Annotated in this window: 56 protein-coding genes, 1 tRNA gene and 1 pseudogene (2 of these 58 cut by a window edge); 28 read left to right on the top strand and 30 right to left on the bottom strand. The window is 60.9% G+C overall.

What is annotated here, in order from left to right:
• The 6 genes from Q1A06_RS05880 to Q1A06_RS05855 form a co-directional block, all read right to left on the bottom strand.
• Positions 1–369, bottom strand: partial view of a lysophospholipid acyltransferase family protein gene (locus Q1A06_RS05880; protein ID WP_299559925.1) — the 5' portion only. It extends 534 nt beyond the left edge of the window; only the first 369 of its 903 coding nucleotides appear in the window; it begins with the start codon at positions 367–369; its stop codon lies beyond the left edge, outside the window.
• Positions 370–434: 65 nt separating this feature from the next.
• Complete coding sequence (locus Q1A06_RS05875) at positions 435–1,508, bottom strand: FliG C-terminal domain-containing protein (protein ID WP_366523500.1); 1,074 nt, start codon at positions 1,506–1,508, stop codon at positions 435–437.
• Positions 1,509–1,690: 182 nt separating this feature from the next.
• The gene (locus Q1A06_RS05870) at positions 1,691–1,846 is read right to left on the bottom strand and encodes a hypothetical protein (protein WP_299559922.1); all 156 of its coding nucleotides are present in this window, start codon (positions 1,844–1,846) and stop codon (positions 1,691–1,693) included.
• 134 nt (positions 1,847–1,980) lie between these two features.
• Complete coding sequence (purB, locus tag Q1A06_RS05865; protein ID WP_299559919.1) at positions 1,981–3,285, bottom strand: adenylosuccinate lyase; 1,305 nt, start codon at positions 3,283–3,285, stop codon at positions 1,981–1,983.
• A gap of 85 nt (positions 3,286–3,370) precedes the next feature.
• On the bottom strand, positions 3,371–4,588 hold the full coding sequence (locus Q1A06_RS05860; protein ID WP_299559916.1) for a bifunctional alpha/beta hydrolase/OsmC family protein: 1,218 nt from the start codon (positions 4,586–4,588) through the stop codon (positions 3,371–3,373).
• Between the two features lie 936 nt (positions 4,589–5,524).
• A complete protein-coding gene (locus Q1A06_RS05855; RefSeq protein WP_299559913.1) occupies positions 5,525–5,743 on the bottom strand; it encodes a hypothetical protein in 219 nt (72 codons plus the stop codon).
• 339 nt (positions 5,744–6,082) lie between these two features.
• Between Q1A06_RS05855 and Q1A06_RS05850 the strand changes: the two genes are divergently transcribed.
• The 5 genes and pseudogenes from Q1A06_RS05850 (at position 6,083) to Q1A06_RS05830 (ending at position 10,853) form a co-directional block, all read left to right on the top strand.
• On the top strand, positions 6,083–8,272 hold the full coding sequence (locus Q1A06_RS05850; RefSeq protein WP_299559910.1) for an NADP-dependent isocitrate dehydrogenase: 2,190 nt from the start codon (positions 6,083–6,085) through the stop codon (positions 8,270–8,272).
• 206 nt (positions 8,273–8,478) lie between these two features.
• Entirely contained in the window at positions 8,479–8,670 is a 192-nt protein-coding gene (locus Q1A06_RS05845; RefSeq protein ID WP_299559907.1) for a GMC family oxidoreductase N-terminal domain-containing protein, read from the top strand.
• Positions 8,671–8,693: 23 nt separating this feature from the next.
• Positions 8,694–8,933 (top strand): annotated as a pseudogene (locus Q1A06_RS05840) (GMC oxidoreductase); the annotation flags it as partial.
• Between the two features lie 26 nt (positions 8,934–8,959).
• Positions 8,960–10,576 (top strand): long-chain-fatty-acid--CoA ligase, encoded by a 1,617-nt coding sequence (locus tag Q1A06_RS05835; RefSeq protein ID WP_299559904.1) that lies wholly within the window; start codon positions 8,960–8,962, stop codon positions 10,574–10,576.
• A 106-nt stretch (positions 10,577–10,682) separates the two neighbouring features.
• Positions 10,683–10,853, top strand: coding sequence for a hypothetical protein (locus tag Q1A06_RS05830; protein WP_299559901.1), 171 nt, complete (start codon positions 10,683–10,685; stop codon positions 10,851–10,853).
• Between the two features lie 114 nt (positions 10,854–10,967).
• Here the strand turns inward: Q1A06_RS05830 and Q1A06_RS05825 are convergent, their stop codons facing one another.
• A complete protein-coding gene (locus tag Q1A06_RS05825; RefSeq protein ID WP_299559898.1) occupies positions 10,968–11,894 on the bottom strand; it encodes a hydrogen peroxide-inducible genes activator in 927 nt (308 codons plus the stop codon).
• A 139-nt stretch (positions 11,895–12,033) separates the two neighbouring features.
• Between Q1A06_RS05825 and katG the strand changes: the two genes are divergently transcribed.
• The 3 genes from katG (at position 12,034) to Q1A06_RS05810 (ending at position 18,224) form a co-directional block, all read left to right on the top strand.
• On the top strand, positions 12,034–14,265 hold the full coding sequence (katG, locus tag Q1A06_RS05820) for a catalase/peroxidase HPI (RefSeq protein WP_299559895.1): 2,232 nt from the start codon (positions 12,034–12,036) through the stop codon (positions 14,263–14,265).
• A gap of 284 nt (positions 14,266–14,549) precedes the next feature.
• Positions 14,550–15,857 carry a histidinol dehydrogenase gene (hisD, locus tag Q1A06_RS05815; protein ID WP_299559892.1) on the top strand — a complete coding sequence of 436 codons (1,308 nt, stop codon included), beginning with the start codon at positions 14,550–14,552 and terminating at the stop codon, positions 15,855–15,857.
• Between the two features lie 318 nt (positions 15,858–16,175).
• On the top strand, positions 16,176–18,224 hold the full coding sequence (locus Q1A06_RS05810) for a calcium-binding protein (protein WP_299559888.1): 2,049 nt from the start codon (positions 16,176–16,178) through the stop codon (positions 18,222–18,224).
• A gap of 111 nt (positions 18,225–18,335) precedes the next feature.
• On the opposite strand, the gene Q1A06_RS05805 is transcribed toward Q1A06_RS05810, so the two are convergent.
• Positions 18,336–18,411, bottom strand: a tRNA-Thr gene (locus Q1A06_RS05805).
• 121 nt (positions 18,412–18,532) lie between these two features.
• Here Q1A06_RS05805 and Q1A06_RS05800 point away from each other — a divergent pair.
• Genes Q1A06_RS05800 through kynU form a run of 3 tightly spaced genes read left to right on the top strand, consistent with a single transcriptional unit; the run spans position 18,533 to position 21,474 of the window.
• Positions 18,533–19,408 carry a hypothetical protein gene (locus Q1A06_RS05800; RefSeq protein WP_299559885.1) on the top strand — a complete coding sequence of 292 codons (876 nt, stop codon included), beginning with the start codon at positions 18,533–18,535 and terminating at the stop codon, positions 19,406–19,408.
• Between the two features lie 47 nt (positions 19,409–19,455).
• Entirely contained in the window at positions 19,456–20,283 is an 828-nt protein-coding gene (locus Q1A06_RS05795; RefSeq protein ID WP_299559882.1) for a tryptophan 2,3-dioxygenase family protein, read from the top strand.
• Positions 20,284–21,474: a kynureninase gene (gene kynU, locus Q1A06_RS05790; RefSeq protein ID WP_299559879.1), complete on the top strand. Its 1,191-nt coding sequence runs from the start codon at positions 20,284–20,286 to the stop codon at positions 21,472–21,474.
• Positions 21,475–21,539: 65 nt separating this feature from the next.
• Here kynU and Q1A06_RS05785 read toward each other — a convergent pair whose 3' ends face one another.
• From Q1A06_RS05785 to Q1A06_RS05775, 3 genes are read right to left on the bottom strand one after another with little or no spacing between them, the layout of a single operon-like run.
• Complete coding sequence (locus tag Q1A06_RS05785) at positions 21,540–22,334, bottom strand: metal ABC transporter permease (protein ID WP_299559876.1); 795 nt, start codon at positions 22,332–22,334, stop codon at positions 21,540–21,542.
• On the bottom strand, positions 22,334–23,062 hold the full coding sequence (locus tag Q1A06_RS05780) for a metal ABC transporter ATP-binding protein (RefSeq protein ID WP_299559873.1): 729 nt from the start codon (positions 23,060–23,062) through the stop codon (positions 22,334–22,336). Before Q1A06_RS05780 ends, Q1A06_RS05785 begins: the two co-directional genes overlap by 1 nt.
• Positions 23,062–23,544, bottom strand: a complete 483-nt coding sequence (locus Q1A06_RS05775) for a transcriptional repressor (RefSeq protein WP_299559870.1) — start codon at positions 23,542–23,544, stop codon at positions 23,062–23,064. Before Q1A06_RS05775 ends, Q1A06_RS05780 begins: the two co-directional genes overlap by 1 nt.
• Before the next feature lie 90 nt (positions 23,545–23,634).
• On the opposite strand from Q1A06_RS05775, the gene Q1A06_RS05770 reads away from it, so the two are divergent.
• On the top strand, positions 23,635–24,657 hold the full coding sequence (locus Q1A06_RS05770) for a zinc ABC transporter substrate-binding protein (protein WP_299559867.1): 1,023 nt from the start codon (positions 23,635–23,637) through the stop codon (positions 24,655–24,657).
• A 75-nt stretch (positions 24,658–24,732) separates the two neighbouring features.
• On the opposite strand, the gene Q1A06_RS05765 is transcribed toward Q1A06_RS05770, so the two are convergent.
• On the bottom strand, positions 24,733–26,763 hold the full coding sequence (locus Q1A06_RS05765) for a PhoX family phosphatase (protein WP_299559864.1): 2,031 nt from the start codon (positions 26,761–26,763) through the stop codon (positions 24,733–24,735).
• Between the two features lie 56 nt (positions 26,764–26,819).
• Positions 26,820–28,043 (bottom strand): FAD-binding domain-containing protein, encoded by a 1,224-nt coding sequence (locus Q1A06_RS05760; RefSeq protein WP_299559861.1) that lies wholly within the window; start codon positions 28,041–28,043, stop codon positions 26,820–26,822.
• A gap of 170 nt (positions 28,044–28,213) precedes the next feature.
• On the opposite strand from Q1A06_RS05760, the gene Q1A06_RS05755 reads away from it, so the two are divergent.
• The 7 genes from Q1A06_RS05755 to Q1A06_RS05725 all read left to right on the top strand — a co-directional run bounded on the left by Q1A06_RS05755 (position 28,214) and on the right by Q1A06_RS05725 (position 32,226).
• Positions 28,214–28,855: an ATP-dependent Clp protease proteolytic subunit gene (locus tag Q1A06_RS05755; protein ID WP_299559858.1), complete on the top strand. Its 642-nt coding sequence runs from the start codon at positions 28,214–28,216 to the stop codon at positions 28,853–28,855.
• Between the two features lie 140 nt (positions 28,856–28,995).
• The gene (gene clpX / locus Q1A06_RS05750; RefSeq protein WP_299559855.1) at positions 28,996–30,261 is read left to right on the top strand and encodes an ATP-dependent Clp protease ATP-binding subunit ClpX; all 1,266 of its coding nucleotides are present in this window, start codon (positions 28,996–28,998) and stop codon (positions 30,259–30,261) included.
• A gap of 23 nt (positions 30,262–30,284) precedes the next feature.
• Positions 30,285–30,884 carry a class I SAM-dependent methyltransferase gene (locus Q1A06_RS05745; protein WP_299559853.1) on the top strand — a complete coding sequence of 200 codons (600 nt, stop codon included), beginning with the start codon at positions 30,285–30,287 and terminating at the stop codon, positions 30,882–30,884.
• A gap of 19 nt (positions 30,885–30,903) precedes the next feature.
• Positions 30,904–31,056: a hypothetical protein gene (locus tag Q1A06_RS05740; protein ID WP_299559851.1), complete on the top strand. Its 153-nt coding sequence runs from the start codon at positions 30,904–30,906 to the stop codon at positions 31,054–31,056.
• Positions 31,053–31,415, top strand: a complete 363-nt coding sequence (locus Q1A06_RS05735) for a Rid family hydrolase (RefSeq protein ID WP_299559848.1) — start codon at positions 31,053–31,055, stop codon at positions 31,413–31,415. The genes Q1A06_RS05740 and Q1A06_RS05735 overlap by 4 nt, the downstream gene beginning before the upstream one ends.
• 56 nt (positions 31,416–31,471) lie before the next feature.
• Positions 31,472–31,855 (top strand): NADH:ubiquinone oxidoreductase subunit NDUFA12, encoded by a 384-nt coding sequence (locus tag Q1A06_RS05730; protein ID WP_299559844.1) that lies wholly within the window; start codon positions 31,472–31,474, stop codon positions 31,853–31,855.
• Positions 31,852–32,226: a DUF2155 domain-containing protein gene (locus tag Q1A06_RS05725; protein WP_366523499.1), complete on the top strand. Its 375-nt coding sequence runs from the start codon at positions 31,852–31,854 to the stop codon at positions 32,224–32,226. The genes Q1A06_RS05730 and Q1A06_RS05725 overlap by 4 nt, the downstream gene beginning before the upstream one ends.
• Here Q1A06_RS05725 and aat read toward each other — a convergent pair.
• From aat to Q1A06_RS05685, 8 genes are all read right to left on the bottom strand, one after another.
• On the bottom strand, positions 32,190–32,825 hold the full coding sequence (gene aat, locus Q1A06_RS05720; RefSeq protein WP_299559841.1) for a leucyl/phenylalanyl-tRNA--protein transferase: 636 nt from the start codon (positions 32,823–32,825) through the stop codon (positions 32,190–32,192). The genes Q1A06_RS05725 and aat overlap by 37 nt on opposite strands.
• Before the next feature lie 5 nt (positions 32,826–32,830).
• Positions 32,831–34,183: an acetyl-CoA carboxylase biotin carboxylase subunit gene (gene accC / locus Q1A06_RS05715; protein ID WP_299559838.1), complete on the bottom strand. Its 1,353-nt coding sequence runs from the start codon at positions 34,181–34,183 to the stop codon at positions 32,831–32,833.
• Positions 34,184–34,195: 12 nt separating this feature from the next.
• Entirely contained in the window at positions 34,196–34,687 is a 492-nt protein-coding gene (gene accB / locus Q1A06_RS05710; RefSeq protein ID WP_299559835.1) for an acetyl-CoA carboxylase biotin carboxyl carrier protein, read from the bottom strand.
• 503 nt (positions 34,688–35,190) lie between these two features.
• On the bottom strand, positions 35,191–35,943 hold the full coding sequence (locus tag Q1A06_RS05705) for an ABC transporter ATP-binding protein (protein ID WP_299559832.1): 753 nt from the start codon (positions 35,941–35,943) through the stop codon (positions 35,191–35,193).
• Between the two features lie 39 nt (positions 35,944–35,982).
• On the bottom strand, positions 35,983–36,744 hold the full coding sequence (locus Q1A06_RS05700; protein ID WP_299559829.1) for an ABC transporter ATP-binding protein: 762 nt from the start codon (positions 36,742–36,744) through the stop codon (positions 35,983–35,985).
• A gap of 13 nt (positions 36,745–36,757) precedes the next feature.
• The gene (locus Q1A06_RS05695; protein ID WP_299559826.1) at positions 36,758–37,966 is read right to left on the bottom strand and encodes a branched-chain amino acid ABC transporter permease; all 1,209 of its coding nucleotides are present in this window, start codon (positions 37,964–37,966) and stop codon (positions 36,758–36,760) included.
• A 3-nt stretch (positions 37,967–37,969) separates the two neighbouring features.
• A complete protein-coding gene (locus Q1A06_RS05690; RefSeq protein ID WP_299559823.1) occupies positions 37,970–39,001 on the bottom strand; it encodes a branched-chain amino acid ABC transporter permease in 1,032 nt (343 codons plus the stop codon).
• 76 nt (positions 39,002–39,077) lie between these two features.
• Positions 39,078–40,442, bottom strand: a complete 1,365-nt coding sequence (locus tag Q1A06_RS05685) for a substrate-binding protein (protein WP_299559820.1) — start codon at positions 40,440–40,442, stop codon at positions 39,078–39,080.
• Positions 40,443–40,672: 230 nt separating this feature from the next.
• Here Q1A06_RS05685 and Q1A06_RS05680 point away from each other — a divergent pair, with 230 nt between their 5' ends.
• From Q1A06_RS05680 to Q1A06_RS05660, 5 genes are all read left to right on the top strand, one after another.
• A complete protein-coding gene (locus tag Q1A06_RS05680) occupies positions 40,673–41,965 on the top strand; it encodes a helix-turn-helix domain-containing protein (protein WP_299559816.1) in 1,293 nt (430 codons plus the stop codon).
• Positions 41,966–42,083: 118 nt separating this feature from the next.
• The gene (locus tag Q1A06_RS05675; protein WP_299559813.1) at positions 42,084–42,461 is read left to right on the top strand and encodes a response regulator; all 378 of its coding nucleotides are present in this window, start codon (positions 42,084–42,086) and stop codon (positions 42,459–42,461) included.
• On the top strand, positions 42,461–42,742 hold the full coding sequence (locus Q1A06_RS05670; protein ID WP_299559810.1) for a hypothetical protein: 282 nt from the start codon (positions 42,461–42,463) through the stop codon (positions 42,740–42,742). The genes Q1A06_RS05675 and Q1A06_RS05670 overlap by 1 nt, the downstream gene beginning before the upstream one ends.
• Positions 42,742–45,456, top strand: a complete 2,715-nt coding sequence (locus tag Q1A06_RS05665) for an ATP-binding protein (protein ID WP_299559807.1) — start codon at positions 42,742–42,744, stop codon at positions 45,454–45,456. Before Q1A06_RS05670 ends, Q1A06_RS05665 begins: the two co-directional genes overlap by 1 nt.
• 96 nt (positions 45,457–45,552) lie before the next feature.
• Positions 45,553–46,692, top strand: coding sequence for a FliM/FliN family flagellar motor C-terminal domain-containing protein (locus Q1A06_RS05660; RefSeq protein ID WP_299559804.1), 1,140 nt, complete (start codon positions 45,553–45,555; stop codon positions 46,690–46,692).
• Positions 46,693–46,729: 37 nt separating this feature from the next.
• Here the strand turns inward: Q1A06_RS05660 and Q1A06_RS05655 are convergent, their stop codons facing one another.
• From Q1A06_RS05655 to Q1A06_RS05640, 4 genes are all read right to left on the bottom strand, one after another.
• Positions 46,730–47,152: a TIGR01244 family sulfur transferase gene (locus Q1A06_RS05655; RefSeq protein WP_299559801.1), complete on the bottom strand. Its 423-nt coding sequence runs from the start codon at positions 47,150–47,152 to the stop codon at positions 46,730–46,732.
• 15 nt (positions 47,153–47,167) lie between these two features.
• A complete protein-coding gene (locus tag Q1A06_RS05650; protein ID WP_299559798.1) occupies positions 47,168–47,596 on the bottom strand; it encodes a DUF6691 family protein in 429 nt (142 codons plus the stop codon).
• Positions 47,593–48,009 carry a YeeE/YedE thiosulfate transporter family protein gene (locus Q1A06_RS05645; RefSeq protein ID WP_299559795.1) on the bottom strand — a complete coding sequence of 139 codons (417 nt, stop codon included), beginning with the start codon at positions 48,007–48,009 and terminating at the stop codon, positions 47,593–47,595. Before Q1A06_RS05645 ends, Q1A06_RS05650 begins: the two co-directional genes overlap by 4 nt.
• A 111-nt stretch (positions 48,010–48,120) precedes the next feature.
• The gene (locus Q1A06_RS05640; protein WP_299559792.1) at positions 48,121–48,360 is read right to left on the bottom strand and encodes a hypothetical protein; all 240 of its coding nucleotides are present in this window, start codon (positions 48,358–48,360) and stop codon (positions 48,121–48,123) included.
• 108 nt (positions 48,361–48,468) lie between these two features.
• Here Q1A06_RS05640 and Q1A06_RS05635 point away from each other — a divergent pair, with 108 nt between their 5' ends.
• Both Q1A06_RS05635 and tig read left to right on the top strand, forming a co-directional pair.
• The gene (locus Q1A06_RS05635) at positions 48,469–48,753 is read left to right on the top strand and encodes a DUF2312 domain-containing protein (protein WP_299559789.1); all 285 of its coding nucleotides are present in this window, start codon (positions 48,469–48,471) and stop codon (positions 48,751–48,753) included.
• Positions 48,754–48,863: 110 nt separating this feature from the next.
• Entirely contained in the window at positions 48,864–50,198 is a 1,335-nt protein-coding gene (tig, locus tag Q1A06_RS05630; protein WP_299560563.1) for a trigger factor, read from the top strand.
• 640 nt (positions 50,199–50,838) lie between these two features.
• Here tig and Q1A06_RS05625 read toward each other — a convergent pair.
• The 4 genes from Q1A06_RS05625 to rpsF all read right to left on the bottom strand — a co-directional run bounded on the left by Q1A06_RS05625 (position 50,839) and on the right by rpsF (position 52,812).
• A complete protein-coding gene (locus Q1A06_RS05625; RefSeq protein WP_299559786.1) occupies positions 50,839–51,327 on the bottom strand; it encodes a lytic transglycosylase domain-containing protein in 489 nt (162 codons plus the stop codon).
• Positions 51,328–51,535: 208 nt separating this feature from the next.
• Complete coding sequence (rplI, locus tag Q1A06_RS05620) at positions 51,536–52,189, bottom strand: 50S ribosomal protein L9 (protein ID WP_299559783.1); 654 nt, start codon at positions 52,187–52,189, stop codon at positions 51,536–51,538.
• 12 nt (positions 52,190–52,201) lie between these two features.
• Entirely contained in the window at positions 52,202–52,429 is a 228-nt protein-coding gene (gene rpsR / locus Q1A06_RS05615; RefSeq protein ID WP_025061827.1) for a 30S ribosomal protein S18, read from the bottom strand.
• Positions 52,430–52,458: 29 nt separating this feature from the next.
• Positions 52,459–52,812 (bottom strand): 30S ribosomal protein S6, encoded by a 354-nt coding sequence (gene rpsF / locus Q1A06_RS05610; RefSeq protein ID WP_267158728.1) that lies wholly within the window; start codon positions 52,810–52,812, stop codon positions 52,459–52,461.
• 380 nt (positions 52,813–53,192) lie between these two features.
• Between rpsF and Q1A06_RS05605 the strand changes: the two genes are divergently transcribed.
• Positions 53,193–53,762: a YceI family protein gene (locus Q1A06_RS05605; RefSeq protein ID WP_299559776.1), complete on the top strand. Its 570-nt coding sequence runs from the start codon at positions 53,193–53,195 to the stop codon at positions 53,760–53,762.
• Between the two features lie 86 nt (positions 53,763–53,848).
• On the opposite strand, the gene Q1A06_RS05600 is transcribed toward Q1A06_RS05605, so the two are convergent.
• The gene (locus Q1A06_RS05600) at positions 53,849–55,057 is read right to left on the bottom strand and encodes a cytochrome b/b6 domain-containing protein (protein WP_299559773.1); all 1,209 of its coding nucleotides are present in this window, start codon (positions 55,055–55,057) and stop codon (positions 53,849–53,851) included.
• A 149-nt stretch (positions 55,058–55,206) separates the two neighbouring features.
• On the opposite strand from Q1A06_RS05600, the gene fabD reads away from it, so the two are divergent.
• On the top strand, positions 55,207–55,559 hold the beginning of the coding sequence (gene fabD / locus Q1A06_RS05595; protein ID WP_299559770.1) for an ACP S-malonyltransferase. 580 nt of this gene lie beyond the right edge of the window; the window shows 353 of its 933 coding nt (coding positions 1–353); its start codon is at positions 55,207–55,209; its stop codon lies beyond the right edge, outside the window.

Here is a 55,559-nt window from a genome sequence, read left to right as displayed (position 1 = left end):
CGCCGCAGCATCCTCAAGCGCGCGCACGCCGGGACCGACGGGGGTATTTCGGGCCATTCTCTCGGGAAAGTCGTGTGCGGAATAGTTCTCGATGAAGGTGCGTCCGACGTTGTTGAGGCACCGGCGGGCGATATCCATGCGTCTTTGCGCGGGCAGGTCGGGCCAAATCAAATCGAGGTTGTCGAGCGCGCGCCTGCGGTAGCCTGCCAGTGGTCCGACCACCCGCTCCACGATCGTTCCCATGGCGCGAACACGCATCCTGTAGGGCATCAGGAGGGCAAGGCGGATGAGGCCGACAATAACGAGATTGCTGAGGTAGTGACCTATTTTACGGGCACGCCCCTGTTTCTTTGGACGGTCTGCGGACATACGGCTCCGGTCATGCAGTGGTCGGTAGTGTCATAGTCGGTGCGCGTTCGGTCAACAAGAGGGGCTTAATCTTCCTCCTCTTCCTCCTTAACGACGAGGACGAGTGTGCCGCTGTCCTCCATTCCGCGGATTGCGGCGACGATCGTCGTCATCGCGGCGTCGCAGTCGGATGCCTTGACCTTGCCGGTTTCCGCGATCTCTTCGCGCAGCTGGTCCGCCATCCGGCCCGACATATTGTCGAGAATGAAGTCGCGCGCATCGGCAAACCCGGCCGCCTCGGCACCCGTCAGCGCGGTGACGACGGTGCTCTGGTCCACTTCACGCAGCACACGCGGGATGTCGCGCGGCTCCACCCGCTCAGGGATGTTGCCGAACGTGAAAATCGCCTTGCGTACGGCATCGGCCAGCACGCTGTCGCTTTCTTCGAGGCCGGTCATCACCGTGTCGCGGGTCGGCGTCGAGGACGAATTGAGAATGGCACCGAGGCGTTGCGCCGCGGCAGTTCCGAACGCCGGGATCGGCTGCGCATCAAGCTGGGCCGCGAGCGACAGGCCGATCCGGTCGACGGCAGCGGGCGTGACATCGCCTGTCAGCGATATCGCATAGGTGATGCGGCGCGCTTCGGAGCCCGACATGCGCCCCAGAAGTGCCGCTGCTACCTGAACGTCCAGCTTTGAGAGCAAAACAGCGGCAACCTCGGTGCTTTCCTGCTCCACGATCTGTTGCAGATCTGTGGGAGACAGCGCCAGAAGTCGTTTCCACGGATCGCCTGCTGCGCGCACGCCGGCCTCTTTGCGCAACCGCGCGGCGGTGTCGCGGCTGATCCGGCCGTCAAGCGCGTCCAGGGCGCCCGCGATGCCGCCCGGAAACGACAGGCCGATCGATTCGAGCGCCTCTGTGAACTCTTCGACCACCGACGCCAGTGTCACCCTGTCGACCACCCGCATCGCGCCCATCTGATGTGTCAGCTGCGCCTGAAGCTCTGCGGGCAACTCCTCCAAAGGAATGTCCGCGCCTTCGTTGATCAACAAACGCACAACGATCGCCGCTTTCGCGCGCTTGCTCAATGTGGGGTTGGGAATTATCCGGCCGACGGCCTTCGAGGCGGTGGTCACGGGCAGCGTGGTCATGTCGTTCATGGCAATCGGGTTCCTGTCAGAGAATGCGACAGGTATCGCCTGAAATGATGAAGAAGGATTGAAAGCTGTCGCCCCGATTGCCGCTGGACCGCAGAAAAACCCAACCCTTAAAATGAAATGCGCGCGGGAACGTATCACATTCCCCCGCGCGGCAGTATTCTTGCGTGGCGCGCTGCCGACGGTCAGGTCGTGGTGGCAACGCAGCTTTGGCTTGCGGCGTCATAGACGGATCCTTCGGAACAGGACATGACCTGCTTCGAGTGACTGCATCCTGCCGCAAGGGCAAACTGGGGCGCAAGGATCAGGGCGGCGGTGGAAAATGCGATCTTCAGTTTCATTTTACTTACTCCTTTAAGACGTAAGGTAAAGTGTAACGCAGGTTCGCGACAATTCAAATGAATTGCACATCGGGTGCCATGAACACGTCGCCCGATGCGCATGATGTATGTCGCGCACGCTGACCGATCGCGTTTCAGTCACCGAAGACACGCTTGAATATCGTATCCACATGCTTGGTATGATACCCCAGATCGAATTTCTCCTCAATCTCTTCGGCGCTCAACGCGGCAAGAACATCCGCGTCGGCCAGAAGTTCGGTTTTGAAATCCTTGCCTTCTTCCCATACCTTCATCGCGTTGCGCTGCACCAGCTTATAGCTGTCCTCGCGGCTCACGCCTGCCTGTGTCAGCGCCAACAGCACCCGCTGGCTCATCACCAGGCCCCGGAATTTGTTCATGTTGGCCAGCATGTTGTCGGGGTAGATCACCAGCTTGTCGATTACGTTCGTCAGGCGCACCAGTGCGAAATTGAGCGTGATCGTCGTGTCCGGCCCGATGTTGCGCTCGACGGAGGAGTGCGAAATGTCGCGCTCGTGCCAAAGGGCTACGTTCTCCATCGCAGGGATGACTGCCATGCGCACCAGCCGTGCCAGACCGGTGAGGTTTTCGGTCAGCACGGGATTGCGTTTGTGCGGCATCGCGGAGGAGCCTTTCTGACCGGCGGAGAAGAACTCCTCGGCCTCCAGCACCTCAGTGCGCTGCATGTGACGGATTTCCGTCGCGATATTCTCGATCGAGGAGCCGACGACGCCGAGGGCCGCAAAGAAGGCGGCATGCCGGTCGCGTGGAATAACCTGCGTACTGATCGGCTCGGGGAACAGACCCAGCTTTTCGCAGACATGTTCCTCGACCGCGGGATCGATGTTGGCGAAGGTGCCGACGGCACCCGAAATGGCCCCGGTGGCAATTTCGGCGCGCGCGGTTTTCAGGCGGCGCAGGTTGCGGTCCATCTCGGCGTAGAAGCGCGCGAAGGTCAGGCCCATCGTCGTCGGCTCTGCGTGGATGCCGTGGCTGCGTCCGATCCGAACGGTGTCCTTGTGTTCCAACGCGCGACGCTTGAGCGCGGCAAGCAGCCCCTCCAGATCCGCGATCAGCAGATCGGCGGCGCGGGTCAATTGCACGTTGAAACAGGTGTCGAGCACGTCAGAGGATGTCATCCCCTGATGCACGAAGCGGGCCTCGTTGGCGCCGACATGCTCGGCCAGATGGGTCAGAAACGCGATCACGTCGTGTTTCGTCACCGCCTCGATCTCGTCGATCCGCGCCACATCGAACTTCACGTCCTTGGCCTTCCACACGGCCTCGGCGTTCTCGCGCGGGATCACGCCGATATCGGCCATCGCATCGCAGGCGTGTGCCTCGATCTCGTACCAGATGCGAAATTTCTGTTCGGGTGACCAGATGGCGACCATATCGGGACGGGAATAACGAGGGATCATCGGCAGGCCTTTTGTGCTGGGGCAAGGATAAGGCGCGCAATACCGCCTGCGCGTCCCGGAAACAAGCCGTCACAGGGCGCGCGGTTCAGTCCTCCAATTCGGTCTCGATATGCGAGGTCCGCTCCAGCGTGCGGTGCACGGGGCATTTGTCCGCGATCTCCAGCAGGCGCGCGCGCTGCTCGGGCTTCAGCGCGGGGCCGTCCAGCACGATGCGGCGAAGAAAGCGGTCGATCTTTTCGGTGCTTGCGACTGCGGCATCCTGTGCATGTACCTTCTGGTGGCTGACGTCCACACGCACATGATCGAGCGGCCATTTCTTCTTGCGCGCGTACATCCGGATCGTCATCGACGTGCAGGCCCCCAGACCGGCGGCCAGAAAACCGTAGGGCGACATGCCGCGGTCGGTACCGCCATAGGCCAGAGGCTCGTCCGCCAGAAGGTGCAGATGGCTGCCCGACGTCACGTCCTGCAAGAACCCCTCGCGGTCGGCCTCGGACACGCGCACGATGCCTTCGGGCACACCCGCAGGCGGCGCGGGAGGCCGGCGGTCGAGGTACCGTGCAGCCCATGTGGCAATGACTTCGGCGGCGTATTCCGCGTCTTCGGGGCGGCTGATCAGATGATCGGCATCGTCGAGCGAGACAAAGCTCTTGGGATGCCGCGCCGCCAGAAAGATCTGGCTGGCGCTGTCGATCCCGACGGTCTCATCGCGGGGCGCATGCAATACCAGAAGGGCGGCGTGCAGCTGCCCCAGCGCAGTCCCCAAAGCGGCGCTGCCGGTGTCCTTGACAAAGCTCTTGCCGATGGTGAAGGGGCGCCCGCCCAGACAGACCCGCGCCGTCCCCTCGGCGTCGATCTTCGGCAGCGCATCCGAGAAATGGCGGGTCACGTGCGACGGATCGAACGGTGCGCCGATGGTTGCCACAGCCTTGATCGCGTCCAGTTCCTCCGTCGCCCTTATTACTGCCGCGCCGCCAAGGCTGTGACCGATCAGGAGTGACGGCGCCATCCCCTCATCGGCAAGCCACCCCGCAGCGGCGACGATGTCTTCGACATTGCTTGAAAAGGAAGTGTTGGCAAATTCGCCCTCGGAATGGCCCAGCCCTGTAAAATCGAAGCGCAGCACAGCGATGCCCAGAGCCGCAAGGCGGCCGGCGATGCGGCGGGCGGCGGGGATGTCCTTGCCGCAGGTAAAGCAATGCGCGAACAGAGCCGTCGCCATATGCGGACCCGCCGGCATGTCCAGCCGCGCGGCTAGATCCGATCCGTCGTGGCCTTTGAAGGTGATTTCCCTGCTGGGCATGTGCTCTCTCCTTGATCAGTCCCCAAGGTGGGACAGTGGCCCGCGCTGGGCAAGGGGGCGGGTGCGTCACTCACGCCAAGGTGACGGGACGCCTATGTTCATGACGATACACACACCTGTTGCGGGCCGTATCCTCGTGCCGCGTCTTCGCGGCCCGGAACTCCGTTACTTTCAACAGACCGGTCTTACAAAATGGCAGTAGGTCGTGGATGGGTCTATTCCTTCGTCAGATACAGCGTCCGGGCCGATCCCGGCTCACTTTCCGAAAACACTCCGACCGGCGCGCTGGTCGGCGCACGTACCGCGTACGAAGACCACATCACCCGGGCGGCGAAATGCTATCACCACGGCAGAGCTTGGTCGCGATAGCTGGCCGATTGACGCGGCCACTTACAATTCCGCGTTTTCAGTCACAATCTGCTTTTTATCGCGCCAAAGATGCCAATCACCGCAGAGGTGCTGGCCGAGCAGACGACATGTCTAGGCCTGCTGGAACAACTGAAGCTGGAAGACGGGTTAACGCAACTGTCCGCGATATGGTCGAGATGATTGTGCGGACGGTAGTGGACTGTCGGCCTGTTCCGGCAGCGATACCGTCGTTGACTTCGATCTGAGTAACCTGAACAGTATCGGCGTACTGGCGGAAGTGAAACGCGGGTCGATATCCTTGACGCGATCCGCCCCGGGGCCGATTGGAGCTTCGGGCCACCGGTGGAATTCGTGGTGGACGAGATGCGCGTCGCCGGAAAGGTCGCGTTTGTCACCGTGCGCGCCCAGGGGCCCGGAGGGGCCGGGATCGACATCTGGACCGTCCCGGACGTGCTGCGCGGCCAGTCGGACCCCCAAGCGGGAAACGGCCCGTGTACTGTTCGATCTGGTCCGCCGTCCTGCCCGCGGTCTATCGCTAATCAAGCCGTGAAACCGGAGCACAGGACGTCACAACGGAACGATCTTTGCGTCCCAGTCGGACGTCTCCGTGCTGCCTGTCATATCCGTGTGTCCGACGACGAAGACACGGCTGTCGGGTGACGCTTGCAGAAAGTCGGAAATCGCTTCAAGCGTGGAAACGTAGGCAGGCATCAGCGTATCTAAATTATGTGCCAACTGTATGCCGTAGAGCGATATGCGTCCTTCCGTCTGCAGGCATGACGCCATTTCCTTGACCGAGACAAAGGCCATCCGAGGGGTCAGGGAGCACCTTCGATAATGTCCATCAGAACCACGGTTTTTTCGAACAACTTCAACTAGACATCAAGGCGTCGCATCCGTCGCGAGATGGATTACCTCACGGCGGTTCATGTTCATCATCTCGAACTGGACACGCCGTCAAAGGGGAAAAGGGGCTTCCATTTCCATCAGCGCGCAGCCATCCTGAACTGTGGTGCCAACCATTTCGATTGGTCCCGCATCCGTCTTTGTATGCGAAGGTATACTGTCGACCTTTGGGGATGGGTCGGCTATGAAGACGCAAAATGCATCCTGATGGAGTTTCTTATGTCTGATATCATCTACACCAAAGTTGACGAAGCGCCGGAACTGGCGTCTGCCTCCTTTCTGCCGATCATCCAGAAATTTGCCGCTGCCGCCGGGGTGTCCGTCGGAACGAAAGATATCAGCCTCGCCGGCCGCATCCTTGCCACGTTCCCCGACCACCTGAACGAAGCACAGCGCCAGTCCGACGATCTGGCCGAGTTGGGGCGTCTGGTGAAAACGGCGGATGCGAACGTCATCAAGCTGCCCAACATCTCGGCCTCGGTGCCACAGCTTGTCGCGGCCATCAAAGAGCTGCAGGCCCAGGGATTCGCATTGCCCGACTATCCCGATGCACCCGAAACAGACGCCGAAAAAGAGGTGCGGGCGAAATACGACGGCATCAAGGGGTCGGCTGTGAATCCGGTCCTGCGCGAAGGCAACTCCGACCGCCGCGCGGCGAAGCCCGTAAAGAGCTTTGCACAGAAAAACCCGCACCGCATGGGGGATTGGTCCGCCGACAGCAAGACCGAAGTGTCGGCGATGTCGGGGGGCGACTTCTTTTCCAACGAGGTTTCCGCCACGTTGGACAAGGACATCACCGCCAAGATCGTTCTGGAGACTGCCGATGGCGAGACTGTGTTGAAAGAAGCGGTCAGCTATCCTGCGGGAACGGTCGTGGATGCCACCTACATGAATGCCGCAGCCTTGCAGGAATTCCTGAAAGACGAGATCGAAAAGACCAAGGACGAAGGCACGCTGTTCTCACTTCACATGAAGGCCACGATGATGAAGGTCTCTGACCCGATCATCTTTGGCCACGCGGTCAAGGCGTATCTTGCGCCGGTATTCGACAAGCACGGCGACGCTATGCGCGATCTGGGCGTGAACCCGAATTCGGGCCTCGGCGATCTGCTGGCCCGTGTGAAAGGGAATGACGACATCATGGCCGACATCAAGGCCTGCATGGACGCGCGCCCGCCGATGTATATGGTCGATTCCGACAAGGGCATCACCAATCTGCACGTCTCGTCCGACGTGATCATCGACGCGTCAATGCCCGCATTGATCCGGGCAGGAGGCAAGGGCTGGGGCCCCGATGGCAAGGAGCATGACACCAACTGCGTCATTCCCGACAATTCCTATGCGCCAGTCTATGACGAAAGCATCAAATTCTTCAAGGAAAACGGCAAGCTCGATCCCGCCACGGCGGGTACCGTGCAGAACGTGGGCTTGATGGCGCAGAAGGCCGAGGAATACGGCTCTCACCCGACCACGTTCGAGATCCCGCAAGCTGGCACCGTCAAGATGATCCTCGAAGACGGGACCGTCCTGCATGAGCACAAGGTCAATGCCGGTGACATCTGGCGCTCCGCCTCCGCGCGCAAGGCGCCGATCGAGGATTGGGTGAACCTTGCCATCGACCGCCAGAAGGCCGAAGGCTGCCGGGCGATCTTCTGGCTTGACGCTGATCGCGCCCACGACGCCGAGCTCATCGCTTACGTCAAGCCGATCCTCGAAGCCAAAGGCGTGTCCGACAAATTCGAGATCATGGCCCCGCGTGCGGCGACGCGTGCATCGTTGGAGACCATCACGAAGGGCGAGAACACCATCGCGATCACGGGTAACGTGCTGCGTGACTATCTCACCGACCTTTTCCCGATCCTTGAGCTGGCGACATCGGCCAAGATGCTGTCCATCGTCAAGTTGATGAACGGCGGCGGATTATTCGAGACAGGTGCGGGCGGCTCGGCACCCAAGCACGTGCAACAGCTGGTGGAGCAAAATCACCTGCGCTGGGACAGCCTTGGCGAATTCTGCGCGCTGGGCGAAAGCCTGACCTTCCTTGCCGACAGCAAAGGCAACGAAAAGGCCCGTGTGCTGGGTGAGGCCGTGGATGCCGCCACGCAAGGTATTCTGGACCACGGTCGGTCGCCGTCGCGCAAGGTCGGCGAGCCCGACAACCGCGACAGCCACTACTGGTTCGCCCGCTACTGGGCCGAAGCACTCGCGGCGCAGACTGCCGACCCGGATCTCGCCCAGCACTTCGCGCCGATTGCCGACGCCCTGACGAAGAATGAGGACAAGATCCTGTCCGAACTGGCAGCTGCGCAGGGAAAAGCTGTCGATCTTGGCGGGTACTATCATACCGATCCTGGGAAAACCGAATCCGTGATGCGCCCGTCCGCGACGCTCAACGGCATCATCGGCTGACATACCCGGACAGACAGGGAGGCCACGCTGCGTCGCGCACGCGTGGCCTTTTTCAGTTCCGCTCTGCGGCGGGGCGTCCGTGCCGACGGTACGTCACGTGCGCGGCATATTCCACAATAGGCATGGACACTCGACGCAATCTTTGGCTTATTTTCCGCCAAGGGGGACGCGCCGGTAGACAGACCGCGCACAGCGTTGGAGGACGCATGGAGTATGATTTCGTTATTGTCGGCGACAGATCGGGTGGTGCAACGCTTGCCGCGCGGTTGAGCGAAGATTCCGCGATTTCCGTCTGTCTGCTCGAAGCAGGGGGTGCGGGGAGCCATCTGCTGAACCGCGCGCCCGCTGCCATGGTCGCGGTACTGCCCGGCCACGGCAAAATATTGAACTGGGTATGACCGACAGCGACTGGGAGGCCGTCATCCGTGCCCATGCCGACACGATCTATCACCCTGTCTGCACCTGCAAGATGGGTAGGGACGAAATGGCGGTGGTCGATTTCGAACTACCGGTCCACGGCATGCAGGGGCTGCGTGTCGTCGATGCGTCGGCCATGCCAACCGTCACCAGCGGCAATACCAGCGCGCCCACGATAATGATTGCGGAATGCGCTGCGGACCTGATCAAGAACACGGCCTTTACTGCTATGGCCGCAGAGTAAATGTAAGAATAACAGGAGATTACGAAATGCTTGGACAAATGATGCACATGCCGCTGACCATCGGCAGCCTGATGGATCACGCGGCGCGCTTCCACGCGCAAGGCGAGATCGTCTCGGTCGAAACAGCGGGCGGCGTTGAACATTCGACATGGGGCCAAGTCGGTGCCAACGCGCACCGCCTTGCCTCGGCGCTGCGCAAGCTGGGTCTGGAGGACGGCGCGCGCTGCGGGACCATCGCGTGGAACAACCGACGCCACCTGGAGATCTATTTCGGCGTCGCAGGCGGCGGTATGGTGTGCCACACGATTAATCCGCGCATGGGTCCCGAGCAGATGGTGTATGTGATCAACGACGCCAAGGATCAGGTTCTGTTCATCGACGGGACGTTCGTTGCGGCAGCGGCCAAGCTGAAGCCGGCGCTGAAAGAGACCAAGCACATTATCCTGATGGGTCCGCGGGACGAGGAAACCGCCGAGGCGCTGCCGGGCATTCTGTTCTACGATGAACTGCTTGAAACCGGTGACGCGGACCTGCCCTGGCCGGATCTGGACGAGAACGCGGCCTCCAGCCTGTGCTATACATCCGGCACCACGGGCGATCCGAAGGGGGTGCTGTATTCGCACCGCTCTACCGTCCTGCACTCGTTGGCGGGCAACCAGCCCGATGGCCTGGGCATCTCGGCGATGGACACGGTAATGCCGGTCGTGCCGATGTTCCACGTCAACGCATGGGGTGTGCCCTATATCGCCGCCGGGACGGGGTGCAAGCTGGTGCTGCCGGGGCCGAACCTTGACGGCAAGAGCCTTGTGAAACTGATCGAGGACACCGACACCACGCTGGCGCTGGGCGTGCCGACGATCTGGATGGGGCTGCTCGCGGCTCTCAAAGAAACGGGTGCGAAGATTCCGAGCTTCAAGCGTACCGTGGTGGGTGGCTCGGCGTTGCCACCGTCGATGATTCCACAGTTCGCGGAATACGGGACCGAACTGATCCATGCCTGGGGCATGACCGAAACCTCGCCGCTCGGATCGATCAACCAGCTGTTGCAGCGTCACACCAAACTGTCCGAGGAGGAGCAGGCCGCGGTGCGGCTGGGGCAGGGACGCGCGCCCTACGGCGTCGATCTGCGTATCGTCGACGAGGCCGGCACGGTGCTGCCGCATGACGGCGAGACACAGGGCGAATTGCAGGTCAAAGGCCATTGGGTCATCGACACCTATTTTGGCAAGGATACATCGGCGCTGACCATGGATGGGTGGTTCGACACCGGCGATGTGGCGACCATCGACGAAGAAGGCTTCATGGTCATCCGCGACCGTTCCAAGGACATCATCAAGTCGGGCGGCGAATGGATTTCGACAGTAACGTTGGAGAACATCGCGATTTCGCATCCCGCTATCGCCAATGCCGCAGCGATTGCCGCCCATCACGCCAAATGGGACGAGCGCCCGGTGGTCGTGGCCATCAAGTCCGATGACGTGACCGAGGACGAGCTACTCGCGTTTTACGAGGGCAAGGTGGAAAGCTGGCAAACACCGGACAAGGTGATCTTTGTCGATGAATTGCCCATCGGATCGACGGGCAAGGTGCAGAAGAACAAGCTGCGTGAACTCTACGGGGATGTCCTGCTTGACAAAGACTGAAGAATGCAGGGGAAGGGCGCTTTGCGTGCCCTTCCCGGTCGCAGCGGTCCAAAAAGGAAATCACCGATGAAGGCGATCCGCCTCAGGCTGGCCGCCGGGGTGGCTGATGATGCGCTATGGCGTGCAGGTGCCTAATCCGCTGGATGGGTGGGATGTCGAATGTGATCTGCGCCAGCATATGGTGGCTACCGTCAAGCGACAGGAGACTGATCGCGGTGTGTCGCTTCTGCCGCAAATGGGTCTGGCGTCCGATGCCGCGCGCGAGGCGGCTGACTGACGAAGCAGCGGTTTTGATTTGTTTGTTGAACCAGAAGGCATGGTGCCCGGTCGCAGACAGCACCGCGGCCTTTGCCGATGGCTGGGGTCACGGTGTAACCCGTGCGCCGGGCATTTATTCCGGGTCGGATCCTGCCTGCGCAAAAGCGGGGTGTGCGGCGGCTGCATCACGGACGTGCTGGGCGATCACGTCGAGATGGGGCCCGAGCGCCGAAGTCTTGCGCCAGACCATGCCGACGGTGCGTTTGGGGAACGGAGGGGCCAGCCGCGCGATCGACACAGTGGCCGAGCGGGTTTCCACGGGCACAGCCATCTCCGGTATCAACGTCACACCGATGCCCGCGCCGACCATCTGCACAAGCGTCGTCAGCGAACTGCCGTCCAGCCCTTCGCGGGGCAGCGTGTTGCGCAGATTGCAAAAGGAAAGCGCCTGATCGCGAAAGCAGTGGCCCTCTTCAAGCAGCAGCAGCTTCATCTGGCCAAGCGCGGCCACCGACGGCACAGGGCGCTGCGCATCTGCGGCGGGACGCACCAATACCATCGCTTCGTCGAACAGCGCGACTTCGGTCAGCGATGGTTCCGACACGGGCAGGGCGACGATGGCGCAATCCAGCCTGCCGTCACCCAACTCCTCGATCAGCCTGTGGGTCATGGTTTCGCGCACCATCAGGTCGATGTCCGGATGTGCGGCCGTAATATGACCTATGACACCGGGCAGCAGGTAAGGCGCGATGGTTGGGATGATCCCGACCCTGAGCCGCCCGACGAGCGGATCGCGCGCACTGCGCGCCATTTCGGCAAGAGCCTCCGTATCGCGCAGGATCCCGCGCACACGGTCGCGGAACTGCACGCCGAAGGGCGTCAGCCGTACCTGCCGCGCGCCGCGCTCGAAGAGTTGCAGCCCCAGCGCCGATTCAAGCTCCTTGATCTGCGAGGAAAGCGCGGGTTGGGAGATTGCACAGGCTGCGGCGGCGCGTCCGAAATGGCAGTGGCGGGCAACCGCCTCGAAATAGCGGAGCTGTTTGAGGGTGAAATTGATCATAAGAAGAACCTATCACACTCATAGGGAGATTAAACTTAAAGGTATCACCGGATGTTGCTATAAGCGCGTTCATACCTTGGAGCGATTCTAAACAACGCTTCGCCGCATCGACATTCACACGACCGAAAGGGATACAGCAATGGACGGATCCGATATCGACAAGTGCCCGGTGATGGGACACGGCGCGCATAGACAAAGCACCAACTGCGCGCGGTCCAACCGGGACTGGTGGCCGAACCAGCTCAACCTCAGGATGCTGCACCAGAACCAGCCCGCCTCTGACCCGATGCGCGGTGAATTCACCTATGCCGAAGTGTTCGAACAACTCGACCTGGACGCGGTGAAAAGCGACATCTACGCTTTGATGAAGGATAGCAAAGACTGGTGGCCTGCGGACTACGGTCACTACGGCCCGTTTTTCGTGCGCATGGCCTGGCACTCGGCGGGCACCTACCGCACAGCGGACGGGCGCGGCGGATCGTCGTCAGGCACACAACGGTTTGCCCCGCTCAATTCCTGGCCCGACAACGGCAACCTCGACAAGGCGCGGCGCTTACTGTGGCCGATCAAGCAGAAGTACGGCAACAAGATTTCGTGGGCAGACCTGATGATCCTCACGGGCAATTGCGCGCTTGAGGATATGGGGTTCGAGACGTTTGGTTTCGCCGGCGGTCGCGAGGACATCTGGGAACCCGAGGAAGACATCTACTGGGGGTCCGAGGACGAGTGGCTTGAAGTCAGCGGCGGCAAGAATAGCCGGTACACCGGCGACCGTGCGCTGGAAAACCCGCTGGCTGCTGTGCAGATGGGTCTGATCTATGTCAATCCCGAAGGACCGGACGGCAACCCCGATCCGCTGGCCTCGGGTCGTGACGTGCGCGATACATTTGCGCGCATGGCGATGAACGACGAGGAAACCGTGGCGCTCGTTGCGGGCGGTCACACCTTCGGCAAGGCGCATGGCGCGGGCGATGCCGGCCTTGTAGGTGCCGAGCCCGAAGCGGCACCGATCGAGGCACAGGGGTTTGGCTGGCTGTCGTCGCACGGAACCGGTGTCGGTGCGGACGCAATTACCTCCGGGATCGAGGGCGCATGGACCCCGACACCGACGAAGTGGGACATGTCCTATTTCGACACATTGCTCGGCACCGAATGGGAGCTGACGGAATCGCCTGCAGGAGCCAAACAGTGGAAGCCAAAGGGCGATGCGATGGCAGGCACGGTGCCGGATGCATATGATCCCGGTCGCGCGCACCAGCCGATGATGACCACCGCCGATATGGCGATGCGCGAAGATCCGGCGTATCTGGAGATTTCCAAGAAATTCCACGCCAATCCCGATCTTTTCGCGGATGCCTTCGCGCGCGCGTGGTTCAAGCTGACGCACCGCGACATGGGGCCAAGCACCCGCTATCTGGGCAAGGAAGTGCCGGACGAAGAACTGGTATGGCAGGATCCGATCCCGACACCGGAGCACAAACTGGTAGAGGCAAGTGACATCGCCGGGCTCAAGGCGAAGATCCTCGACAGTGGGTTGAGCACGGCTGAACTCGTCTCGACTGCCTGGGCGTCGGCATCCACCTTTCGCGGGTCCGACAAGCGGGGCGGGGCCAACGGTGCGCGCATCCGTCTGGCACCAATGAAGGACTGGGAGGTTAACCAGCCCGAACAGCTGGCCAAGGTGCTCGACTCGCTCGACGCCATCCGGACGGCGTTCAACGAGGGCGCGGGCGACAAGGCGATTTCGATGGCCGACATGATCGTGCTCGCGGGGTCGGCAGCGGTTGAAGCAGCGGCAAAAGCCGGTGGTCATGATATCGAAGTCCCGTTCACGCCAGGCCGTGGCGACGCAACGCAGGAGCAGACGGACGTGGAGTCGATCAACGTTCTTCAACCGGCAATCGACGGGTTCCGCAACTACCAACCGCGTGAATTCAAACTGTCTGCCGAAGAGCTTCTGGTCGATCGCGCGCAGCTTCTGACCCTGACAGCCCCCGAAATGACCGTTCTGGTCGGTGGCTTGCGGGTGCTTGGTGCCAACTACGAAGGCACCAAGCATGGCGTCTGGACCGACAAACCCGGCACGCTCAGCAACGACTTCTTCAAGGCGCTGATGGAAATGGGCATCATCTGGAAGGCCGTGACCGATACTGGGGATATTTTCGAGGCAACCGACCGCAAGACCGGCGAGGTCAAGCGGACGGGCACACGGGCCGATCTGGTCTTTGGCTCCAACTCGCAGCTTCGCGCGCTGTCAGAGGTCTATGCGACAGACGAAGCCGGACCGCTGTTCGTGCAGCGCTTTGTGGATGCGTGGACCAAGGTGATGGAACTGGATCGATTCGATCTGCATCGCTCTGTTTTGCGCTGATCTTCAGACACGGACCGAATACATGGCGCGGCGCCCGAAAGGGTGCCGCGTTCTGCGTTTAAGTGCGGACGAGGGCAAGGTCGCTTTCCGACTATGGCTGGATTAGGTGGAAAACCCATGCCAGCGCATTTTTTTTGTTCTGCGGCAGCGTGTTTATGGCGTATCAAGGCGTTACCGGGCGGTGCGGATCCGGATGCCGCCTGTGTCCGCCCCTGATCCCAGAGGTCGGCTGTGCCGGTTCCCGTGGGCGGTACGCTGGATCTCGATGATAAGGACAACCCTGGATGACGCGCGACTATCTCAAGAAAGCGATCCTTACCGCCACCTCCGACGCGGGTGAAACGCATGGCACCGTCAAGAAAATACTGACTGAGATCGAGGCGGGCGGTGATGCAGTCGCGCTCGAATACGCGCGGAGACTGGACAACTACGATGGCAACGTTCTGTTGACGTCGGAGGACATCGAGGCGGCAAGCGCCGCCGTCCCTGAAAAACTAAAGGCGGACATCCGCTATGCCCACGCGAATATCGAGCGGTTCGCGCAGGCGCAAAAGGCAACGCTGTCGGAGGTGGAACTCGAGATCGCGCCGGGCCTCTACGCGGGGCAGAAGGTAATACCGGTGGATGCAGCGGGCTGTTATGTTCCTGGGGGGCGCTACAGCCATATCGCGTCGGCTGTGATGACGGTCACGACCGCAAAAGTAGCGGGCTGCGGTCATATCACGGCCTGTTCGCCGCCGCGTGCGGATGTCGGTGTCAATCCGGCGGTCGTCTATGCCGCGCATATTGCAGGGGCAGACCGGATCATGGCGATGGGCGGGGTGCAGGGTGTCGCGGCCATGGCTTTCGGTCTGTTCGGGTTGCCGCAATCGAATATCCTGGTCGGCCCCGGGAACCAGTTCGTGGCCGAAGCCAAGCGAATCCTGTTCGGGCGCGTCGGCATCGACATGATCGCCGGCCCGACCGACAGTCTCATTCTGGCCGACGCCACGGCGGACCCGTTCATCGTGGCGACCGATCTGGTCAGCCAAGCCGAGCACGGCTATAATTCACCGGTGTGGCTGGTCACGGACGACCGCGCGCTTGCCGAGACGGTGATGAAGCTGGTGCCGGATCTGATTGCTGACTTGCCGGAGTTGAACCGCGCGAATGCTTTCGTCGCGTGGCGCGACTATGCCGAAGTGATCCTGTGCGCGGACCGCGAGGCCATGGCCGCCTGCTCGGACGACTATGCCCCGGAACATCTGACTGTTCAGGCGCAGGATCTGGAATGGTGGCTCGGTCGGCTGACGTGCTACGGCTCCCTGTTTCTGGGCGAGGAGACGACCGTATCCTACGGCGACAAGGCCACGGGCACGAACCATGTGCTGCCGACATCGGGTGCCGCGCGGTATACGGGGGGGCTGAGCGTACACAAATACATGAAAGTCGTCACTTGGCAGCGTGCCACGCGCAAGGGATCGCGCGAAGTGGCGCAAGCGACGGCACGGATTTCGCGGCTCGAAGGCATGGAGGGGCACGCCCGCGCGGCGGATGTGCGGCTTGCCAAATATTTTCCCGGCGAAATTTTTGATCTGAGTGCGGACGGCTGACCGCAGCCAGCCCTGCGGATCGGTTCAGACCATGCGCCACCCTTGGCACCATACGCAAAGTAGCTCGTGGGCCAACAGCATACCTCTAAAACGAATCAACCAACCGGCCGGTTTGCCGAGAAGCCATGCAAATTATTAATTGTATCCAACGCGTGAATAGTCTCTTTGGCACGACGATATTGCGTACCCACCGTTGCCGGGAATTCATCAGAAACTTACGAAAACGCGGTTCTGGGCACTTTTTTCGAACTTGGACGCCGCTCTGTGCTAGCAAATTGCCGACGCGCCTGATCGGGCGCAGCATGTAAGGATGGAACAATGCCCGTAGAACCAGATGGATCGGTCACAGGAACGCATGGGGCGGATTTTCTGACGGGAACGGACGCTGCGGATACCATCTTTGGCCTCGATGGTGACGACTCCCTTGTCGGAGCGGATGGCGCCGATTCGCTTGTCGGCGGGGCGGGCAATGACACCCTTCGCGGGGGCCACGGCGACGACACCTTGCTGGGCGGCGACGGTGATGACGAGATTGAAGGCCTCTACGGCAATGATGTGATCGATACGGGCACGGGCAACGACCATGTGTTTGGCCGTGACGGAGATGATCTGATTTATGGCCGCGAAGGCGACGACCACCTTATCGGCAGCATCGGCACCGACACCGTTTTCGGCGGCGCAGGCAACGATACGCTGGCCGGCAGCCAGGGCGATGATGAAATCCACGGGGGTGATGGCAACGATCTTGCCTTTATCGGTGTGCTGGAAGGGTCCGACAGCATCTACATGGACGCGGGAAACGATTTTGTCGATGGCGCCTCTGCGGGGTTCGCGTTTTATGCGGAAGGGGGCGCAGGCAACGACACGCTGAATTCCGGTGTTGGCGATGACACGTTGTTTGGCGGCACCGGCAATGATGTGCTGCACGGCGGCGAGGGGGACGACACCCTGGCCGGCGGCGGGGACAGCGATGTGGTGACCGGCGGTGATGGCGATGATGTCTTTATCCTGCAGGATGTTCCGGGGCACTTGCAGATCACCGACTTCGGCGCAAACGGTGCTGCGGATCTGATCGATCTTTCACAGCTCGCCGGATACGACACCGCCGACGCCGTCTCGGCGGTGATGACCATCCAACAAGACGCGACCACGCTGAACCTAGATGTTACGGGTGGCACACTCGTCGTCACGATCCTGTCGCAGGACCCGCTGGTCGCCGAAGACATGGGGTTGAGCGGTACCCTGTCGGCGACGATCATAGAAGATACACCGAACGATGGCACCGACGCCGGCGGAAACCACAGCGGCGGCGATGACGTAGTTGACGACGGCACAGTCGAAGACGGGCCCGACACCGGACTGTTCCGACTCGAAGGCCCGGATGCGGGGCATTTCATCGTCGATCCCGATACCGGTGCGATCAGCAACATGGATTGGTTCACACCATCCTACGATCAGGTCTGGGACACGAACGGCGATCACATCTACGAAGTCTCCGTCCTCGGCTCGGACGCCAGCGGCGCCGAGATCAGCCGCAGCGATCTGGAACTCGTGGTCACACGCTCCGGCGCTCTCTGGCGAGAGGCCGGTGCGGACGATACACCCGACGGTGGACCCGACGATAACCTGCCTCCCGAGGGTGAGGGCACTGACCCGGCAGAGGACGGGCCAGAGGACGGTGGCACCGACAGCGGCCCACAGTTTTCGCTTGAGGGGGCGGACGCCAGCATATTCGACGTCGATCAGGATACAGGCGACGTCAGCTACAAACAGTGGTTTACACCCGCATTCGATGAAGTCTGGGACACGGACCGCGATCACGTCTACGAGGTTTCGGTGATCGGCTCGGACGCCAGCGGAACCCAGGTCAGCCGCTCTGATCTGGAACTGGTGGTGTCCGAAACCGACGCCGTCTGGCAGGCGGCAACTCCGGACAGCGACGAGGCACCCGCCGAGAGCGTACCAGAAGACGCCAGCGCGGGCCTCCAAAGCGTTGATGGCAGCGGCGGCACACAAGGGTTGCTCTACGGCCTTGCGGGCCAGGATGCGGACATCTTCGACATCGACAGTGCGACCGGAATCGTAACGTCGAAGTCGTGGTTTCAACCTTCGTTCGATGAGGTCTGGGATCTCGACCGCGATCACATCTATGAGATCAGTGTCATCGGCACGGACGAAGACGGCGGAGAGGTCGGCCGAACCGACCTGGAACTGGTTGTGACTGAAAGTGAGGCGGTTTGGCGCCAAGCCCCGGTCGAAGACGTCACGGGCGAAGAGTTAATGGCGCTTCTGTTCACGCCGATGACTGACGAGGACGCCATCCCCGATGAGCCGCAGGACGCGGAACTCGAAATCGACCTCATCTAGCAGATGCCAGAACGATACTTCGCATTCCCACAACCGTCGAGCGTCTGGCGGCAAACCTCTTTCGTGCGCGAAAAAGGATAAAGGCGACTACACATGCATTCTAGGAAATTATGGTGCCCCCACACGGACTCGAACCGCGGACCTACTGATTACAAATCAGTTGCTCTACCAGCTGAGCTATAGGGGCACTGCGCGGTGATTTAATGCGAATGGAAAGATCGTGCAAGGGGCTTTTGAGGTTCATTTGCAGGTTTTACACATCTGCAAACACACTATACTGCGCGGCATGGAAATATTGGCGGAATAGAATGAAACTGGTCCTACACGCAGGTGTGCATTTTACCGAAGAAGACCGCCTTATGAAGTGTTTGCTTCGCAATGCGGAGGATTTCTCAGCGCAGGGAGTGTCGGTTCCCGGTCCGAGCAAATATCGCGGAATTCTGCGCGACACGCTGAACGCGATGGTCAGCACGCCGGCAACGCAGGGCGCGCGCGAGGTGTTGATTGATGCGATTCTCGATGATGAGAAAGCGACGCGGGTGATCCTGTCGGACCCGAATTTCTTCCGCACGCCGAAGACGGCGGTGCAGCAGGGGGTGCTCTATCCTGCCGCACCGGTCCGGATGAAGCGAATGAAACAGATATTTGCCACCGATGACGTTGAAATCTTCATCGGTATCCGCAATCCCGCGACGCTTTTGCCGATTCTGCACAGCAAATCCTCCGCGCCCGAACCGGACGCCTTCTGGGGCGGGCGCGATCCGCGCGAGGTGCGGTGGTCTGAAACAATTGCCTCGCTGCGCGAAGCGGTGCCCGACACGCCTCTGACGGTCTGGTGCAACGAGGACACGCCGCTGATCTGGGCGCATGTGATCCGCCAGATGGCCGGATTGCCCGACGATCAGAAGATCATCGGGGGATTTGACCTGCTGAGCGCGATCATGAGCGCGGAAGGCATGAAACGCTTTCGGGCGTATCTCAAGGATCATCCGGTGATGACCGAGCACCAGAAGCGTCGTGCAATCGCCGCGTTTCTGGACAAATACGCGCTGGAAGAAGAGGTCGAGGAAGAACTGGACATGCCAGGCTGGACCGAGGACCTTGTCACGGAGATGACCGACATCTACGACGAGGATGTGGCAGCGATCGACTCGATCCCCGGTGTGCGGGTCCTGATGGCCTGATGCCGCGACACGGAAATGGCAGGCTGTAAGCCAAGCAAGGGAGCGCCATGAGTGAATTCGAGACGGCATCGACAGGGGCAAAAATGGATTTTGCCGAGGATATGTCCTATGGCGACTACCTGCGACTGGACCCCATTCTCGATGCACAGCACCCACTGTCCACTGCGCACGACGAAATGCTGTTCATCGTTCAGCATCAGACGTCCGAGTTGTGGATGCGGTTGGCCATTCACGAGCTTGAGGCGGCGCGCGATGCGATGCTGAATGACGATTTGCCGCCCGCGTTCAAGATGCTGTCACGGGTGGCGCGGATTTTCGAACAGCTCAATTCGGCCTGGGACGTACTGCGCACCATGACCCCCAGCGAATACACAGCTTTCCGGCCCTCGCTTGGTAATTCCAGCGGATTTCAATCCCACCAGTACAGATTAATCGAATACATCCTCGGCAACCGGGTCAGCGCGCTGATGCAGCTTCACAAACACCGCCCCGAAGCCTATGCGCGCCTGCGGGCGGAACTGGAACAACCGAGCCTCTACCAGGTTGCGATTGGTCTGCTGTGCGCGCGTTTCGACCACGCACCGCTGGCGGGTGCGCCGCAGGCGCAGGACTGGACCGCCGACCGCGCCGTGCAGGACCTGTGGCAAAAGGTCTACGAGGATCCGCGCGCGCATTGGGAGCTTTATGAACTGGCGGAAAAACTGGTCGATCTCGAAGACTATTTCCGCCGCTGGCGTTTCAATCACGTCACTACCGTCGAGCGGATCATCGGGTTCAAGCGCGGCACTGGCGGTACGGCAGGTGTCTCGTATCTGCGCAAGATGCTGGACGTAGAACTTTTTCCCGAGTTGTGGCATGTCAGAGGAGCCTTGTAAGTGTCTCATATTCTTAAGAAGGAAGCTTTTGTCATTCCCGAAGGGGTGATCTATCTGGATGGCAACTCGCTGGGGCCGATGCCGCGCGGCGTGGCGGCGCGCGTCCAGTCCATGCTGGAAGACGAGTGGGGTGGCATGCTGATCCGGGGATGGAACGGTGCGGGCTGGATGGACCAGCCGTCGCGCGTGGGCGATATGGTGGGCCGGATCATCGGCGCGCCTGTGGGGTCCGTCGTGATGGGCGACACACTTTCGATCAAGGTGTTTCAGGCGCTGGCCTCTGCGGTCAAGCTTAACCCGGAGCGACGTGTAATTCTCAGTGATACGGGCAATTTCCCTTCTGATTTGTATATGGCCGAAGGGCTGGTCGGGCTGCTGGAGCAGGGGTACGAACTGCGCACTGTTGCGCCGGAAGAGGTGCTGAGTGCGATAGACGACTCTATTGCTGCGGTGATGCTGACCGAAGTCGATTACCGCACCGGCCGCAAGCACGACATGAAACCCGTGACGCAGGCAGTGCAGGCGGCGGGCTGTATCATGATCTGGGATCTGGCGCACTCCGCCGGGGCCATCGAGGTCGATCTGTGGGAGGCGAACTGCGAGTTTGCGGTTGGCTGTACATATAAGTACCTCAACGGCGGTCCGGGCGCGCCGGCGTTTATCTATGTCCGTCCGGATCTGGCGGATCATGTGCAACCGGCGCTCAGCGGTTGGCTAGGCCACCGCGCGCCCTTTGCCTTCGATCTCGACTACCGGCCCGGCGCGGGGATCGAGCGGATGCGTGTCGGCACGCCTCCGGTAATTCAGTTGACGGCACTGGAAGTCGCGATGGAGTTGTGGGACGGCGTCGACATGCAGGAGCTGCGCGCGGAATCGCTCAAACTGCAAGAGCAGTTCATCGCCGAGGTCGAACGGGACATTCCACAACTGACATTGGCAAGCCCGCGCGACACGTCGCTGCGCGGCTCGCAGGTGTCGTTCCGCTTTGCCGAAGGGTATGCCGCAATGCAGGCGCTGATCGATCGGGGTGTCATCGGTGATTTCCGCGCGCCCGATATCATGCGGTTCGGGTTCACGCCGATGTACCTGGACGCAGGTGATGTAAGCAGTGCCGTTGCGATCCTCGCGGATGTGATGCACAACGATCTATGGGATCAGGATACTTACAAAACGCGCTCTAAAGTGACGTGATAATCTATGAAAATCATGGATTTGCGCCTCGAACTTTAATCATTGCATGAAGTTTGATCGGCCATTCACCCTTGCTTGAACACCGGTGACAGTGCCGCCGTTAGCGCAAAGAACGCTGCGGCGCAGGAGACGATGCTGGGTCCGGCGGGAGTGTCGAAGTGAAATGCGCCCGCGAGCCCGCCGAGCGCGGACAATCCGCCGATAAGCATTGCCCAGCCTGCCATCGCTTCGGGTGTGCGTGCCAGGGGGCGGGCGCTGGCGGCGGGAATGATCAACATCGCGGCGATCAAAAGAGCGCCCACCACCTTGATCGCGACTGCGACGGTCAGCGCAAGGGCAAGGGTGAGGATCACCTGTTCGCGCCGTGGAGAAATCCCGCTGGCGCTCGCCAGATCGGGCGAAAGCGTGGACGTCAGGAGCGCCTGCCACCGCCAGACCAGCAGCGCCGTGACCAGCGCGGCCCCTGTCCAGATCACCGCAAGATCACGGGCGGTTACGGCCAGTATCTCTCCGAACAGATAAGCCTCCAGATCAATCCGCACGCCCTTGATGAAAGACACTGCCACCAGCCCCAGCGCCAGTGAAGCGTGTGCAAGAACCCCCAACAGCGCGTCCGAACTGACACGCCGCCCCGCCAACGCGGACACGATGAGCGCCATCGCAAGAGCCGTGGCGAGAACGCCGGCGAATACCGGCAGATCGGTGGCCAGCGCCAGCGCGACACCAAGGATCGCCGCATGGCTGGTGGCATCGCCGAAATAGGCCATCCGGCGCCAGACGACAAAACACCCCAGCGGCGCCGCTGCAAATGCCACGCCAAGACCCGCCAAACCCGCGCGCACGAGAAAATCATCAAACATCAAGAGGCCCGTTCGTGGTTGTGGTGATCATGGTCGTGTTGGTGGCGATATAGTGCGAGCGCCCCCTGCGTTCCGGTACCGAACAGCGCCCGGTACTCCGGAGCATCCGCCACCACTTGCGGTGTTCCCTCGCAGCAAATGTGCCCGTTCAAGCATAAAACCCTGTCCGAGGCGGCCATGACCACGTGCAAGTCATGGCTGACCATCAGCACCGCGCACCCGCGCGCCTGCCGCACCGCCTCGATCTGCCGGTAAAAACGCGCCGCACCGGGCTGGTCCAGCCCTTGCGTCGCTTCGTCGAGGATCAGGATATCGGGATCGTGCAACAGCGCCCGCGCCAGCAGAACGCGCTGGAACTGGCCACCCGACAGATCGCGCAACTGGCGCGTGGCCAGATCGGTCACGCCGGCATCGGACAGGGCCTGCGCCGTCCGGGCGGGCGACACCCGGCGCGGCAGGTTGAGAAAGCGTGCGACAGTCAGCGGCAGCGTCGCGTCGATGGCAAGGCTTTGCGGCACGTACCCGATGCGCAGATCCGGCGCGCGTGTCACATGGCCCGCGACAGGCCGGATGGCACCGATCAGGGCGCGCAACAGCGAGGATTTACCCGATCCGTTAGGGCCGACGATGGTGACGATCTCGCCGCGCGCGACGGCGAAATTGACGTCGCGCAGAACCGTCTGTCCGCCATAGCTGAGAGTCAGGCCAGTGGTTTCGAGCAGCGCCATCAGACGGCGCTTTCGTGACAGGCGGGGCACAGCCCTTCGGCCTCGACGACCGTCCGCTCGATGGTAAAGCCGGCAGCCCGCGCCGCATCGCCCAGCCGCCCGCGCGCCGGCGCGGTATCGGCTTCGGCGACATTGTGACAGGTGCGGCAAATGAGGAACGCAGGTGCGTGATCTTCGCCGGGACGCGTGCAGGCGATATAGGCGTTCAGTGCCTCGATCTTGTGGGCGAACCCGGCCTTGACCAGAAAATCGAGAGCGCGGTAGGCGACCGGGGGCTGTGCGCCCAGACCAGCGGCTGCCAGCTGCGCCAGTACATCATAGGCCCCCAACGCACGGTGCTCTGCCAGCAGGATTTCGAGCGCACGCCGCCGAACCGGCGTAAAACGCAAACCGGACGCTGCGCAATGCGCTTCGGCGCGGGTCAGGGTGCTTTTTATACACGCCGTGTGATCGTGGTCCTGGAAACCGATCGGGTTCGACATCAGTGTTTCTCCGTGTGATCGCAAGTGCCATATTGATATGTTATAACATTCGGAGTAGCAAGGGGCCGACTCAAAAAGGAGACTGTCGATATGCGCACCCTCGCTACAACCATTTTCTGTCTGGCAACCCCGGCTTTTGCCGATGTTCCGAACGTCGTGACGGACATCGCACCGGTGCGCAGCATCGTAAGCCAGATTATGGCAGGTGCCGGGGACCCGGCGCAAATCATCCCGGCGGGGGCCTCGCCGCACGGTTATTCCATGCGTCCTTCCGAGGCGCAGGCGCTGTCGAAGGCTGATCTGATCGTTTGGGTCGGGCCGGGGCTGACTGGTTGGCTCGAGGCGCCGCTGGTCAATCTTGCTCCCGATGCCGAGCAGATGATCCTGATGGATGTGCCGGGGGTGGTACAGCTTGGCTTCCGGGAGCGGGCGCTTTTTGCACCGCACGCGCACGGGCATCACGAAGGTGAATCCGAGGACGCGGAGCATGACGATCATGAAAATCACGCGGAGCATGATGATCATGACGATCACGCGGACGATGAAGGGCATGAGGATCATGACGATCTTGCGGATCACGACGGGCATGAAGATCACGCGGATCATGCAACCGATCCTCACGTTTGGCTCGATCCGCGCAACGTGCAGGTATGGGCCGAAGCAATCGCCCGACACCTTGCCACACTCGATCCTGAACGGGCGGATCTTTACCGCAGCAACGCCGCCACGTTGATCGAACAGCTTGAATCGCTGGAGGAAGAGATCGACTCGATGTTGGCACCCGTGCGTGCGCAACCGTATCTCGTGCTGCACGACGGCTACCATTATTTCGAGGCGCGCTTTGACATCGAGGCGCGCGGCTCCGTTTTTCTAGGTGATGGCAGAAGCCCCGGACCCGCACGGCTTCAGGCCCTGCGCGAGGCGATTGCGGCGTCGCCCGTGGTCTGCGCATTTGCCGAGCCGCAGATGGACACGGCCCTTCTGACAACGGCGACCGAAGGCAGTGCAGTACGCATTGCGACGCTTGACCCCTTGGGGACCGATGACACGTCCTATGCGGATCTGATGCGCGGGATCGCGGATAGCCTGTTGGCGTGCCTTTCTGAGGAGTGACGCCAAGCGCGCGACAGGGGCCGCATCGCGCGGCGCCTGTCCTTTACCGCCGGTCGTTGACGGCAGTTCCGAGGATCACACGGCGATCTTGCCGCCGCCCTGTTTGGTGATCACCACCACAGCGGGGCGGGGCGGCATGGCCGGATCGAAATCTGGCCAGCGGGTCGCGGGATCTTCGAAGGTCGAGTCCCGTGCGAACCCTTCCAGATCCTTCGTGCCGTCGGTGCCGGGGTGTTGTACTGCCACAAACAAAGTTTCGGCATCCGCAGTGAAGTAGGGGCCGCACATCTCGCCGCCCACCGGGCAGCGAAAAAACAGCTTCGATGTACCGCGTGCCGCGCCTTCCGTTTCGAGCGCATAAAGCCCGTCGGATTTTCCTGTCTGGCCCCAGTTGCCACCTTGATCGGTCGACACCCACAACCGTCCGTCCGCGTCGATGGCGGCGTTGTCCGGTGCGGCGAACCAGCCGTTCTCGGACGTTTCGGGATTCCACAGCGCGCCGACCTGCGCCACCGACGGATCGCCGCACTGCACCAGCACCGACCATGTTCCGGTTTCGGCCCCATGATCGCCGCCGGTTTCCTTGATCTCGATGATATGACCAAAGACATTGTCCGCGCGGGCGTTTGCCGCGTCGGTCTGGTCGGGCTTGCGCTTGGAGTTGTTGGTGAGCATCACGAAAGTCGTCCCGTCACCGCGCGGCTGGGCGTCTTCGGGGCGGTCCATGGGGGTGGCACCCAGCAGATCCGCCGCGAGCCGCGTGTCGATCACGACGTCTCCCTGATCCTCGAACCCGTTTTCCGCCGTCAGCGGACCTTCGCCGTGGACGAGCGGCAACCAGGTCATCGTGCCGTCAGCATCAAAGCGCGCAACGTAAAGCGTGCCGTCTGAGAGCAGCCTGGAATTTGCGGCGCGGTCGTCGCCAACCGTCCCGTCGGAGACATATTTGTACAGGTAATCGAACCGATTGTCGTCGCCCGAATAGATCACCAGCCGCCCGTCGGCGGACAGTGTCGTTTCGCATCCTTCATGCCGGAACCGTCCAAGGGCAGTATGCTTCACCGGCATCGCGTCGGGCGCGAGGGGATCGACCTCGACGATCCAGCCAAAGCGGTTCGGCTCGTTTGGCGCAACGTCCAGGTTGAAGCGGTCGTGATGTTGACCCCAAGCGTACCACATCCCCGGTACGCCGTAACGTGCGTGACGCGTCGCTTCGCGGGGCGCCAGGCCGGAAAGATCGGGCTTGCCTTCGCTGTCCAGCGTATTTGTCCAGAAGTAGCCGTGGAAATTCTCCTCGGCCATCAGATACGTGCCCCAGGGGGTCATGCCGCCCGCACAGTTGTTCAGTGTGCCGATGATGGTCATTCCGTCGGGATCGGCGTCGGTTTTCATACGCCGGTGTCCCGCTGCGGGGCCGCTGACGGTCATGCGGGTATCAAGCGGCGTGATGCGCCGGTTGTATCTGCTGTTGCGTTCGACGCGCCATGTGCCGGTGGTTTCCTTTTCGATCTCGACGACGGTGCCGCCGTGGGCGGCCATCTCTATGTCGATCAACTCCGGCGTCATGCCGGAGAAAGCCACCTTGTCCTGCCGACCCAAACGGGGAAACATGACCTCTTCGTTGGTGTATTCGTGGTTCACGCACAATAAGCCGCGCGTGCCGTCCGCGGTGAGCGGTGTAAAGCCTACGTAGTCGTTGTTGTAGCCGAATTGCTGAAGCTGGGCGGCTGCCGTCTGGTTCATCACGTCGAATTCCGGGGCGTCCGCCATCACCGGATCGCCCCAGCGCAGCAGAATCTCGGCATCATACCCTTCGGCCACATGGTGCGTCGTGTCGTTGCCCCATTCCAGTTCCGTAAAGTTGTACCGCGTGGTGCCCTGCGCCTTGGATTGACGAGGCGCGCTCAGCGCGGCAGCCCCGAACAATGCGGTGGTCGCAGTGACGCCAAGCGCACCCCGAAGCACGGAACGGCGGGCGTACCGCTCACTTACGATATCGCCCAATGTGCTGCGCAGATTTGGATTGGTCGGGATGTCGTCGAACGCCTCGAACGCCTCGGCCTTGTTGCCGATCATCGGGTCGTCGAGGATGTCTTTGCGGGTCATGCCATGCTCCTGAATGGGTGTCGTCGGGCGCACGCTAGGTTGGTTCTGTCACAGATTTATGACGGATCGGGGGCCGCCGTTCCGCGCATGAAACGGTCCAGCAGTTCGGGGATATGTTTGCGAAACCTAAAAAATCCCGCCGTCGCCAGCGGCCAGGCGGCGGAATCGATGTCGCGGCGGATCTCATGCACCGGCACCGCCCCGTCCCGCTGGCGGTATCGGGCAATCACATCACGCGTCGCACCGACGGGCGCATGCGGTGCAACGATATGATCCAGCCTGTTTTCGCGCACCCAATGCACCAGTGCCTGAATGTCGCGCAGGATGTCGGTGCCGGGGTTCACGTCCTGCGCCATAGCGTCGCGGAAATCGGCGATATGAGGGGCAATGCACCACGGGCTTTGCCGGGCTGCCGTGTCCAGATAAGCGGACGTTACCGGGGTAAGATCGAGATGAGCAAGAAGCCGGCCTGCCGATATATCATCGCTGTGCAGCAGCAGGCCCATACGGGCACCGGGAGTGGGCCGGTAGCGGGCTAATGCCATGATCGGCTGGCGGTCGGGCGCATCCGGTGCCGCCACGGGAACAGCCGTGGGACTTAGCCCGTGTACGTCCGCAAAGCGTCCATCGCTGTATTCGGCGATGTTGTCGGGGTCGGCGAGATAGGTCTTGCCTCGGGTCTGGATGCCTGCGACCCAGCGCCAGCTCAGCGTGTTGACAGCGGCGTCTCCATCCAGGAGGTGCCGCAGGAAGAAGTTTGCGCCAAGCTGCCAGGGCAGTTCGAGCGTGAAAATCCAGATTGATGCGAACCACATCCGTGCATGGTTGTGCAGATAGCCGGTCCGCACCAGTTCGTGCGCCCATGCGTCGAAGGGCGCGATGCCAGTTTTTCCCAAGCAGGCCGTTTCCCATCTGTTGCGCAGCCCCGACTGGGTCTGCACGTCATTGTGAAGCTGCGTGAGATCAGTGCGGTAGTGGGCCCAGACGGTGGGCCGCTGTTCCAGCCAGCCTTTCCAGTAGGTGCGCCACCAGACCTCCGTCAGAAATTTCTCGGCCGTGTCCCCGTCCATATGTTCCAGCACGGCGCGCGATACGTCAGCCTCGTCCAGCACTTTGAGACGCAGGTAGGGCGACAGGGTCGAAACGCGCGTGTGCCGTACCGGACCGAAATCGAAATTACGGTTCCGGGCGTAGGATTCGCCCGCTTTCGGAGCAAAATCAGCAAGCCGCGCGCGGGCGGCGGCAGCGGTGGGCGGGAACTGGCCAAGCGCGTTTTCCATGGCGGGCAGATAGGACGGACGCCCCGGCGATCAATGCTGCCGGATGCCGATTGCCGTTGCCCGTACGACAGCCGCCCAGCCCCCCTTGAAGGTCCGGGAAGGCGGGACTAATCTCTCCTAAACAGTTTCGCGGGTATGGTCCCGCCGATTGAATTACAGAGGCCAGCAATATGCACGATCCCGTCGAAACCTATATGAATCTTGTGCCCATGGTGGTGGAACAGACCAGCCGTGGTGAGCGCGCCTACGATATCTTCTCTCGGCTTCTCAAGGAACGGATCGTGTTTATCAACGGCCCGATCCACAGCGGGATGAGCCATCTGGTGGTCGCGCAGCTGCTGCACCTCGAATCCGAAAACCCGTCCAAGGAAATCAGTATGTACATCAACTCGCCCGGCGGCGAGGTGTCGGCGGGTCTGTCGATCTACGACACGATGCAGTACATCCGGCCCAAGGTCTCGACGCTGATCTGCGGTATGGCGGCTTCGATGGGGTCGGTGATCGCGGTAGGCGGCGAGAAGGGGATGCGGTTCGCACTGCCCAACTCCGAAGTGATGATCCACCAGCCTTCCGGCGGCTCTCAGGGAATGGCGGCGGATATCCTCATTTCGGCGCGCCACATCGAGCAGACGCGCGAGCGGATGTACCAGCTGTATGTCAAGCACACCGGGCAGGATTACGACACGGTGCAAAAGGCGCTGGATCGCGACAAGTGGTTGACACCGGAAGAAGCCAAGGACTGGGGCCACATCGACGAAATCGTCGAGAATCGCGGAAAATCCGACGATTCCGACACCAAGAAGGGCAAGTAGGTCACATCAATCCGCGCTCCGGATTTGCGATTGCAGGACCGGAGTGGGTGACCTAGACTATCGGGCAAGCCAATTCAGCGTAGCGCCAACCGGGGCGCCGCGACCCGAAATTTTCACGATCTAGACCTGAAAGGGTTCACATGGCCAATTCGACCAGCGGCGACAGCAAGAACACCCTTTACTGCAGCTTTTGCGGCAAGAGCCAGCACGAGGTGCGCAAACTGATCGCGGGTCCGACCGTGTTCATCTGCGACGAATGCGTCGAGCTATGCATGGACATTATCCGTGAGGAAACAAAGGCTTCTGGCCTCAAGGCAACCGATGGGGTGCCGACCCCGAAAGACATCTGCGAAGTGCTCGACGACTACGTGATCGGGCAGGCGATGGCTAAACGGGTGCTGTCGGTGGCGGTACACAACCACTACAAGCGCCTCAACCATGCCCAGAAGGGCGGCGATATCGAACTGGCGAAATCCAATATCCTGCTGATCGGCCCCACCGGCTGCGGCAAGACGCTGTTGGCACAGACACTGGCGCGGATCCTCGATGTGCCGTTCACCATGGCCGATGCGACCACGTTGACCGAAGCAGGGTACGTGGGCGAGGATGTGGAGAACATCATTCTCAAACTGTTGCAGGCATCGGAATACAACGTCGAACGCGCGCAGCGCGGCATCGTCTACATCGACGAGGTCGACAAGATCACCCGCAAGTCCGAAAATCCTTCGATCACCCGCGATGTGTCGGGCGAGGGCGTACAGCAGGCATTGCTCAAGCTGATGGAAGGCACCGTGGCCTCCGTACCGCCACAGGGCGGGCGTAAGCATCCGCAGCAGGAGTTTCTGCAAGTCGACACCACCAATATCCTGTTTATCTGCGGTGGTGCCTTCGCCGGTCTGGACAAGATCATTGCGGCACGTGGCAAAGGCTCCGCGATGGGGTTCGGTGCAGACGTGCGTGACAATGACGCACGCGGCGTCGGAGAGATCTTTACCGATCTCGAACCGGAAGATCTGCTGAAGTTCGGGCTGATCCCGGAATTCGTCGGTCGTCTGCCGGTTTTGGCCACGCTCGAGGATCTGGATGAGGACGCGCTTGTCACGATCCTGACGCAGCCGAAGAATGCGCTGGTGAAACAGTACCAGCGCCTGTTCGAGCTGGAAGATACGCAGCTGACTTTCACCGACGATGCGCTTAGCGCCATCTCCAAACGCGCCATCGAGCGCAAGACCGGTGCGCGAGGCCTGCGTTCGATTCTTGAGGATATCCTGCTCGACACCATGTTTGAATTGCCCGGGCTGGACAGCGTGACCGAGGTCGTCGTCAACGAGGAAGCGGCAACATCGGCGGCCAAGCCATTGATGATCCACGCGGAAGCGGAGAAAGAGCCGGCTACGGCTGGTTAAACCATGGGGCGCATATCGCGTGCGTGAAATATGGGCTGGCCGCACCGGTGCCGGCCCGTATCATCCGCCACACCCCCCATCTTGACGGTGCCGGCGCGCCGCCTTCCACGACCAATTTCGCCGGCGGCGGTGGATCCGTGAAGGTGGGCAACCGGCAAGCGCGATTGATCAAGGCCCGCACGGCGCCGAACGCGCAGACGCGGTTTCTGGATCTGGGCGCAGGCATCGGCAGGCTTGCCGTGGCATTGCAGCACGAGTTCCGGCGCTCACCGCATGATGATGGGCTGGAGATCGTGCGTTTCGGGACCGAATGGTGCCGCAGGCGGCTTGCGTTGCTGTTTCATCACACGGATCTGTTCAATAGTTTCTCTAATCCATTCGGCCGGATCGATCCGGAAGACTACGCATTTCCTTTCGTCAAAGGCAGCTTCGATTTGATCTTCGCGACATCGGTTCTGGCCCGTCTGGATACCGATACGATCAAGCATTATCTTGCCGAGGCCGCGCGCTGCCTTGCGACCGGTGGGACGTTCTATTTCACCTATTACCGGATGCGCGATGCTCTCTGCCCCAATGCGACCGACAGCTTTCATCACTCCCTGGTGCGGATGGGCGCAAAGTGAGCCCGAGCCGGAAATGGTTGTGGCGCTTGAGCCTGCGTGGGTACACAAGGCCGCACGGGAGGCGGGATTTGAGATGGGTGCGGAATTTGCGGGCAGCTGGGCCGGAGAGACAGCAGATGATTTTCAGGATGCGATACTGTTGCGCATCCTCCAACAGGAGATGACAGGATGAGACGGATTTCTTCCGGCGGTGAGTTCGAAGAGAAACTCGGCTACTGCCGCGCCGTTGTCGCGGGCGGCTTCGTGCACGTCGCGGGCACCGTGGGGCAGGGCGATGATGTGGTCGCGCAGTGCCGCGATGCGTTGCGCATCATCGCAGCGGCGCTGGCGGAGACTGGTACGTCTTTCGCGGATGTGGTGCGGGTGACCTATATGCTAGCGGACCGGACCGAATTCGCGCCCTGCTGGCCACTGCTGGCAGAGACCTTCGGGGCGAATCCTCCCGCGGCGACCATGATCGAATGCGGCTTGATTGATCCCAAGTACCGGATCGAGATCGAGGTCACGGCGCTTCTGCCTGCCCAACTGTGACTGGACGTTTTCGCGTCAATAGGTCATATCAGAGCTAAAGCTTTTCGGAGGCATCCATGGGACTTCTCAATACCCTGCTCAAGTCGGTCACCTGGTGGAACGGGCAAACCCTGAACACGCAGTTTTTCACCTGGCGCAAGGGCGAGAAAGTGGGCGAGGACGACCAGGGCAACATCTTTTACCGCAATGCCGACGACAGCAAACGCTGGGTCATATTCAACGGCGAGGCCGAGGCGACCCGTGTTTCGCCCGATTGGCACGGCTGGCTTCACCGGACATACGATGCCCCGCCCACCGATACGCCCTTGCGGCATAGATCCTGGGAAAAGCCGCATCAGGAGAACCTGACTGGCACGATGCTGGCCTATGCGCCGGCAGGGTCCATTCGCCGCGAAAAACCCGCCGACCGCGGCGACTACGAGGCGTGGAGCCCGGAGTGAACCTTTTGAAATCTGCAGGGTGTCTGGTCGTCATCGCCACCCTGATCGGCGCAACTGACGCTTCTTCACAGCAGACCGGCAACGGCACAGGTGCGGTCTTGCGTGCGCTGGACAAAACCTCCGGCTATACGAAAGATCTCGAAATACGCAGCGGACAAATGGGGGCGATAGGGCCTTTGCAGATCGTCGTGGCGGAATGTCGATATCCGGCGGGCAACCCGGCCGGAGATGCCTATGCCGCGCTGGAAGTTTCCGAGACAGGCCGGTCCGGCACTGTTTTTACGGGGTGGATGATTGCGTCGGCACCTGCGTTGAATGCGATGGAGCATCCACGCTATGACATCTGGGTCATGCGCTGCATCACCTCATGAGGCGAGGCGTCCTTTGGGCTGGAAAAGGACGCATTGCGAGCCTTTGCGCGCGATAGCCGCGCAAGGTATTTTGCGCGGCTGATTTCCACGCCGCCCAGCGACGCCAGATGATCCGTGATGAACTGAGTATCGAACAGGGTAAAGCCGCCTTGCCGCAAGCGGTCTACGAGACACGCAAGCGCGATCTTCGACGCATTGGTGCGTCGCGAAAACATGCTTTCACCAAAGAACGCGGCCCCCAACACGACACCGTATACCCCGCCGACAAGATGGGCACCCTCCCACACTTCGAGCGAATGGGCGTTCCCTCGGTCATGCAGGGCACGGTAAAGCGCGCGGATTTCTGCGTTGATCCATGTGTCGTCGCGGTCGGCGCAGCCATCAACCACCCCGTCGAAATCCCGGTCGGTGGTGATGGTCCAGTTACTGCGGCGCATCGCGCGGCGCAGGCTGCGGGAGATGTGAAAGCCATCCAGCGGCATGATGCCCCTGCGGCGCGGATCGACCCAGAAGATATCTGTGTCATCGCGGTGCTCTGACATGGGGAAGATGCCGACGCTATAGCCGTGCAGCAGGAGTTCCGGTGTGATCTCCCCCATGGGTTTCAGCCATCTCCGAGGTTGGTTTCCAGCCAATGCTCCAGCCAGTGGATGTTGTATGCGCCGGTCAGGATCTCGTCTTCTTGCAACAGCGCATGGAACAGCGGCACGGTCGTGTCGACGCCGTCCACGATCAATTCACCAAGCGCACGGTTCAGTCGGGCCAGTGCTTCGGGTCGGTCGCGGCCGTGCACGATCAGCTTGCCGATCAGGCTATCGTAATAGGGCGGGATCTTGTAACCATCGTACAGCGCGCTGTCCATTCGCACGCCGAGACCGCCCGGCGCGTGATACTGCGTGATCATGCCCGGGCAGGGCGAGAACGTCGGCAGTTTCTCGGCGTTGATCCGCACCTCGATGGCGTGGCCGTTGATTACAAGATCTTCTTGCGTGAACGACATCGGCAGGCCTTCAGCCACGCGGATCTGTTCGCGTACCAGATCGACACCAAAGATCGCTTCGGTTACAGGATGTTCGACCTGAAGGCGGGTGTTCATTTCGATGAAATAGAACTCGCCTTTCTCGAAGAGAAACTCGATGGTGCCCGCGCCGATGTAGTTGATGTTGGCCATCGCGTCGGAACAGACCTTGCCGATGCGCGCGCGCTCTTCGGGCGTGATCGCGGGGCCGGGGGCCTCTTCGAACACCTTCTGGTGGCGTCGCTGAAGGGAACAATCCCGCTCGCCCAGGTGTACCGCGCGGCCCTTGCCGTCGCCAAACACCTGTATCTCTATGTGCCGTGGGGTTGTCAGATATTTCTCGATATAGACTTCGTCGTTGCCGAAGTTCGATTTCCCTTCGGCCCGCGCTGTCTGGTAGGCGCGTTCCATCTCCTTGGCGGAGTGCGCTACCTTCATCCCCTTGCCACCGCCGCCGGCGGTCGCCTTGATGATCACCGGATAGCCGATGTCCGCGCCGATCCGTTGCGCCTCCTCCAGCGTGGGCACACCGCCATCAGAACCGGGAACGCAGGGCACGCCCAGGTCCTTCATCGTGTCCTTGGCGGTAATCTTGTCGCCCATGATGCGGATGTGCTGGGCCGTAGGGCCGATGAAGGTCAGCCCGTGGTCTTCGACGATCTGAACAAAGCCCGCATTCTCGGATAGAAAACCGTATCCGGGGTGGATCGCCTCGGCACCGGTGATTTCGCAGGCGGCGATGATCGACGGGATCGACAGGTAGGATTGCTGCGACGACGGAGGGCCGATGCAAACGGATTCGTCCGCCATTCTGACATGCATTGCGTCGCTGTCGGCTGTTGAATGCACCGCGACCGACCGGATGCCCATTTCGCGCGCGGCGCGGATCACCCGCAGCGCGATTTCACCGCGGTTGGCGACAAGGATTTTGCTGAACATGGTCGATCCTCCCTATTCGAGGATCACGAGCGGCGCGCCGAATTCGACGGCGGCCCCGTCTTCGACCAGAATGCGTTTGATGGTGCCGGCACGGGGCGCGGGAATATGGTTCATGGTTTTCATGGCTTCCACGATGAGCAGGGTATCACCCTCGGCCACCGCTTTTCCGACGCTGATGAAAGCGGGCGTGCCCGGTTCGGGCTGCATGTAGACGGTTCCGACCATCGGCGAGGTGACGGCACCGGGATCGGTGGACGGATCGGAAGGCCCGCTTGGCGCGGCCGGCGAGGCGACCGGGGCGGGCGAAGACATCGGCATCTGTGGGGCTTGCATCTGCTGCGGGGCCATCACCTGCTGCGGCGGCTTGCGCGAGACGCGAACATTGAGGCTGTCGTCTTCCGCGTAGTCACGCTTGACCTGAAGTTCGGTCAGGTCGTTTTCGTTCAGCAGTTCTGCCAGCGCGCGGATGAACGCGACGTCGGCGTCATGGGTGTTCTTTGTCATGTGTATCCTCGACCATTGCGGCGGGGCGATGGAGCGCCCGATGCTATCGTGCGCTTATATGACATGGTAAAGCGCATGGAAACCCGCGAGTTTCGGCGGTGCAGGGCGGCTTTGGAGCCAACCGCGCCGGACCCCATCGAAACCTCGGCCGGCGGTTTGTACAGTTCAATCCGGTTTTGCGACCGATAGACGGTGTCATTACCGCCCAATACGGCACATTTCCGTCCAGGCGTTCCGCACGTGTCGGGGCCGACGTTGGTGGAATAGAAGTCGTTTCCGCCACCCTTGGTTTGCACGGACCTCGTGAGCGACCGGCATTGCAGCGTTCTGCGGCTGGTGCGCCCGCGTGCTATCGCCATAGTTGTCGGTAGACCCAGTGTAACGGTCGGTTTGCGTGCTGGCAGCGATCAAGGGCGATCGGGCTGCCTCATCGGAACACTGCGCAAGACAAAACCCCGCCGGAGCGGGGTTTCTGGGGCCGTGATACAAATATCGGTGGCGAATCAGATCGCGAGGTATTCCGCGCGCAGGGCGTCGTTCTCCAGAACTTCCTGCGCGGTGCCGTCAAAGACAACGCCGCCTGTGTCGAGGATCACCGCACGATCGGCCAGCTTGAGCGCGCGGACTGCGTTCTGCTCGACGAGGATGGTCGTGATGCCCTGATCCTTGATGATCCGAAGCGTCTTTTCGATCTCGTCCACGATCACGGGCGCCAACCCCTCGTAGGGCTCGTCGAGCAGCAGTACCTTGATATCGCGGCACAGCGCGCGCGCGATGGCCAGCATCTGTTGCTCGCCCCCCGACAGCGTGATGCCTTCCTGGTTCTTGCGCTCACCCAGACGGGGAAACAATTCGTAGACCCGTTCAATCGACCAACCGACGGGCGGCGCGATCTGTGCAAGCTTCAGGTTCTCCTCGACGGTGAGACCGGCGATGATGCGACGGTCCTCGGGGACCAGCGCCAGACCGGCGGCAGAGGCCTCGTGGCTCGCCATCTTGTGCAGCGGCTTGTGGTCAAGCCAGACCTCGCCCTTGCGCAGTTCCGGATCGCCGATCTGGGCGATGGTGCGCAAGGTCGACGTTTTGCCCGCGCCGTTGCGGCCCAGAAGGGCAAGGATCTCGCCCTCGTGCACGTTGAAACTTACGCCCTGCACGATATAGCTTTCGCCGTAGTAGGCGTGTATGTCCCAGACAGAGAGAAACGCGGGCGCGGTGGCGGCGTGATTTGCGTTCTTGTTGCGTGTCGCGGTGTTCATGATCTTGTCCTCAAAAGGGGCGGAGGGGGCGCTGTGCCCTTACGCAGCCTGTGTCTCGCCCAGATAGGCTTCTTTCACCTTCGGGTGGCCCTTGATCTTGTCGGGTGTGTCCTCGACCAGCGGCGTTCCCTGCGCCAGAACGGTAATCCGTTCCGCCAACGAGAATACGACGTGCATGTCGTGCTCGATGATCGCGATGGTGATGTTGCGTTCTTCCTTGATCTGCTTGAGCAGGTCGATGGTATTGTTGGTGTCGGCCCGCGCCATCCCGGCGGTGGGTTCATCGAGCAGCAGCAGTCGCGGATCCTGTGCCAGACACATCGCGATCTCCAACCGCCGCTTGTCGCCACGCGACATGGCTGCGGCGTGCATCGCGCGCTTGTCGATTAACTTCATCTCTTCGAGCATGTGCTCGGCTTTGCCGACGATGTCTTTCTCGTTCATCATGCTTTCAAGCGCGTGCATCCGGAACGACCCATCGCGTTTTGCAAAGCAGGGGATCAGCATGTTTTCCATCACCGTCAGATCGGCAAAGATCTCGGGCGTCTGGAACACGCGGGAAATGCCCATCTGATTGATCTCGTAGGGCTTGCGCCCCAGCACCGACTGACCGTCGAACATCACCGACCCGGTGTCGGGGATCAGCTTGCCCACCAGACAGTTGAGCAGGGTGGATTTGCCCGCCCCGTTCGGCCCGATGATCGCGTGAACCGAGTTTTCCTCGACGGTGAGGTTCACGTTCGAGAGCGCCTGCAGCCCGCCGAAGCGTTTGCCGACATTTTTGACTTCAAGAATACCCATGTCTTTACGCTCCTTATTCTGCGGGGGGGACTTGGCGTTGCTGGGCGGCGCTCAGCTCGGCATCGGAGGACTTGCGGTCGCGGCGGCGGAACATTTTGCCGATGCGTTGTCCGCCTTCGACCAGCCCACCGGGCAGGAAGATGACCACCATCATGAACAGCAGACCCAGCGTCAGATGCCAGCCCTTGCCCACGAAGGGATAGATGATCGCGACAAAGAATTCCTCGATCCCGTCAGGCATGAAAGCAAACCAGCCCTCAAGTGTCGCCTTGTTGATCTTGGAGAAGATGTTCTCGAAGTACTTGATGAAGCCCGCACCGAGGACCGGACCGATCAACGTGCCCGCACCGCCCAGAATGGTCATCAAAACCACCTCGCCGGAAGCGGTCCATTGCATCCGCTCGGCACCCGCCAGAGGATCCATCGAGGCCAGCAATCCGCCCGCCAGACCGGCGTACATGCCGGAAATCACGAAGGCGGCGAGTGTGTAGGGTTTGGTGTTCAGGCCGGTGTAGTTCATCCGCTGCTGGTTCGATTTAACCGCCCGCAGCATCATCCCGAAAGGGGAACGGAAGATGCGGATCGCGAGGTAGAAGCTGATCAGCATGATGACGGCGCAAAGGTAATAGCCGACCGAGAAGGTGAAGGACCACCCGCCGAAGAACAGCGTCGTCGCCTCGTTCATCTGCGCCCCGAAGAGGTTGGGATAGGACGGCGCGCCCGCTCCGTCCAGGATGCGCGGATCGTTCAACGTGATCTGCAGACCGGTTTCCCCGTTGGTGATCGGCGTCAGAACCGAATAGGCGAGGTTGAACGACATTTGCGCAAAGGCCAGCGTGAGGATCGAGAAGTAGATACCCGAGCGGCGCAGGCTGACGTAGCCGATCAGCACCGAGAAAAGGCCCGCCACGATGACGGAGAGGGCGATTGCCGGGATCACGTTCATCGTCAGCAGCTTCATCATCCAGACAGCTGAGTAGGACCCCACACCCAGAAACGCGGCATGTCCAAAGCTGAGATAGCCGGTGAGGCCAAACAGGATGTTAAAGCCGATGGCGAATATGCCGAAGATCACGAAGCGCTGCATCAGGTCGGGATAGCCCGCGTTGAATTGCGCCATCGAGCTGTCGGCGGGGAAGGGGTTGAGCAGGATCGGCGCGAAGGTGACAAGGCACGCAACGACGATCAGCAACAGGGTGTCTCTTTTTTCCAGTCCGAGCATTGCTTATTCCTCCATCACGCCCTTGCGTCCCATCAGGCCACGGGGCCGGGTCAGCAAGATCACGATTGCAACTACATAGATGATGATTTGGTCGATGCCGGGGATGATCGCCTTGATCTCGTTCATCGAGGCAAAGCTTTCGACGATCCCTAGAAGAAAGCCCGCCAAGACCGCACCGGGCAATGAGCCCATGCCGCCGACGACGACCACGACGAAGCTCAGCACCAGAAAATCCATGCCCATGTGGTAGTTGGGCGAGTTGATCGGCGCGTACATCACGCCGGCCAATCCGGCCACGGCAGCGGCGATGCCGAACATGATGGTAAAGCGTTTGTCGATGTTGATGCCCAGAAGGCCGACGGTTTCGCGGTCCGCCATACCGGCGCGCACCACCATCCCGAAGGTGGTGAATTGCAGGAAGGCGAATACGGCACCGATGATCAGTGCGGAGAAGGCGAAATACACGAGACGCCAGACCGGATAGATGATCGCGTTGGGCTCAAAGCCGATCAGGACGCCGAAATCGAACGATCCACGCAGCGCCTCTGGCGAGGCCGTGGGGATCGGGTTGGCACCGTAGAAATACTTGATCACTTCCTGCAGCACGATCGCGAGCCCGAATGTCACGAGGATCTGGTCGGCGTGCGGGCGCTTGTAGAAGTGTTTGATCAGGCCGCGCTCCATGATGTAGCCGATGAGCAGCATGATCGGGATCGCGAAGAGGATGGCCAGCGGGACGGACCAGTCGATCATCCAGTTGCCGATGTCCTCGCCGAACCACTCGGTGATATAAAGCACATCGTCGTATTTCGGGTTTCCGAGAAAGTCCTTTCCCGACGGCTCGGCCGCCTTGTGCGACAGTGCGAAAATCTTGCTGAGGGTTACCGCGCAGAAAGAACCGATCATGAAGATCGCACCATGCGCAAAATTCACCACGCCAAGCGTTCCGAAGATCAGGGTAAGACCCAGCGCGATAAGCGCATAGGCAGAGCCTTTGTCCAACCCGTTGAGAAGTTGCAAAAGTATGGCGTCCATCGCGGCGGCCTCGTCATTTTAGGGGGGAGATGGGGGTGCAGGGCGGAAATGTCAGATCCCGCCCTGCGGTGCGCAGTTATGCGCCGGGGTTGCACTCACCCAGATCGCCACCGGCGAACATCGGATGGTCGGTAGGATAGGTGACCTGCTCCGCCGGAGTGACTTCGACGATTTCAACCAGATCGTATTCGTTCTCGGGGTTTTCTTTCCCGCGCACGACGACGACGTCCTTGAAGCACTGGTGATCGTCCGCACGGTAGAGCGTCGGGCCGTTGCCCAGACCGTCGAATTCAAAGCCTGCGAGGGCTTCGCCGACAGCGCAGGGGTTGAACGAGCCGCCACGCGCAACCGCATCCGCATAAAGCAGCGTCTGTGCATAGCATGTCTGTGCAGCCTGGCTTGGTGGGAAGCCGTACTTCTCGCCGAACGACTGAACGAAGGCGTTGGTGCCCGCATAACGTGCGCCTTTTTCGTTCTCCAGTTTCCAGTCCCAGTTCTGTGAACCGACGATGCCGGTAATATTTTCGCCCGCGCCACGGGCCATCAGCTCGGAATAGAGCGGCACGACGATCTCGAAGTTCTTGCCGTTCACCTGCTTGTCGCGCAGGCCGAACTGTACCGCGTTGGTCAGCGAGTTGACCATGTTTCCGCCGTAGTGGTTCAGGATCAGAACATCCGCGCCGGAGTTCAGCACAGGCGCGATGTAGGAGGAGAAGTCCGTCGCGGCCAGCGGCGTGCGCACGTCGTTCACGGTCGACCAGCCGAGCGCCTCGGTGGCGGCCTGGATGGATTCCTGCTGTGTCCAGCCCCATGTGTAGTCGGCTGTCAGGTGGTAAGCCGCGCGGTCCTCGCCATAAAGCTGCTTGAGCACGGGTGCGAGGGCGGCCGCGGACATGTAGGCGTTGAAGAAGTGGCGGAAGCCGTTGGCCTTCTTGTCTTTGCCTGTCGTGTCGTTGGAGTGCGTCAGACCGGCCATGAAGATGACGCCGGCTTCCTGACACAGGCCCTGAACCGCCACGGCGACACCGGAGGACGAACCGCCGGAGATCATGATGGCACCGTCTTTTTCGATCATCGACTTGGCGGAGGCGCGGGCCGCGTCCGATTTGGTCTGCGTGTCGCCTGAGACGTACTGGACTTTCTTGCCCATAATGCCGTTGCCTTCGAGCGCCTTGGAGCTGAAGGTCTGCAACATGCCGCCGTCGCCTTCACCGTTCAGGTGCTCGACGGCAAGCTGGAACGCGCGAAGCTCGTCCGCGCCTTCGTCGGCGTAGGGACCGGTTTGCGGTACGTTGAAGCCGAGCGTCACCGTGTCGCCCGTAGGCGCATTGGTGAAACCGGAGTGCGCGTCGGCGCGCAGATAGGTCGGCAGTGCAAGACCGGCGCCGGCGACGACGCCGGTTTGGATCAGACCGCGACGTGTCGGATTAAAGATTGACATTAAGTCCTCCCGAGATTTTGAAACTGCGCAACAGCATTCTTCGGCTGTTCACGCTGGCACTTAGGTGCAAAGGCAGTATTACGCCGGGGTAATTGCCGCGCAATAAGCCCCTTGATTGGCACGGTTTATTTGTAAATAAATCCACATGGAAAACGCCGGGTGTGTAAATTTGATGATGTTGCAGCGCAGAAACCCTCTGATTAATAGTGTAAATACCGCTGTGGTTGCATATGCCGCGTGAGAGCCTGACCGGCAGCCGCATCCGCGAGCGGCGTGTCATGCGCGCGCTCAAGCAGGCGAATCTGGCGAAACAGATCGGTATTTCGGCAAGCTACCTCAATCTGATCGAACACAATCGGCGCAGAATCGGTGGCAAACTGCTGCTGGATATCGCCGACGTCCTCGGAGTCGAGCCGCAGGCGCTGACCGAAGGAGCCGAGGCGGCGCTGCTGGGATCGCTGCGCGAGGCGGCATTGGCGGCAAGGCTGAGCGACGAGGATGCGGCGCGTGCTGAAGCTTTCGCGGGGCGTTTCCCCGGTTGGGCCGAGGCCCTGGCCAACGGTCAGCGCCGCATCGCAATGCTGGAGCGCACCGTTGAGATGTTGAGCGACCGTATGGCCCATGATCCGCATCTCGCGGCATCCATGCACGAACTGCTGACCACCGCCGCCGCCGTGCGGTCCACCGCCGAGATCCTTGCGGACGGGGACGCCCTTGAACCCGAATGGCAGCACCGGTTCCACGTCAACATAGACGCCGACAGCCGCAGACTTGCCAACAGCGCGCAGGCGTTGGTGGATTATCTGGAGCGTGGTCAACAGGCTCAGGCTGGCGGCCAGTCGCCCCAGGAAGAGGTGGAGACTTATCTCGAAGAGCACGAGTACCGCTTTGAGCCGCTGGAGCAGGGACAGGACCCCGCGCGGGTCGACGCCCTGATCGAAGGTAGTGCGAGCGGGCTCAGCGAAGCTGCTGTCTTTGTCCTGCGCGGCGTGTTGGAACAGGTGGCGAAGGACGCGATGATGTTACCGCTGAGCGCACTGGAGGCGGCTCTTGACGGGGACTGTCCCGATCCTGTCGCCCTCGCGCGGCAGTTCGCGGTGCCTGTCGCTGTCGTTTTGCGTCGTCTCGCGGCGCTGCCAGTACTGGGGGCCGGGTTGGTGGTATGCGATCGCTCTGGCACCGTGATCTTCCGCAAATCCATAGACGGGTTTTCGGTACCCCGCTTCGATACTTGCTGCCCCCTGTGGCCGCTGTTCGCAAGCCTGTGCGCCCCCGGATCGGTGATGTACGACCGAATAGGCCAGCTTGGTCGCGGACAGGTGCAGTTCGACGCCTATGCGGCGACGGATCTCTCACAGGCGCCGGACTACAATGCGCCCGCGTTGTCGCGCGCTGTGATGCTTTTGCTGCCCGCACCGGCGGGCGATACCAGCAGGCCGGTGCGGGCCGTAGGCGCGACATGCCGGATCTGTCCGCGCACGGCCTGCATTGCGCGCCGCGAGCCGTCGATCCTTGCAGGGTAGCGCGGACCACAACGATTTTGACAGGCCGTGCGAACGGGTGCATCCTGTGACATGCGCGGCGCGGTATCCGACCCCAAGATCGGACCGGTGTGGCGCGAACCGGGGGGAGGACGCGGACATGACCAAACACGTCGTGTTGGTGGAAGATGAAACGAATATTGCCGAAGCGATCCGCTTTCTGCTTGGCCGTGAAGGTTGGCGCGTCGAGATGCTGGCAAACGGGTCGAACGCGGCGGAGGTGATCCGCGCGGCCATGCCCGACCTCGTGATGCTGGATGTCATGCTGCCCGGCAAGACCGGTTTCGAAATTCTGGCGGAGCTGCGTGGCGATCCGGCCTGTTCCGACATACCGGTTTTAATGCTGACGGCGCGCGGACAGGCGCGCGACCGGGATCAGGCGATGCAGGCAGGCGTGAACCGCTTTATGGCCAAACCCTTTGCAAATGACGAACTGCTGGCGACTGTGCGTGAGTTGACGGCGGGGCGCGTCAGCTGATGTCGAAGACACCGCTGTTTCTGGAGCGCAAGCGGTACAGGATGCGCCGGATCGTGGATGCGATCCGTATTCTGCCCGTCGTCTGCGCCGTGCTTTGGATCGTGATCCCGTTGATGTGGAATACCGCGCAAGAGGGGCAGGCCGCGACATCCCTATCCACTGCGCTGTGGTATATTTTCGGCATATGGAGCCTTGCAGTCGCCGCCTCCTTCGCACTGTGGCGGCGCAGCAAGGCCGGCGATGAGGGCACGGATACGCGCGCGGACGATGCGTCGCGCTGATGGTTGCGCTTAACCAGCTTATCGGCGTCTGCCTGGTCTACGTTTCAGGTCTGTTCCTTGTGGCTTTTCTGGCCGAGCGGGCGGCCCTGCGCGGGCGCGGCGGCTGGCTGCTGCGGTCACCGCTCGTCTATACGCTTTCGCTGTCGATCTATTGCACGGCCTGGACGTTCTACGGCGCGGTAGGGTACGCGGCGCGGTCCGGTATGGAGTTCGTCACGATCTATCTCGGTCCGTCCCTCGTCATGATCGGCTGGTGGTGGATCCTGCGGCGGCTGGTGCGCATCGGGCGCAGTCATCGGGTGACTTCTGTGGCGGATCTGATCTCGGCGCGCTACGGGAAATCTAACGTGCTGGCGATCATGATCACTGTGATGGCGGTTGTGGGTGTGACGCCATATATTGCCTTGCAGTTGCAATCCGTAACCCTATCGCTGACGATATTCGCCTCTTCCGATCCGGCGACGCAGGGCGGCACGATCAACACCGCACAGGCGGCCTTTTGGGTGGCCGGGGGACTGGCGTTGTTCAGCGTGCTGTTCGGTACCCGCAATCTCAATGCGAAAGAGCGCCATCACGGTGTCGTCATCGCTGTCGCTGTCGAGGCGGTGGTCAAGCTGGTGGCGCTTCTTGCCGTTGGTACCTTCGTCGTGTGGGGCATCGGCGGCGGGGTGACGGATACGCTTGCCCGCATCGACGCATCGTCCATTGGCGGATGGCAGGCAAAGGACGGACGGTGGAGCGCGTTGATATTCCTGTCTGCCGCGGCTTTTTTGTGCCTGCCGCGCATGTTTCAGGTGATGGTGGTTGAAAACGACGATGAGCGCCACATCCAGATCGCAAGCTGGGCTTTTCCGCTCTACCTGATGTTGATGAGCCTTTTTGTGGTGCCGATCGCGGTAACCGGGCTTGCGCTGATGCCGGCGGATGCGAACCCGGATCTTTATGTGCTTAGCATCCCGCTGACCCAAGGCCAGAACGGGCTTGCCATGCTGGCGTTTCTAGGCGGATTTTCGTCGGCGACCTCGATGGTGATCGTTGCCACACTCGCGCTCAGCACCATGATGTCGAACCACATCGTCATGCCGATCTGGTTGATGCTGCGTGGCGGCGGGGCGCAGCGATCGGGCGATGTGCGGGCCGTGATCATCCGCGCCCGGCGATTGTCGATCCTGCTGATTATCTCGCTCGGCTATTTCTACTATCGTGCCTCCGGCGGATCGGGCGCGCTGTCAGAGATAGGTCTGATCTCTTTCGGCGGCGTGGCACAATTCCTTCCGGCCCTTCTGGGTGGTATTTTCTGGCGTGGAGCAACACGGGTGGGCGCGCTGTGGGGATTGGCGATTGGTTTCGCGCTCTGGAGCTTCACGATGCTGCTGCCAAGTTTCGGCGTCGATGCCGCGCTGTCGCAGGATGTGTTCGACCGGGGTTTACTGGGCTTTGGCATCCTGCGACCGCAAGCTCTTTTCGGGATCGAAGGGATGGACGCGACCGTGCATGCGGTCTGGTGGAGCCTGTCGCTCAATACCTTGGCGTTTGTGGGGATCTCGTTCTTTACCTTCCCGCACCCACTGGAGCGATTGCAGGGAGCACAGTTCGTCAATGTGTTCGACCATTCGTCGGGGCCTGCGCATGGCTGGACCGCGGCAACCAGCGGAGCGGATGATCTGATGATCATGTCACAGCGAATTCTGGGTGCGGCCGAGGCAAGGGCGTTTTTTGACCGTCATGCACGGTGGCAGGGCCGGATCGGCAGTTTGCCCAGCCCGACACCTGGGTTCGTTCAGGCGCTGGAACGCGAGATTGCCGCGTCGGTGGGGGCTGCAACGGCCAACGCCATGATCGGACAGATCATCGGCGGTCAGGCGGTATCGGTGGAGGACCTGCTCGCGGTGGCGGACGAATCCGCGCAAATTCTCGAATACTCCAGTCAGCTGGAGGCGAAATCACGCGAACTCACCGAGACTGCTGAAGAGTTGGGCCACGCGAACCAGAAACTGACACAGCTCTCCCTACAAAAGGACAGTTTTCTAAGCCAGATCAGCCACGAGTTGCGTACCCCGATGACTTCGATCCGGTCTTTCTCGCAAATTCTGCGCGACACAGACGGGCTGACACCGCAGGAGAAGACGCGATATGCCTCCATCATCCACACGGAAACGATCCGGCTGACCCGGTTGCTGGACGATTTGCTCGATCTGTCCGTACTTGAGAACGGGCAGGTGTCGCTCAACGCCAGGGTCGTCAGTCTGCATGCGGTGATAGATCAGGCCGTGACGACATCGCTTGCGGGTTCGGCGCGCGCCATTGCCGTTCACCGGGACCCGGCGGCCGAAGATGTGGACCTGTTCACCGACGGGGACCGACTGGCACAGGTGTTCATCAATCTTGTTACCAACGCGATAAAATACTGCGACTCGGCGCAGCCGCAGTTGCGCATCTCAGTCACACAGACGGGTAGTGAACTGAGGATCACATTCGCCGACAACGGCAGCGGAATTCCGGCGGACGCGCAGGCACTGGTATTCGAGAAATTCGCGCGGCTAGGCAATGGAGGAGGGGATGGCGCGGGCCTTGGCCTTGCCATCTGCCGCGAGATCATGACGCGGCTCGGCGGCGATATCCGCTATGTGACGGACGCGGACGGGACGACATTCGAGGTCAGGCTCGCGGCTACGCTGGTGGTCGACCGAGGTCGATCTTTGTTGCCCGCATAAATCCGCTGGTAACCATTGCGTTGCTACAACGTCCAAACCGGAGGATTTACGGGGGCGTGTCCGCGATCCGGGGCAGAACGCGGGGGCGGCGAAAATATGAGCGCAGCACAAATAACATCGTTGATCGAGCGCAAGGCTCGGATTGGACGTGAACAGCAGGCGGCGCGGGCGATGTCGTTGGGCCGTGCGCTGCGCCTGACAGCGGCCAAGCAGGCCGATAGGCTGATGGGGCTTGCGCTCAATACGCTTGGCGTGACCCGTACTGCCGCCAGCGGCGAGGCGCTTGCTGATCTGCTGACCGAACAAGCACTGCTTTTGTTGATGCACGGCCCCGATCATCAGGTTTGCGCGGTCGTGCTCGATGCCGATCTGGTGACCGGTTTGATACAGCAACAGACCATGGGCAAGGTGACGGTGGCGCAGTCCGGTGCAGCACCGCGCAAGTTTACCGATACCGACGCAGCCCTGTGCGCGCCATTCGTCGAAGCGTTGATGGCGGATGCGTCGAAACTGCCCGAAGAGGCGGGTGACCGCCGTGTGCTCCAAGGCTACCGCTTCGGGGTGCGCGCGCAGACGCCTCGTGCAGCTTTGCTTGCGCTTGACAAGATTGACTACGAGGCTGTCTGTGTGACGTTCGATCTGGCAAGTGGAGCGCGTACCGGCACCTTGACATTGATCCTGCCCAAACCGGTTGCAGCAGCCGCGCCGGAACCCGATACGCGGCACTCCGATAACCCACCTTGTCCGGCTGTGGGCCGGACCCTCTCGAAGACGGTTATGGAACTGCACGCGGATCTGACGGTCGCGCTCACGCGGCTACGCCTTCCGCTTCAGGCGGTGAGCAGGATGAAGGCAGGAGATGTCCTGGACCTGAAGATTTCGAGCCTCGCGCAGGCGATGGTAATTGACGCAGACGGCAAGGTGGTCAGCCGGGCCACATTGGGACAGCTCGACGGCATGCGTGCGGTTCAGCTTGAGCACAAGGCTGCGGTCCACGTGCACCCGCGCAGGCGGGCGTCCGACCGTGACACGCTCGATCTGCCAGACGTGGCGGCGCATTTACCTAGCGGTGATGAGACGTCGGCTGATCCCGGCGAGGTCGACATTTTCGACGATGCTGCCCAGATGCCTGATATCGAGATGCCGGACACCGATATGGCAGCCCTTTGGAATGAGACGGACGCAAGCGAAGACAGATACCCGGACGAAGACCGCCGCCAGATCGCCTCCGGATGAGGGCAAGCAAGTGCTGTTCAGGTTTGCTTGTTGCAGATCATTTTTGCGCGGCTTCGAGATATCCGCGCAGATTTTCGAGATCGTATCCGGCCGTGCGCGCGGCTTCCAGTATCTCGTCCGCGCTGCGCAAGCCGGCCTGACCGAGCGCCCACGCGATGCAGGACCGGGTGCCGGAGGCGCAATAGGCGAGAGTGACGCCTTCCTGATCCACACCGATCGCCTTGTTGCGGTCGATATTTTCGGGCGTCATCGTCTGATGTGTAAGAGGCTGCGCAACGAATTCCAGCCCGGCTTCCTGTGCGGCGGCTTCCATCGCGGCGGCATTCAGCGTGGGCGGAACCTCTGCATCGGGCCGGTTGCACAGGATACGGGTGATGCCGCGCTCTCTGAGCGCGGCCATTTGACCCGGATCAATCTGCGGGGCGACGAAATAGCGGTGCGTGAGTTCTCTGATATCCATCCGCCATTGGTACCGTCACGCAGTGGCGCTGTCCAGCAGCGCACGTGTCGGAGGTGCGGCGACCATCCCCGCCAACATCGCGACAAGAAAAATCAGTCCCGAGCTACCGCCATAGCTGAGCGATGCCAACGCCGGACCGGGGCAAAGTCCCACGGTGCCCCACCCAAGTCCGAACAGAATCGCGCCGACAATGAGCTTGGCGTCGATCTTGTCGGAAGGCGGTGCGGGAAAGCTGCCCCCGACCAGAGGCGTGCGGCCCCGCGTGAACCGCCAAGCCACGAACATCGGGATTATTGCCCCGCCCATCACGAACATCAATGTTGGATCCCATTCACCGAAAATGTCGAGAAAGCCAAGAACCTTCTGCGTATCGGTCATGCCCGATATATGCAGACCTGCACCGAACAACGCGCCGGCGAGCAGCGCCATTACCAACCGGTTCATAGCACACCCCGCAATGCAACAACGGCGAGAACGCCGGCTCCGATATAGAAACCGGTGGCGACCATGCCCCGCAAGCTGAGCCGCGAGATACCGCAGACACCGTGACCGGACGTACATCCGTTGCCGACGCGCGTCCCCAACCCAACGAGAACGCCGCCAACGATAAGAAGTGGTACGCTGCCCGTCGCGTGGGTATCAACTGTGTCGCCAAGTGCGAACAGGACGGCAGGCATTGCGATGACGCCGATCAGGAACGCGATCCGTTCGGAAACGAAACCGCGCGCCGAGCCATCAATCAATCCGCCCAGAATCCCGCTTGCGCCCATTATGCGGCCGTTCCCCAAAAGATAGAGGGCCGCCGCGCAACCGATCATCAGGCCGCCGGCCAATCCCCAAATCCAATCTACTGGCATTGCAACTCCTATTCCCGGCGTCGCCGGTACCGGATCAGCGCGCGCTACTTACATTCATCATAATGCATATGTATAGGAATTTCGCCGCAAAGCAAGGGCACGGCGCTGGCGTCAGGCAAGAAAGATGCCGACGATCACCATCATCAAGCCGATCACGGAAAGAAACAGGGCGCCCAGATTGAGCGGTACAACCTTCCTGAGTTCCGCGCGCATCGCCTCGTCGGACAGGGCGGCCCGCTTTGCGCGGCTGACCCGAATGATGCAGTAGACCAACCCCAACAGGCCCAAAATCGAAACACCCGTCCCGGTCCAGATCAGAATATCGAATACAGATGTTGCGGTTTGTTCCATGCAGGTGGGGATATGTTAATCCGCGCGCCCCGGCAAGAGCGCCTTGCGGGGGCGTTTGGGGCAGGGTAGTCACCGGGCAATCCCGCCACCGCCAAGATGGAGCAGCCCATGAGCGATACTAGCACCAATCCCGAACCGACCGATTCCGCCGCAGATGCGAACTACCGCGTGACGGCAAATGAACTGCGCCAGTTCGTGGAGCGGATCGAGCGGCTCGATGCCGAAAAGAAGGACCTCGCCGAGCAGCAGAAAGAGGTGATGGCCGAAGCCAAATCGCGCGGCTACGACACCAAGGTGCTGCGCAAGGTCATCGCGCTGCGCAAACGCGAGCCCGACGATATCGCCGAAGAAGAGGCGGTTATGGAGATGTACAAGGAAGCGCTGGGGATGTGAGCGCGCGGGCGGGGGCGAAACGGCCCTTGCACACAGGTCCCGCCGCCAATAGAAGAGCGGAAATTTTGATGCCCCGCGCGTATGGCGCGGCCGAACGCTATGGAGCACACATGCAGGTCAAAGAGACGCTTAACGACGGTCTGAAACGCGGCTACGCCATCACGCTGCCAGCGGAAGAGCTGGAAGCCAAGGTGACGGAAAAGCTGAAAGAAGCGCAGCCTGACGTCGAGATGAAGGGGTTTCGCAAGGGCAAGGTCCCGATGGCGTTGCTGAAAAAACAGTTCGGCCAGCGCGTGATGGGCGAAGCGATGCAGGAAGCCATCGACGGCGCGATGTCGGATCACTTCGAGGAAACCGGTGACCGTCCCGCGATGCAGCCGGACGTGAAGATGACTAACGAAGACTGGAAAGAGGGCGACGACGTCGAGGTCGAGATGTCCTACGAAAAGCTGCCCGAGATTCCGGAAGTCGACCTGACCTCGATCACGCTGGAAAAGTTGGTCGTGAAGGCGGATGACGCCTCTATCGACGAGGCGCTGGGGTCCCTGGCCGAAACCGCACAGGATTTCAAAGCGCGCAAGAAAGGCTCCAAAGCCAAGGACGGCGACCAGATCGTGATGGATTTTGTCGGTAAGGTCGATGGCGAAGCGTTCGAGGGCGGCTCGGCGGAGGACTATCCGCTCGTGCTTGGTTCGAACTCGTTTATTCCGGGTTTCGAAGAGCAGCTCGTCGGCGTGAAGGCCGAAGAGGAAAAGGAAGTGACCGTCAACTTCCCCGACGATTACCAGGCACCGCATCTGGCGGGCAAGGAGGCGACATTCGCCTGCACCATCAAAGAGGTGAAAGAACCCGTTGCCGCCGAGATCAACGACGAGATGGCGACGAAGTTCGGCGCAGAGGATCTGGCCGCCCTGAAGGTGCAGATCGGCGAGCGGCTGGAGGGGGAATACCTCGGCGCATCCCGCGCTGTGATGAAGCGCAGCCTGCTGGACCAGATGGACAAGATGGTCGATTTCGATCTGCCGCCTTCGCTGCTTGACGCTGAAGCGGATCAGATCGCGCACCAGCTGTGGCACGAGGACAACCCTGATGTCGAAGGCCACGATCACCCCGAGATCGAGACAACCGAAGAGCACAAGAAACTTGCCGCGCGCCGGGTGCGTCTGGGTTTGTTGCTGGCCGAATTGGGCCAGAAGGCCGAGATCGAAGTAACCGACGCCGAGATGACGCAGTCGATCATGAACCAGGCGCGCCAGTACCCCGGTCAAGAGCGTCAATTCTTTGAATTCGTTCAGCAGAACCAGCAGATGCAACAGCAGATGCGCGCGCCGATCTTCGAGGACAAGGTGGTTGACCATGTAATCGAACAGGCGACAGTGAACGAGAAGGAAGTGTCGAAGGACGATCTTCAGAAAGCCGTAGAGAAGCTTGAAGAAGACGAATAAGCGCTCCTGAATGTTTCAGTCGAAGGGCCACCCGATCGGGTGGCCCTTTTGCGTTATGTTGCCCAACTGGTCTGTAGCGCGGGGATTGTCTTGATTTCGTCCGAGTTGATCCGTGCGAGATATTGCGTACCACGGGGTTCAGTGAAAGATTGATGGAACCTACTGCCGTGCCAGCATGTCCTATCATGAACGATGAAGTTACTATGAGAGCATGTTTCTTTAGATAGAGCATTATCTTAGAATACATCGTAGCTATCCAATGGACTGTTCGGAAACCCTTAGTCCAGTCCTCGGCGTCGCGGATATGGCCGATCGCTTTTATTTGCTTTACTAGCTTTCGGGCCCTCGCGTTCAAAATCGCAATCGTTTCAGGAGCTAACGCGCCCGCCGGTCGCAGAATTTGGCGGAAGCGTAGTGTACGAATATCTGGGTCAGATTCTCTGCCGTGAGGTACCCGGATTTTAGCGGTCCGCCAGATGTCTGAAAATTTCGTTTTGTTGTCATGCTCATATGTCATGGGAAACAATGCCCGCGCTATACTGGTATGTCTCAGTACAATCGTAACATTCAATGTAATTGAACTGGAACTGCTTCGTTCTGCCTCGCAGGCATATACGATGGCGCGCATGGGGCTGTGGCGCTAGCCCGGGCGCAGTCCTGTCTCGACAAGCATCCCGCGCTTCTTGGCCTCGTAGTAGTACCCTCGCGCGTACCAGCCGATTGCCGTACCGTGATCACCTCCCGACAAAAGCCACGCCCCGCGCAGGTATTTGACCCCGTATTTCAGGTTCGTATCTGCATCGAGAAGTGCGGAAGGGGACCCGCGAAAGCCCATTGTTCCTGCGGTTGCAGGCAGGATCTGCAACAAACCGTAGTAGGGGCCGTTGCGCGCACCTGGATTATGGGTGCTTTCGCGGATTGCGAGACGGTGGACCAGCGCGCGGGGCACCTCGTAATGATCCGCCCAGTAGTTGATCTTGCCGCGCAACACCGGGGTCTCGTTGGGGTGCAGCGGCAGCGCATGTGTCTGATAAGATGCGGTCTCGACCTTGGGTGTACCGGCACAAGCGGAAAGTGCGAGTGCGGCGCAGACGCCGAGCAATATATCGCGGCGGAAAATTTGTATCATCGGGACTCTCGTTGGCATTTTCGATGCCGACGATAGTTAAAATGACGCACCAAGGGCAAGATGGCGCTTTCGCCGTGCGCGGATAGTTGCGCGGGACAGGGTCATGCCCGTCCCCGCCCGCGCCCGGTGATTGAAAACGAAGAACGCCGCGCAGATCCTGCGCGGCGTGTGGTCTCGTTCGATCGGCGCCGGTCGCGCCAAGCGGATCTCAGGAGTCGCGGTCGAGCTTCTCGTCCAGCTCGTCTTTTTCCAGAACGGCAGGCGCTCCGGTGCGCTGTTCGTCCGCGCTTTCCATTTCGTCAAGCTGGGCAGACCCGATGTCTTCGAAGAGTTCGGAAATTTCGAACTCTGCCGCGGCTTCTTCCTCGGCTGCCAGTTCCTGAATGGATTTACCGGCGGCCTGCAACTCGGCTTCTTCGGGTGAGCGTGCAACGTTCAACTCAATGGTGGCCTCGACCTCGGGGTGCAGAACGACGTGTACCTCGTGGATGCCGAGATACTTGATCGGCGCGCGCAGGACGACCTGCTTGCGGTCAACGGAGAAGCCTTCCTCGGTCGCGGATTCGGCAGCGTCCCGGGTGGTAACGGAGCCGTAAAGCGCACCCGCGTCGGACGCGGAGCGAATCACGACGAACTGCTGACCGTTCAGCTTGTCCGCCATTGCCTCTGCTTCTTTTTTGGTCTCGAGGTTTTGCGCCTCAAGCTGGACTTTCTGTGCCTCGAACGCTTCGACGTTCGCTTTGGACGCGGACAGCGCCTTGTTCTGCGGCAGCAGATAGTTGCGGGCATAGCCGGGCTTTACATCCACGACTTCGCCCATCTGGCCAAGCTTGGCCACACGTTCCAGAAGGATAACTTGCATATGCTTTGCTCCTTATTTCACGGCATAGGGCAGCAGGGCGAGGAAGCGGGCGCGTTTGATGGCACGGGCCAGTTCACGCTGCTTTTTCGCAGAAACTGCGGTGATACGGGACGGCACGATCTTGCCGCGCTCGGAAATGTAGCGCTGCAGCAGACGTGTGTCTTTATAGTCGATTGCCGGTGCATTGTCGCCCGAGAAGGGGCATACCTTGCGGCGGCGGAAGAATGGTTTTGTAGCCATGGGTCAGGTCCTCTTTCTACAAGCCAGAATCAGCGACGTTCACGGCGCTCGGGGCGCTCGTCACGTTTTTGCATCTGAACGGATGGCAGCTCTTTGTGCTCGTCCATCTTGATCGTCAGAACGCGCATGACATCATCATGCAGGCGCATCAGGCGTTCCATCTCCTGCACGGCGGGTGCCGGTGCATCGGAGCGCAGGAAGGCATAGTGGCCCTTGCGGTTCTTGTTGATCTTGTAGGCCATTGTTTTCACGCCCCAATACTCGCTATCGACGAGTTTTCCACCGTTGTCGGCGAGGACGGTGCCAAAGTGTTCGATAAGGCCTTCGGCTTGCGTGTTGGACAGGTCCTGACGCGCAATCATGACATGCTCATATAGCGGCATGTGTGCTCCACTTATTTCAAGGCGCATTTCATAGGCGGGGCGATGGTTCTTCTGCGGCCCCACCACGAGAGACTGCGCGGTTTGTCTGTTCTTGCAAAAGAAGCTCCGCATATACACGGTTTTGCCGCTTGAGCAAGCGGTGCCGCCGGTTGCGGGACAACATTCTTCGGGTACGCTGCCACCGGTCCGTGGATACCCCGTTTGGGCTTGCGCGTTCTTTGTGTCGCGCTTCGGTCTGTAGGCGAAACTATCTGAGAAAACCGCATATGCCGTGCCGATCTGTTCGGCTCCGCGCAGATCCTGTTGACCTTTGCGGCATTGAGTTTCGGGCTCTTTGCCCCACATATATCTTCAGAAAGTCCAACCAAGGAGATGACCACATGAAAACCCTCGTTCTCGCCGCAGTGATGTCCGCGTCTGCCAGCATGGCGCTGGCCGCAGAGAAATACACGCTCGATCCAAGCCATAGCCAGATCCTGTTCAGCTGGGAGCATTTCGGTTTCTCGACCACCCACGGCATGTTCTCCGGCTTCGAGGGCGAGATCATGTTCGATCAGGAAGAGCCTGCAAATTCATCCGTGACCGTGTCGATGCCGACAAAGTCCATGTTCACGGGTTGGGAGGAGCGCACTGGCCACTTCATGTCAGACGACTTTTTCGGCGCGACCGACGATGACATGATCACGTTCACGTCCACGGCGATCGAAGTGACTGGAGATGATACCGCCGAGATTACCGGCGATCTGACGATCAATGATGTCACGAAGTCTGTGGTCCTTGATGCGACACTGAATCAGGCGGCGGACAATCCGATGGCCAACAAGCCATGGGCGGGTTTCGACGCGACGACGACACTTCTGAGGTCCGATTATGACCTTGGCAAATTCGCACCGAACGTCAGTGATGAAGTACAAGTGATGATTTCCGTCGAGGCCGGCAAAGCCGACTGACGCGCAGAAAGAACGACCAGAAAGCCGCCGGGGGGAAACCGGCGGCTTTTTTCATGCGCTGTTTGCCAGCGCGGGAGAGGGTCAGGTTAATCTGAGCTTTCCGCCCGCGTCGCGACGAGCGTGATATCGACGCCGACATCGAAGGCAAGTGAGCTTTCGTCGTCCATATTGTCACCTATGCCGAACGTGCGACGGTCGAGTGTGAGAGAGGCAAGCATCTGCGCGCTGTCGCCTTCGATAAGCAGGCTGAATGGCATTGAGAGCGGCGCGGACTGGTCTTTGATCGTCAACATGCCTTCGGCGGTGAACCCGTCGACGCCTTTGATCAGGTCCGCCGTATAGGTAGCCGTAGGATAGGTGGATGTGTCGAAGAAATCCGGGCCCATCGCCTGGTCGGTGACGGAGCCCAAGGTCAGCGAGCCGATAGAGATCACCGCCGCGACCGAACCTGCCGGCCCGGTCATCACATTGTCGTCGTAGTCGATGCTTGCGGTCCAGTCGGCGAAGCGTCCCGTCACCTCGGAGCCGAATTGTGTGACGGTGATCGCGATTTCGCCATTCTGAACGGTCCATTCTGATACGACATCTTCGAGCGAAGCGCTGGCGACGGTTTCGCTTTCTTCGCTGTAAACGCTCAAAACGCTTCCCATCGCCAGCGTGCCTGCCCAGATTGTGATGGCGCACAGGATCGGGGCAGCGCCGTGCGACGTGGGTATGAGGGCGGGAATGTCTGCCGGGCGACCCAGCATACGGCGCAGCGTTGCGTCCTTGTCGATCAGATGGTGTTTGAGCGCCCCCGCAATGTGGGCAAGCAGCGTAAAGATCATCACCACGCCGAAAACCCAGTGTAGCCCGCCCGTCACGGCGGCGACGTATTCCGATTTCGGCACCAGTGGCAGGGATTGACCGAACGGCCACCAGATCGGCGCAAAGCCTGAGGTGGAGGCGTGATGTATCCAGCCCGACAGGGGCGACAGTACCAGCGAGCCATAGAGCAGCCAATGCGCCGTCTCTGCCAGCAATGTCTCGAACTTGCGGTCCGCGTGCAGGGGTGCCGGCTTGGGTTGCGAGATGGCCCAGACAATCCGCAGCAGTGCGACGAAGAAAACGGTAATGCCGAGCGTCTTGTGCAACGAGAACAGCCAGGCCTTGCGCGCCAATTGCTCGGAGGTCTCGTAGGGCAACTCCTCGGCGATGATCGCAACCGGAATGAGCGTCAGCACTAGAAGCGCCGTCAGCCAGTGAAAGCCGCGGGTTACGCTGCCGTAGCGAAGGGTCGTATTGGTCAAGGCCACGTCATGTCTCCTGTCCGTGCGTATCTGCGCAACAATACGCTGCGGGGCGAGCAGGGCAATGACCACCTGCGCAGATATGGTGTGCGCCCTTGTGGGACTGCGCCACCTTCGCTACACAAAACCCCAGTTTTCAGTGGAGAGGCACCGCCATGAGCACCGCATTCGTATTTCCAGGCCAAGGCGCACAGGTTATTGGCATGGGCCGCAGTCTTGCACAGGCCTATCCGGCGGCGCGGGACGTGTTCGACGAGGTAGACACGGCTTTGGGCGAAAAGCTGAGCGGTTTGATCTGGGACGGCGACATCGAGACGCTGACGTTGACCGAAAACGCGCAGCCTGCGCTGATGGCCACATCGATGGCGGCAATGCGGGCGCTGGAGGCAGAAGGCGTCGTAATCACGCGCGCCGATTTCGTAGCCGGGCACAGTCTGGGCGAGTATTCCGCGCTGTGTGCTGCAGGGGTATTTTCGCTGGCCGATACAGCGCGGTTGCTGCGGATCCG

This window comes from uncultured Sulfitobacter sp. (assembly GCF_947497275.1).
In the GTDB taxonomy this organism is placed as follows: Bacteria; Pseudomonadota; Alphaproteobacteria; order Rhodobacterales; family Rhodobacteraceae; genus Sulfitobacter.
This window is presented reverse-complemented; position numbering and strand designations above follow the sequence as displayed.

What these genes read in the sequence shown, in the direction of transcription:
- Q1A06_RS05755 (WP_299559858.1), top strand. Translation starts at nt 28,214, where the DNA reads ATGCACGATCCCGTCGAAACCTATATGAATCTTGTGCCCATGGTGGTG.
- Q1A06_RS05685 (WP_299559820.1), bottom strand. Translation starts at nt 40,442, where the DNA reads ATGTCAATCTTTAATCCGACACGTCGCGGTCTGATCCAAACCGGCGTC.
- Q1A06_RS05650 (WP_299559798.1), bottom strand. Translation starts at nt 47,596, where the DNA reads ATGAACCGGTTGGTAATGGCGCTGCTCGCCGGCGCGTTGTTCGGTGCA.
- Q1A06_RS05850 (WP_299559910.1), top strand. Translation starts at nt 6,083, where the DNA reads ATGTCTGATATCATCTACACCAAAGTTGACGAAGCGCCGGAACTGGCG.
- Q1A06_RS05675 (WP_299559813.1), top strand. Translation starts at nt 42,084, where the DNA reads ATGACCAAACACGTCGTGTTGGTGGAAGATGAAACGAATATTGCCGAA.
- Q1A06_RS05765 (WP_299559864.1), bottom strand. Translation starts at nt 26,763, where the DNA reads ATGACCCGCAAAGACATCCTCGACGACCCGATGATCGGCAACAAGGCC.
- Q1A06_RS05670 (WP_299559810.1), top strand. Translation starts at nt 42,461, where the DNA reads ATGTCGAAGACACCGCTGTTTCTGGAGCGCAAGCGGTACAGGATGCGC.
- accC (WP_299559838.1), bottom strand. Translation starts at nt 34,183, where the DNA reads ATGTTCAGCAAAATCCTTGTCGCCAACCGCGGTGAAATCGCGCTGCGG.
- Q1A06_RS05870 (WP_299559922.1), bottom strand. Translation starts at nt 1,846, where the DNA reads ATGAAACTGAAGATCGCATTTTCCACCGCCGCCCTGATCCTTGCGCCC.
- Q1A06_RS05635 (WP_299559789.1), top strand. Translation starts at nt 48,469, where the DNA reads ATGAGCGATACTAGCACCAATCCCGAACCGACCGATTCCGCCGCAGAT.
- Q1A06_RS05680 (WP_299559816.1), top strand. Translation starts at nt 40,673, where the DNA reads ATGCCGCGTGAGAGCCTGACCGGCAGCCGCATCCGCGAGCGGCGTGTC.
- rpsF (WP_267158728.1), bottom strand. Translation starts at nt 52,812, where the DNA reads ATGCCGCTATATGAGCATGTCATGATTGCGCGTCAGGACCTGTCCAAC.
- clpX (WP_299559855.1), top strand. Translation starts at nt 28,996, where the DNA reads ATGGCCAATTCGACCAGCGGCGACAGCAAGAACACCCTTTACTGCAGC.
- purB (WP_299559919.1), bottom strand. Translation starts at nt 3,285, where the DNA reads ATGATCCCTCGTTATTCCCGTCCCGATATGGTCGCCATCTGGTCACCC.
- aat (WP_299559841.1), bottom strand. Translation starts at nt 32,825, where the DNA reads ATGGGGGAGATCACACCGGAACTCCTGCTGCACGGCTATAGCGTCGGC.
- Q1A06_RS05605 (WP_299559776.1), top strand. Translation starts at nt 53,193, where the DNA reads ATGAAAACCCTCGTTCTCGCCGCAGTGATGTCCGCGTCTGCCAGCATG.
- Q1A06_RS05770 (WP_299559867.1), top strand. Translation starts at nt 23,635, where the DNA reads ATGCGCACCCTCGCTACAACCATTTTCTGTCTGGCAACCCCGGCTTTT.
- Q1A06_RS05855 (WP_299559913.1), bottom strand. Translation starts at nt 5,743, where the DNA reads ATGGCGTCATGCCTGCAGACGGAAGGACGCATATCGCTCTACGGCATA.
- Q1A06_RS05800 (WP_299559885.1), top strand. Translation starts at nt 18,533, where the DNA reads ATGAAACTGGTCCTACACGCAGGTGTGCATTTTACCGAAGAAGACCGC.
- Q1A06_RS05705 (WP_299559832.1), bottom strand. Translation starts at nt 35,943, where the DNA reads ATGAACACCGCGACACGCAACAAGAACGCAAATCACGCCGCCACCGCG.
- Q1A06_RS05660 (WP_299559804.1), top strand. Translation starts at nt 45,553, where the DNA reads ATGAGCGCAGCACAAATAACATCGTTGATCGAGCGCAAGGCTCGGATT.
- Q1A06_RS05690 (WP_299559823.1), bottom strand. Translation starts at nt 39,001, where the DNA reads ATGGACGCCATACTTTTGCAACTTCTCAACGGGTTGGACAAAGGCTCT.
- Q1A06_RS05665 (WP_299559807.1), top strand. Translation starts at nt 42,742, where the DNA reads ATGGTTGCGCTTAACCAGCTTATCGGCGTCTGCCTGGTCTACGTTTCA.
- Q1A06_RS05845 (WP_299559907.1), top strand. Translation starts at nt 8,479, where the DNA reads ATGGAGTATGATTTCGTTATTGTCGGCGACAGATCGGGTGGTGCAACG.
- accB (WP_299559835.1), bottom strand. Translation starts at nt 34,687, where the DNA reads ATGACAAAGAACACCCATGACGCCGACGTCGCGTTCATCCGCGCGCTG.
- rpsR (WP_025061827.1), bottom strand. Translation starts at nt 52,429, where the DNA reads ATGGCTACAAAACCATTCTTCCGCCGCCGCAAGGTATGCCCCTTCTCG.
- Q1A06_RS05785 (WP_299559876.1), bottom strand. Translation starts at nt 22,334, where the DNA reads ATGTTTGATGATTTTCTCGTGCGCGCGGGTTTGGCGGGTCTTGGCGTG.
- rplI (WP_299559783.1), bottom strand. Translation starts at nt 52,189, where the DNA reads ATGCAAGTTATCCTTCTGGAACGTGTGGCCAAGCTTGGCCAGATGGGC.
- hisD (WP_299559892.1), top strand. Translation starts at nt 14,550, where the DNA reads ATGACGCGCGACTATCTCAAGAAAGCGATCCTTACCGCCACCTCCGAC.
- Q1A06_RS05780 (WP_299559873.1), bottom strand. Translation starts at nt 23,062, where the DNA reads ATGGCGCTGCTCGAAACCACTGGCCTGACTCTCAGCTATGGCGGACAG.
- Q1A06_RS05825 (WP_299559898.1), bottom strand. Translation starts at nt 11,894, where the DNA reads ATGATCAATTTCACCCTCAAACAGCTCCGCTATTTCGAGGCGGTTGCC.
- Q1A06_RS05640 (WP_299559792.1), bottom strand. Translation starts at nt 48,360, where the DNA reads ATGGAACAAACCGCAACATCTGTATTCGATATTCTGATCTGGACCGGG.
- Q1A06_RS05695 (WP_299559826.1), bottom strand. Translation starts at nt 37,966, where the DNA reads ATGCTCGGACTGGAAAAAAGAGACACCCTGTTGCTGATCGTCGTTGCG.
- Q1A06_RS05655 (WP_299559801.1), bottom strand. Translation starts at nt 47,152, where the DNA reads ATGGATATCAGAGAACTCACGCACCGCTATTTCGTCGCCCCGCAGATT.
- Q1A06_RS05775 (WP_299559870.1), bottom strand. Translation starts at nt 23,544, where the DNA reads ATGTCGAACCCGATCGGTTTCCAGGACCACGATCACACGGCGTGTATA.
- Q1A06_RS05645 (WP_299559795.1), bottom strand. Translation starts at nt 48,009, where the DNA reads ATGCCAGTAGATTGGATTTGGGGATTGGCCGGCGGCCTGATGATCGGT.
- Q1A06_RS05795 (WP_299559882.1), top strand. Translation starts at nt 19,456, where the DNA reads ATGAGTGAATTCGAGACGGCATCGACAGGGGCAAAAATGGATTTTGCC.
- Q1A06_RS05875 (WP_366523500.1), bottom strand. Translation starts at nt 1,508, where the DNA reads ATGAACGACATGACCACGCTGCCCGTGACCACCGCCTCGAAGGCCGTC.
- Q1A06_RS05830 (WP_299559901.1), top strand. Translation starts at nt 10,683, where the DNA reads ATGATGCGCTATGGCGTGCAGGTGCCTAATCCGCTGGATGGGTGGGAT.
- katG (WP_299559895.1), top strand. Translation starts at nt 12,034, where the DNA reads ATGGACGGATCCGATATCGACAAGTGCCCGGTGATGGGACACGGCGCG.
- Q1A06_RS05810 (WP_299559888.1), top strand. Translation starts at nt 16,176, where the DNA reads ATGCCCGTAGAACCAGATGGATCGGTCACAGGAACGCATGGGGCGGAT.
- Q1A06_RS05760 (WP_299559861.1), bottom strand. Translation starts at nt 28,043, where the DNA reads ATGGAAAACGCGCTTGGCCAGTTCCCGCCCACCGCTGCCGCCGCCCGC.
- Q1A06_RS05700 (WP_299559829.1), bottom strand. Translation starts at nt 36,744, where the DNA reads ATGGGTATTCTTGAAGTCAAAAATGTCGGCAAACGCTTCGGCGGGCTG.
- Q1A06_RS05735 (WP_299559848.1), top strand. Translation starts at nt 31,053, where the DNA reads ATGAGACGGATTTCTTCCGGCGGTGAGTTCGAAGAGAAACTCGGCTAC.
- Q1A06_RS05625 (WP_299559786.1), bottom strand. Translation starts at nt 51,327, where the DNA reads ATGATACAAATTTTCCGCCGCGATATATTGCTCGGCGTCTGCGCCGCA.
- Q1A06_RS05835 (WP_299559904.1), top strand. Translation starts at nt 8,960, where the DNA reads ATGCTTGGACAAATGATGCACATGCCGCTGACCATCGGCAGCCTGATG.
- Q1A06_RS05730 (WP_299559844.1), top strand. Translation starts at nt 31,472, where the DNA reads ATGGGACTTCTCAATACCCTGCTCAAGTCGGTCACCTGGTGGAACGGG.
- tig (WP_299560563.1), top strand. Translation starts at nt 48,864, where the DNA reads ATGCAGGTCAAAGAGACGCTTAACGACGGTCTGAAACGCGGCTACGCC.
- Q1A06_RS05860 (WP_299559916.1), bottom strand. Translation starts at nt 4,588, where the DNA reads ATGCCCAGCAGGGAAATCACCTTCAAAGGCCACGACGGATCGGATCTA.